Source organism: Lactobacillus sp. UMNPBX1, assembly GCF_002554085.1.
Classification (GTDB): Bacteria; Bacillota; Bacilli; order Lactobacillales; family Lactobacillaceae; genus Lactobacillus; species Lactobacillus crispatus.
On the sequence record NZ_PCZI01000009.1, the window covers coordinates 1 to 57,671 of the forward strand.

The 57,671-nt window shown below is 36.6% G+C and carries 52 protein-coding genes, 3 pseudogenes and 3 other annotated features (1 of these 58 running past the window's edge); of the genes and pseudogenes, 40 read left to right on the plus strand and 15 right to left on the minus strand.

Going from position 1 to position 57,671, the window contains the following annotated elements:
* Positions 1–90: 90 nt before the first annotated feature.
* From CP352_RS06040 to CP352_RS06065, 6 genes and pseudogenes are all read left to right on the plus strand, one after another.
* A pseudogene (locus tag CP352_RS06040) lies at positions 91–456 on the plus strand (ATP-binding cassette domain-containing protein); the annotation flags it as partial.
* 6 nt (positions 457–462) lie between these two features.
* Positions 463–1,332, plus strand: a complete 870-nt coding sequence (locus CP352_RS06045) for a transporter substrate-binding domain-containing protein (protein ID WP_180706832.1) — start codon at positions 463–465, stop codon at positions 1,330–1,332.
* Positions 1,333–1,371: 39 nt separating this feature from the next.
* Positions 1,372–1,579, plus strand: a binding site (T-box leader).
* 40 nt (positions 1,580–1,619) lie between these two features.
* On the plus strand, positions 1,620–2,669 hold the full coding sequence (gene pheS / locus CP352_RS06050) for a phenylalanine--tRNA ligase subunit alpha (protein ID WP_023488239.1): 1,050 nt from the start codon (positions 1,620–1,622) through the stop codon (positions 2,667–2,669).
* Positions 2,670–2,672: 3 nt separating this feature from the next.
* Positions 2,673–5,093 (plus strand): phenylalanine--tRNA ligase subunit beta, encoded by a 2,421-nt coding sequence (gene pheT, locus CP352_RS06055; RefSeq protein WP_089143604.1) that lies wholly within the window; start codon positions 2,673–2,675, stop codon positions 5,091–5,093.
* Positions 5,094–5,171: 78 nt separating this feature from the next.
* Complete coding sequence (greA, locus tag CP352_RS06060) at positions 5,172–5,648, plus strand: transcription elongation factor GreA (RefSeq protein ID WP_005719856.1); 477 nt, start codon at positions 5,172–5,174, stop codon at positions 5,646–5,648.
* A gap of 61 nt (positions 5,649–5,709) precedes the next feature.
* Complete coding sequence (locus tag CP352_RS06065; protein ID WP_005727148.1) at positions 5,710–6,621, plus strand: L-lactate dehydrogenase; 912 nt, start codon at positions 5,710–5,712, stop codon at positions 6,619–6,621.
* A 66-nt stretch (positions 6,622–6,687) separates the two neighbouring features.
* Here the strand turns inward: CP352_RS06065 and CP352_RS06070 are convergent, their stop codons facing one another.
* The 3 genes from CP352_RS06070 to CP352_RS06075 form a co-directional block, all read right to left on the minus strand.
* Positions 6,688–7,539: a lipoprotein gene (locus CP352_RS06070; RefSeq protein WP_089143603.1), complete on the minus strand. Its 852-nt coding sequence runs from the start codon at positions 7,537–7,539 to the stop codon at positions 6,688–6,690.
* A gap of 36 nt (positions 7,540–7,575) precedes the next feature.
* Positions 7,576–7,813: a binding site (T-box leader), on the minus strand.
* Positions 7,814–7,910: 97 nt separating this feature from the next.
* Positions 7,911–8,075, minus strand: coding sequence for a hypothetical protein (locus CP352_RS11150; protein ID WP_005719854.1), 165 nt, complete (start codon positions 8,073–8,075; stop codon positions 7,911–7,913).
* 24 nt (positions 8,076–8,099) lie between these two features.
* Positions 8,100–9,653 (minus strand): multicopper oxidase family protein, encoded by a 1,554-nt coding sequence (locus tag CP352_RS06075; protein ID WP_005723395.1) that lies wholly within the window; start codon positions 9,651–9,653, stop codon positions 8,100–8,102.
* A 228-nt stretch (positions 9,654–9,881) separates the two neighbouring features.
* Between CP352_RS06075 and CP352_RS06080 the strand changes: the two genes are divergently transcribed.
* The 6 genes from CP352_RS06080 to CP352_RS06105 all read left to right on the plus strand — a co-directional run bounded on the left by CP352_RS06080 (position 9,882) and on the right by CP352_RS06105 (position 16,707).
* Positions 9,882–10,697, plus strand: coding sequence for a Cof-type HAD-IIB family hydrolase (locus CP352_RS06080; RefSeq protein ID WP_089143602.1), 816 nt, complete (start codon positions 9,882–9,884; stop codon positions 10,695–10,697).
* Positions 10,698–10,759: 62 nt separating this feature from the next.
* Positions 10,760–11,015 (plus strand) — a binding site (T-box leader).
* A 78-nt stretch (positions 11,016–11,093) separates the two neighbouring features.
* Complete coding sequence (locus tag CP352_RS06085; RefSeq protein ID WP_005729018.1) at positions 11,094–12,725, plus strand: peptide ABC transporter substrate-binding protein; 1,632 nt, start codon at positions 11,094–11,096, stop codon at positions 12,723–12,725.
* A 10-nt stretch (positions 12,726–12,735) separates the two neighbouring features.
* Entirely contained in the window at positions 12,736–13,941 is a 1,206-nt protein-coding gene (locus tag CP352_RS06090; RefSeq protein ID WP_061204901.1) for an amidohydrolase family protein, read from the plus strand.
* 195 nt (positions 13,942–14,136) lie between these two features.
* Positions 14,137–15,408, plus strand: coding sequence for a M20/M25/M40 family metallo-hydrolase (locus tag CP352_RS06095; protein WP_089151181.1), 1,272 nt, complete (start codon positions 14,137–14,139; stop codon positions 15,406–15,408).
* Positions 15,405–16,223 (plus strand): DUF3100 domain-containing protein, encoded by an 819-nt coding sequence (locus CP352_RS06100; RefSeq protein ID WP_013086646.1) that lies wholly within the window; start codon positions 15,405–15,407, stop codon positions 16,221–16,223. Before CP352_RS06095 ends, CP352_RS06100 begins: the two co-directional genes overlap by 4 nt.
* Complete coding sequence (locus tag CP352_RS06105; RefSeq protein WP_013086645.1) at positions 16,216–16,707, plus strand: hypothetical protein; 492 nt, start codon at positions 16,216–16,218, stop codon at positions 16,705–16,707. Before CP352_RS06100 ends, CP352_RS06105 begins: the two co-directional genes overlap by 8 nt.
* 45 nt (positions 16,708–16,752) lie before the next feature.
* Here the strand turns inward: CP352_RS06105 and CP352_RS11320 are convergent.
* Positions 16,753–16,839: pseudogene (locus tag CP352_RS11320) on the minus strand (integrase); the annotation flags it as partial.
* On the opposite strand from CP352_RS11320, the gene CP352_RS06110 reads away from it, so the two are divergent.
* Positions 16,826–17,302 (plus strand): TIGR02452 family protein, encoded by a 477-nt coding sequence (locus tag CP352_RS06110; protein ID WP_089143605.1) that lies wholly within the window; start codon positions 16,826–16,828, stop codon positions 17,300–17,302. The pseudogene CP352_RS11320 and the gene CP352_RS06110 overlap by 14 nt on opposite strands.
* 84 nt (positions 17,303–17,386) lie before the next feature.
* On the opposite strand, the gene CP352_RS06115 is transcribed toward CP352_RS06110, so the two are convergent.
* Positions 17,387–18,166 carry an SLAP domain-containing protein gene (locus CP352_RS06115; RefSeq protein ID WP_089143600.1) on the minus strand — a complete coding sequence of 260 codons (780 nt, stop codon included), beginning with the start codon at positions 18,164–18,166 and terminating at the stop codon, positions 17,387–17,389.
* 204 nt (positions 18,167–18,370) lie between these two features.
* Here CP352_RS06115 and CP352_RS06120 point away from each other — a divergent pair, with 204 nt between their 5' ends.
* The 6 genes from CP352_RS06120 to CP352_RS06145 all read left to right on the plus strand — a co-directional run bounded on the left by CP352_RS06120 (position 18,371) and on the right by CP352_RS06145 (position 22,974).
* Positions 18,371–18,964 carry a hypothetical protein gene (locus tag CP352_RS06120; protein ID WP_023488229.1) on the plus strand — a complete coding sequence of 198 codons (594 nt, stop codon included), beginning with the start codon at positions 18,371–18,373 and terminating at the stop codon, positions 18,962–18,964.
* A 115-nt stretch (positions 18,965–19,079) separates the two neighbouring features.
* Positions 19,080–19,679 carry a hypothetical protein gene (locus CP352_RS06125; protein WP_089143599.1) on the plus strand — a complete coding sequence of 200 codons (600 nt, stop codon included), beginning with the start codon at positions 19,080–19,082 and terminating at the stop codon, positions 19,677–19,679.
* On the plus strand, positions 19,679–20,398 hold the full coding sequence (locus tag CP352_RS06130) for an NEAT domain-containing protein (RefSeq protein WP_013086642.1): 720 nt from the start codon (positions 19,679–19,681) through the stop codon (positions 20,396–20,398). The genes CP352_RS06125 and CP352_RS06130 overlap by 1 nt, the downstream gene beginning before the upstream one ends.
* Positions 20,395–21,276, plus strand: a complete 882-nt coding sequence (gene isdE, locus CP352_RS06135; RefSeq protein WP_057726865.1) for a heme ABC transporter substrate-binding protein IsdE — start codon at positions 20,395–20,397, stop codon at positions 21,274–21,276. Before CP352_RS06130 ends, isdE begins: the two co-directional genes overlap by 4 nt.
* 5 nt (positions 21,277–21,281) lie before the next feature.
* Positions 21,282–22,208 carry an iron ABC transporter permease gene (locus tag CP352_RS06140; RefSeq protein ID WP_013086640.1) on the plus strand — a complete coding sequence of 309 codons (927 nt, stop codon included), beginning with the start codon at positions 21,282–21,284 and terminating at the stop codon, positions 22,206–22,208.
* Complete coding sequence (locus tag CP352_RS06145; protein ID WP_089143597.1) at positions 22,201–22,974, plus strand: ABC transporter ATP-binding protein; 774 nt, start codon at positions 22,201–22,203, stop codon at positions 22,972–22,974. Before CP352_RS06140 ends, CP352_RS06145 begins: the two co-directional genes overlap by 8 nt.
* A 45-nt stretch (positions 22,975–23,019) precedes the next feature.
* Here the strand turns inward: CP352_RS06145 and CP352_RS06150 are convergent, their stop codons facing one another.
* On the minus strand, positions 23,020–23,304 hold the full coding sequence (locus tag CP352_RS06150) for an HU family DNA-binding protein (protein WP_005719832.1): 285 nt from the start codon (positions 23,302–23,304) through the stop codon (positions 23,020–23,022).
* 523 nt (positions 23,305–23,827) lie between these two features.
* Between CP352_RS06150 and CP352_RS11470 the strand changes: the two genes are divergently transcribed.
* Positions 23,828–23,962: a hypothetical protein gene (locus tag CP352_RS11470; protein WP_005719831.1), complete on the plus strand. Its 135-nt coding sequence runs from the start codon at positions 23,828–23,830 to the stop codon at positions 23,960–23,962.
* A gap of 89 nt (positions 23,963–24,051) precedes the next feature.
* Here the strand turns inward: CP352_RS11470 and CP352_RS06155 are convergent, their stop codons facing one another.
* From CP352_RS06155 to CP352_RS06170, 4 genes are all read right to left on the minus strand, one after another.
* Positions 24,052–24,345 carry a type II toxin-antitoxin system YafQ family toxin gene (locus tag CP352_RS06155; RefSeq protein ID WP_089143596.1) on the minus strand — a complete coding sequence of 98 codons (294 nt, stop codon included), beginning with the start codon at positions 24,343–24,345 and terminating at the stop codon, positions 24,052–24,054.
* A 2-nt stretch (positions 24,346–24,347) separates the two neighbouring features.
* The gene (locus CP352_RS06160) at positions 24,348–24,596 is read right to left on the minus strand and encodes a type II toxin-antitoxin system RelB/DinJ family antitoxin (protein ID WP_005719828.1); all 249 of its coding nucleotides are present in this window, start codon (positions 24,594–24,596) and stop codon (positions 24,348–24,350) included.
* 267 nt (positions 24,597–24,863) lie between these two features.
* A complete protein-coding gene (locus CP352_RS06165; RefSeq protein ID WP_005719826.1) occupies positions 24,864–25,787 on the minus strand; it encodes an N-acetylglucosamine kinase in 924 nt (307 codons plus the stop codon).
* 62 nt (positions 25,788–25,849) lie between these two features.
* Positions 25,850–28,486 carry a YfhO family protein gene (locus CP352_RS06170; protein WP_198995329.1) on the minus strand — a complete coding sequence of 879 codons (2,637 nt, stop codon included), beginning with the start codon at positions 28,484–28,486 and terminating at the stop codon, positions 25,850–25,852.
* A gap of 90 nt (positions 28,487–28,576) precedes the next feature.
* Here CP352_RS06170 and CP352_RS06175 point away from each other — a divergent pair, with 90 nt between their 5' ends.
* The 13 genes and pseudogenes from CP352_RS06175 (at position 28,577) to CP352_RS06235 (ending at position 41,069) form a co-directional block, all read left to right on the plus strand.
* Positions 28,577–30,685, plus strand: coding sequence for a penicillin-binding protein 2 (locus CP352_RS06175; RefSeq protein WP_089145493.1), 2,109 nt, complete (start codon positions 28,577–28,579; stop codon positions 30,683–30,685).
* Positions 30,686–30,760: 75 nt separating this feature from the next.
* Positions 30,761–30,910 carry a 50S ribosomal protein L33 gene (gene rpmG / locus CP352_RS06180; RefSeq protein ID WP_003548272.1) on the plus strand — a complete coding sequence of 50 codons (150 nt, stop codon included), beginning with the start codon at positions 30,761–30,763 and terminating at the stop codon, positions 30,908–30,910.
* Between the two features lie 54 nt (positions 30,911–30,964).
* Positions 30,965–31,528: a 5-formyltetrahydrofolate cyclo-ligase gene (locus tag CP352_RS06185; RefSeq protein ID WP_089147092.1), complete on the plus strand. Its 564-nt coding sequence runs from the start codon at positions 30,965–30,967 to the stop codon at positions 31,526–31,528.
* A gap of 33 nt (positions 31,529–31,561) precedes the next feature.
* Positions 31,562–32,248, plus strand: coding sequence for a rhomboid family intramembrane serine protease (locus tag CP352_RS06190; RefSeq protein ID WP_098034889.1), 687 nt, complete (start codon positions 31,562–31,564; stop codon positions 32,246–32,248).
* On the plus strand, positions 32,248–32,487 hold the full coding sequence (locus CP352_RS06195; protein ID WP_005719816.1) for a YqgQ family protein: 240 nt from the start codon (positions 32,248–32,250) through the stop codon (positions 32,485–32,487). The genes CP352_RS06190 and CP352_RS06195 overlap by 1 nt, the downstream gene beginning before the upstream one ends.
* Before the next feature lie 58 nt (positions 32,488–32,545).
* On the plus strand, positions 32,546–32,947 hold the full coding sequence (locus CP352_RS06200) for a rhodanese-like domain-containing protein (protein ID WP_005719815.1): 402 nt from the start codon (positions 32,546–32,548) through the stop codon (positions 32,945–32,947).
* A 77-nt stretch (positions 32,948–33,024) separates the two neighbouring features.
* On the plus strand, positions 33,025–33,945 hold the full coding sequence (gene miaA, locus CP352_RS06205; protein WP_013086631.1) for a tRNA (adenosine(37)-N6)-dimethylallyltransferase MiaA: 921 nt from the start codon (positions 33,025–33,027) through the stop codon (positions 33,943–33,945).
* The gene (locus tag CP352_RS06210) at positions 33,938–35,188 is read left to right on the plus strand and encodes an aminotransferase class V-fold PLP-dependent enzyme (RefSeq protein ID WP_089150959.1); all 1,251 of its coding nucleotides are present in this window, start codon (positions 33,938–33,940) and stop codon (positions 35,186–35,188) included. The genes miaA and CP352_RS06210 overlap by 8 nt, the downstream gene beginning before the upstream one ends.
* 134 nt (positions 35,189–35,322) lie before the next feature.
* Positions 35,323–36,660: a type I glutamate--ammonia ligase gene (gene glnA, locus CP352_RS06215; RefSeq protein ID WP_005719812.1), complete on the plus strand. Its 1,338-nt coding sequence runs from the start codon at positions 35,323–35,325 to the stop codon at positions 36,658–36,660.
* Between the two features lie 289 nt (positions 36,661–36,949).
* Positions 36,950–37,864: an ABC transporter gene (locus CP352_RS06220; RefSeq protein WP_089150958.1), complete on the plus strand. Its 915-nt coding sequence runs from the start codon at positions 36,950–36,952 to the stop codon at positions 37,862–37,864.
* A 144-nt stretch (positions 37,865–38,008) separates the two neighbouring features.
* On the plus strand, positions 38,009–38,998 hold the full coding sequence (locus CP352_RS06225) for a hypothetical protein (protein ID WP_089147083.1): 990 nt from the start codon (positions 38,009–38,011) through the stop codon (positions 38,996–38,998).
* Positions 38,999–39,213: 215 nt separating this feature from the next.
* Positions 39,214–40,544 (plus strand): annotated as a pseudogene (locus CP352_RS06230) (DHA2 family efflux MFS transporter permease subunit).
* Positions 40,545–40,733: 189 nt separating this feature from the next.
* Positions 40,734–41,069: a type II toxin-antitoxin system HicB family antitoxin gene (locus CP352_RS06235; protein WP_089150957.1), complete on the plus strand. Its 336-nt coding sequence runs from the start codon at positions 40,734–40,736 to the stop codon at positions 41,067–41,069.
* Positions 41,070–41,465: 396 nt separating this feature from the next.
* Here the strand turns inward: CP352_RS06235 and CP352_RS06245 are convergent, their stop codons facing one another.
* Positions 41,466–42,788 carry a PTS sugar transporter subunit IIC gene (locus CP352_RS06245; protein WP_089150956.1) on the minus strand — a complete coding sequence of 441 codons (1,323 nt, stop codon included), beginning with the start codon at positions 42,786–42,788 and terminating at the stop codon, positions 41,466–41,468.
* A gap of 19 nt (positions 42,789–42,807) precedes the next feature.
* Positions 42,808–44,166 (minus strand): glycoside hydrolase family 1 protein, encoded by a 1,359-nt coding sequence (locus CP352_RS06250; RefSeq protein WP_089150955.1) that lies wholly within the window; start codon positions 44,164–44,166, stop codon positions 42,808–42,810.
* Between the two features lie 146 nt (positions 44,167–44,312).
* Between CP352_RS06250 and CP352_RS06255 the strand changes: the two genes are divergently transcribed.
* Both CP352_RS06255 and CP352_RS06260 read left to right on the plus strand, forming a co-directional pair.
* Positions 44,313–45,029 (plus strand): GntR family transcriptional regulator, encoded by a 717-nt coding sequence (locus CP352_RS06255; RefSeq protein WP_089150954.1) that lies wholly within the window; start codon positions 44,313–44,315, stop codon positions 45,027–45,029.
* Between the two features lie 57 nt (positions 45,030–45,086).
* The gene (locus CP352_RS06260) at positions 45,087–45,488 is read left to right on the plus strand and encodes a Panacea domain-containing protein (RefSeq protein WP_089150953.1); all 402 of its coding nucleotides are present in this window, start codon (positions 45,087–45,089) and stop codon (positions 45,486–45,488) included.
* A gap of 129 nt (positions 45,489–45,617) precedes the next feature.
* Here the strand turns inward: CP352_RS06260 and CP352_RS06265 are convergent, their stop codons facing one another.
* Both CP352_RS06265 and CP352_RS06270 read right to left on the minus strand, forming a co-directional pair.
* Positions 45,618–47,678: a GH92 family glycosyl hydrolase gene (locus tag CP352_RS06265; protein WP_089150952.1), complete on the minus strand. Its 2,061-nt coding sequence runs from the start codon at positions 47,676–47,678 to the stop codon at positions 45,618–45,620.
* Between the two features lie 2 nt (positions 47,679–47,680).
* Positions 47,681–48,727, minus strand: a complete 1,047-nt coding sequence (locus CP352_RS06270) for a substrate-binding domain-containing protein (RefSeq protein ID WP_089150951.1) — start codon at positions 48,725–48,727, stop codon at positions 47,681–47,683.
* A 128-nt stretch (positions 48,728–48,855) separates the two neighbouring features.
* Between CP352_RS06270 and CP352_RS06275 the strand changes: the two genes are divergently transcribed.
* From CP352_RS06275 to CP352_RS06290, 4 genes are read left to right on the plus strand one after another with little or no spacing between them, the layout of a single operon-like run.
* Entirely contained in the window at positions 48,856–50,136 is a 1,281-nt protein-coding gene (locus tag CP352_RS06275) for a glycoside hydrolase family 125 protein (RefSeq protein ID WP_061204883.1), read from the plus strand.
* A gap of 11 nt (positions 50,137–50,147) precedes the next feature.
* Complete coding sequence (locus CP352_RS06280; protein WP_089150950.1) at positions 50,148–52,823, plus strand: alpha-mannosidase; 2,676 nt, start codon at positions 50,148–50,150, stop codon at positions 52,821–52,823.
* A 37-nt stretch (positions 52,824–52,860) separates the two neighbouring features.
* Positions 52,861–54,615 carry an ABC transporter ATP-binding protein gene (locus CP352_RS06285; protein ID WP_061204881.1) on the plus strand — a complete coding sequence of 585 codons (1,755 nt, stop codon included), beginning with the start codon at positions 52,861–52,863 and terminating at the stop codon, positions 54,613–54,615.
* Between the two features lie 2 nt (positions 54,616–54,617).
* Entirely contained in the window at positions 54,618–56,411 is a 1,794-nt protein-coding gene (locus CP352_RS06290; protein WP_061204880.1) for an ABC transporter ATP-binding protein, read from the plus strand.
* A gap of 16 nt (positions 56,412–56,427) precedes the next feature.
* On the opposite strand, the gene CP352_RS06295 is transcribed toward CP352_RS06290, so the two are convergent.
* Positions 56,428–57,405: a S41 family peptidase gene (locus CP352_RS06295; protein WP_061204879.1), complete on the minus strand. Its 978-nt coding sequence runs from the start codon at positions 57,403–57,405 to the stop codon at positions 56,428–56,430.
* Between the two features lie 91 nt (positions 57,406–57,496).
* Here CP352_RS06295 and CP352_RS06300 point away from each other — a divergent pair, with 91 nt between their 5' ends.
* On the plus strand, positions 57,497–57,671 hold the start of the coding sequence (locus CP352_RS06300) for a benzene 1,2-dioxygenase (protein WP_061204878.1). The gene runs 1,601 nt beyond the window's last position; only the first 175 of its 1,776 coding nucleotides appear in the window; its start codon is at positions 57,497–57,499; its stop codon lies off the right edge, out of view.

The following is a 57,671-nucleotide window of genomic DNA, read 5'->3' on the forward strand; positions in this document are numbered from 1 at the left end:
GTAGACGTTGGTAAGAGAAATGGAAAGCACGAATAGTCCAAAATGTATGAAAATAGAACATAGTCATACATTTGCTTACATTTTTCATAGCAGCAAGTCGGTTTAGCTAATTATGCAAAGGCATATCCGCGTGAATTATCAGGTGGACAAAAGCAAAGAATTGCGATTGTGCGTGCTTTGATTATGCATCCCGAAGTAATGCTCTTTGATTAGATTACTGCTTCGCTTGACCCTGAAATGGTTCGCGGCGTGCTAGATATCATGCAAAGATTATCTGATAACGAACATATGACGATGATCATTGTTACGCATGAGATGAACTTCGCTGCGAGAATTGCCGATAAGGTGCTATTTTTAGAAGACGGAAAAATTTTGGAAGAGACACCAGGCAAAGAATTCTTTACTAAACCTCAGACTAAGCGGGCACAAGAATTTTTAGAGAGTATGGATTTTTAGGTGTGAATGATGGCAAAAAAGATTTTTAATTGGATCATGGCTGTCCTCTTGGCGGTAGTTGTGGTAATTGCTGGTTATTTTGGAATTACGCGACCAGGAATTAACGGCACTGCTTCAGGCGACAGATGGAATAATGAAAATAATGTATCTTCAATTAAACGTCGTGGCTATTTAAGAGTGGCTGTCTTTGGCGATCTACCGCCTTATGGCTGGGTTAATTCACAAGGTAAGCGTGTTGGCTATGACGTGCGCCTAGCTCGCAGAGTGGCGAAAGATTTGGGCGTAAAACCTAAGTTTATTCAAGTTAATGCCAATAATCGAATTGATACCTTGAATTCTAATAAGGCTGATATTGTTTTGGCTAACTTCACTTTGACACCAGAGCGTAAAAGCGTGGCTAGTTGGACCAAACCATACATGAAGGTATCAGTCGGGGTAATTTCACCAAAGTCAGCTCCTGTAACTAATGCTAAGCAGCTAAAGGGCAAGAGTGTAATTGTGACTAAAGGTACGACAGCGGAAAATTACTTTACTAAGCAAAAAGGCGTTAACTTGCTGAAGTTTGATTCCAAGACCCAGCAGTTTAACGCAATTAAAAACGGCCGTGGCGCAGCTTTAGCCGATGATAATTCTTATTTGTATGCTTGGGTTAAGCGTAATCCTAAGTTTACTGTTGGAATTAAAACTATTGGCCCTAACCAATACATCTCTGGTGCGGTGAAGAAGGGCAATAAGTCCTTACAAAAATGGATGGATCGTGAGATTACCAAATTGAATCGCGAAAGCTTCTTTACTTACGATTATAATAAAGAATTGAAGCCATACTTTGGTAAGGAAATTAGACCAAGTGACATTGTTTTGCCACAAGGTAAATAAAAAGCTTGCAAGAAACAGGTAAAAGAAATATCATATTAATTAATTACTGAGATCAAGACTAGTAGCAGATATTTTTTCTGAACAGAGAGTCTTCTTTCAAAAGCTGCAAGAGAAGATAGAAAGAACGCTGTGAATTTCATCTTGGGAGTAGGATCTAATCAATTCCGGTATTTCACCGTTAACGAAAACTTAAGTGTGGGCGTATTGCGTCCAAACTAGGGTGGTACCGCGACGCTTCGTCCCTATTGAGGGGGCGGAGCTTTTTTTGTTTTGAAAGGAAAGATTTAATGGACTTATTTGATAAGTTAAAAGAGCTCCACGAAGAAGGGCTTAACCAAATCAACAAGGCTAAAGATGAAAAGACTTTAAACGATGTTAGAGTTGAACTTGTTGGTCGTAAAGGTGAATTAACTAAGATTTTGCACTCAATGCGCGAAGTTGCACCAGAAAACAGACGTGAAGTTGGACAAAAGGTTAACGAATTACGTGACCTGTTCAATGCTCAATTAGACGAAGCTAAGGAAAAGATTGTCAAGGCTGTTTTAGCTAAGAAGCTTGAAGATGAAAAAATTGATGTTACTTTGCCAGGACGTGAAGCACACCTTGGTTCTAAGCACCCAATCAACATCATCTTGGATGACCTTGAAAGCTACTTCATCGGCATGGGATACCGGGTAGTGCAAGGCCCAGAAATTGAAACCGATCACTACTGTTTTGAAATGATGAACATTCCTAAAGATCACCCAGCTCGTGACATGCAAGCTACTTTCTATATTGATAGTGAAGACTTGCTTAGAACCCAAACTTCAGGTGACCAAGCTAGAGTTTTAGAAAAGCATGACTTCTCAAAGGGTCCACTTAAGATGGTTGGTCCAGGTAAGGTATACCGCCGTGATGATGATGATGCTACTCACTCACACCAATTCATGCAAATGGAAGGTTTAGTAGTAGATAAGAACATCACGATGAGTGACTTAAAGGGTACCTTAGAAATGATTTCTAAGCATGTCTTTGGTCAAGATCGTGAAACTCGTTTGCGTCCAAGCTACTTTCCATTTACTGAGCCATCAGTTGAAATGGACGTTTCATGCTTTAACTGTGATGGTAAGGGCTGCCCAATTTGTAAGTACACTGGCTGGATCGAAGTTTTAGGTGCCGGAATGGTTCACCCTAATGTTTTGGAAAATGCTGGCATTGATTCAACTGTTTATGGTGGTTTTGCCTTCGGTGTTGGTCTTGATCGTTTCGCTATTTTGAAATACGGTATCGATGATATTCGTGACTTCTACACCAATGACGTACGTTTCTTAGAACAATTCCGTAAGGAGGAAAGATAATAGATGTTAGTTTCATATAACTGGTTAAAAGATTTTCTTGATTTAGATGGTCAAGATCCATACGAATTAGCAGAAGAAATTACTCGTAGCGGGGTTGAAATTCCTGACCGTATTCACCCAATGGATGGCTTAAAGAAATTAGTTGTCGGTCATGTCCTTGATTGTGAAGGCGTTGAAGGCACTCACTTACATTTAACTCACGTTGATGTCGGCGAAGATGAACCTTTACAAATTGTTTGTGGTGCACCTAATGTTGCTGCAGGCGAAGATGTGATTGTTGCTCTTCATGGTGCCCGCATTGCTGGCAATGAAAAGATCAAGAAGGGTAAGATCCGCGGCATGGAAAGCTACGGCATGATCTGTGGCTTGCAAGAAATTGGTTTCAGCGACAGCGTTGTGCCACAAGAATTTGTCGATGGTATTTACGTATTCCCAGCAGATGCCGAAGTTAAACCTGGTCAAGATGTATATGAAGCACTTGGCATGGATGATTACATTTTGAACTTCGACATTACTCCTAACCGTGCTGATACTTTAGGCATGGAAGGTGCAGCTTATGAAGTCGGTGCTATTATCGACCAAAAGCCAAAGGTTGAAGAAAAGGTTGTCTTAAAAGAAGATGGTCCAGCCTGGACAGATTCACTCGATGTTAAAGTTGATGAAAAGCTTGCACCTAAGTTTTACTTACGTAAGCTCGAGAATGTTAAGATTCAAGACTCACCACTTTGGTTGCAACGTCGTCTTTGGAATGCAGGCATTCGTCCAATTAACAATGTAGTTGACGTTACTAACTATATCATGCTGTTAACTGGTCAACCAATGCATGCTTATGACGCTAAGACTTTTGCTAACGGAAAGTTTGAAGTAAGACTTGCTAATAAGGGTGAGAAGCTTACTTTGCTTAATGAAAAAGAAGCCGAGCTTGATCCAAATGACATCATCATTACTGATGGTGAAAAGCCAGTGATGATGGCTGGTGTAATGGGTGGTCTTAACTCAGAAATTACTTCAGAAACTACTGATGTCATTCTTGAATCTGCCATTTTTGATCCAGCACTTGTAAGAAAAGCAGCTCTTCGTCACGCTAACCGTACTGAAGCATCCAGCCGCTACGAAAAGGGTGTTAACTGGGATGCGACTGAAAAGGCAATCAATATGGCTGCCCTTCTGCTTAGAAATGATGCTAACGCTACGGTTGATGAAGGCATTCTCAAGGCAACTGATCAAAAACGTGAACCAGTTGTGGTTAAGACTACTGCTTCATATATTGATAAAGTTTTAGGTACAAAATTATCAGTTGATGAAATTGTGAAGATCTTTGATCGTCTCTGCTTCAAGGTCGATGTAGATGGTGACAACTTAGCTGTTCATGTACCAAATAGAAGATGGGATATTTCAATTCCAGCTGACTTGGTTGAAGAAGTTGGTCGTTTGTACGGCTATGACAATCTTGAATCTACTCAACCTGTTTTGCCAGAAACTCACGGTGGCTACTCAGAAAAAGAAGAAATGATGCGCCGGATGAAGGCAATCGTTGAAGGACAAGGCTTGATGGAAGCTATTTCTTACTCATTGACTTCACCTGAAAAGGCAACTCGTTACACTAAGGATCCAAAAGAATTAGTTGAAGTTAAATCACCACTTAACTCAAGCCGTTCTGCAATGCGTGAGAATTTGATGACTGGATTGGTAGATGCTGCTAGTTACAACTTTGCTAGAAAGCAAACACAATTAGCTTTATTTGAACAAGGCAGAACTTATGACCATGATGGTGGTAAATTCAACGAGCATGAACATTTAGCAGCTATTTACTCTGGCAATACTTTTGCGGAAAATTGGCAACATTTAACCCAAAAGGTAGACTTCTACTTTGTTAAGGGTCAATTAACTAACTTGTTTGCTGCAGTTGGCATTGATCTTGATAAGGTAGTCTACAAGGCTGAAGGTATTCAAGGGATGCACCCAACTAGAACTGCCGGTATTTATATTGATAAGCAATATGTTGGGATGATCGGAATGGTTGCTCATGCAGTAACTCTTTCTGATAAGGCACTTCGCGGCAGTGAACTTTACGGTTACGAAATTGATTTGGATACCATTATTCCAATGTTGACTAAGGGTGTAACTGCCGTTCCAGCACCTAAGTTCCCAGCAATTCAACGTGACTTGTCACTTTTAGTTGATAAGCCAGTTACTAACCAAGAAATTGAGAATGTCATTGAATCTAATGCTGGTAAATACTTAGTTGATCTTAAAGTAATTGATGTTTACGAAGGCAGTCACATTGCAGCTGGCAAGAAGAGTATTTCTTACAACTTGACCTTCTTGAATAGAGAAGATACTTTGACTGATGATGTTGTTAATAACGCCATGGACAAGGTTGTTGCTGCTCTTGAAAATGATCTTGCGATTAAAGTTCGTTAAAGGTTGACATTATTGACGTAAATTAATATTATTGATCAGTGCAAGATAAAGAAAATTAATTTCTGAGGAGTTAAAAATATGCCTGAAAAATCTTATCCAATGACTGCTGAAGGTAAAGAAAAACTTCAAGCAGAATTAAAGAACTTAAAATTAGTTAAGCGTCCAGAAGTTATTGAACGTATTAAGGTTGCGCGTTCATTCGGTGACTTGTCAGAAAACTCCGAATATGACGCAGCTAAGGACGAACAGAGTCACTTGGAAGACAGAATTGCGCAAGTTGAAGAAATGCTTAAGTATGCGCAAGTTGTTGATGCAGAAAGCGTTGATCCTAACGAAGTTTCAGTTGGTAAAACAATTACCTATACTGAAGTTGGTACTGATGATCCAGAAACTTACACTATTGTAGGTAGTGATGAATCAGATCCATTGAATGGCAAGATTTCTAACGATTCACCAATTGCTCAAGCTTTATTGGGCAAAAAGAAGGGTGAAACCGTATCAATTACCACTCCTGGTGGCAAGTTTGACGTTGTAATTAACGAAGTTAAAGCCTAATAATAAAAAGGGAGGGTAGCTATGACTATCTTCCTTTTTGTTTTTTTGAAAGGATTTTAAAATGAGAACAGTTGGTATTATTGGCATGGGCCATGTTGGTGCAACCGTTGCCTATACTTTATTTACGCACAGTATGGTTGACGAACTGATTTTAATTGATAAAAATGAAGCTAAAGTAAATGCTGAATACAATGACTTGCATGATACTTTGGCTAGAAATGATAGCTATGTTAATGTGCGAAAGCAAGATTGGGACGGCTTAGAAGATGCTGACATTATTATTACCGCTTTTGGTGATATTGCGGCTTCAGTTAAGACAGGCGACCGCTTTGGTGAGTTTGAATTAAATGCAAGAAATGCCAAAGAAGTTGGTGCAGATATTAAAGAATCAGGCTTTCACGGCGTTTTGATCAATATTTCTAATCCATGTGATGCAATTACTCAAATTTTGCAAGAAACTTCTGGTTTAAAGAAGAATCGCGTCTTTGGTACTGGTACTTTCCTTGATACTGCAAGAGTTCAAAGAATAATTGGTGAAAAACTTGGTCAAGATCCACGTAACGTAGAAGGTTTCGTTTTAGGTGAACATGGTTCTTCACAATTTACAGCCTGGTCAACGGTAAGAGTTAACAACAAGATTGCTTTCCAATTGTTTGGTGATGAAGAACAAGAAAAGATTAGTGAACAATCAAATAAGAATTCCTTTATTGTGGCTAAGGGAAAGGGCTATACTAGCTATGCTATTGCCACTTGTGCTACTCGTTTAGTTCAAGCAGTCTTTAGCGATGCTCATCTATATTGTCCTGTTTCAGTTTATAATCCTGAATACAAGACTTATATTGGTTATCCAGCTATTATTGGTCGCGACGGCATTGAGGAAGAAATTGAATTAAAGCTTACTTCTGAAGAAAAAGAAAAGTTGCAAGCTGCTGCAGATAAGATCAAAGAACACTTGAAGCAATTGAAGAAATAAAAAATAGTCATTATAAAAAAATAAGGCGAGAATTACAGTCATTGTAGTTCTCGTCTTATTTATTGCTTATTTTAGTTTTACATCCCAAGCGGCAATTTGCTTGTTGCCGTAGTATTTCTTGTAAATTTGCTTGGTCTTTTTGGTCTGGTATGCTTTAACAATTTCTTGATAAATCTTTTTATTTTTATCCTTGGTGCGGGCGCAAATAATATTGATCCATTGCTCAGAGTCTTTATTCAATGGTTCGACAAAGATAGTTTGCTTGTCACCTAGATGTGCAGGGCCAGCAAAGTCATTGTTGACGACAGCGGCATCAACATCATCGATCACGCGGCTAGTTTGTTCAGATGCAACTTCTTTAATTTTGAAGTGGTTAGGATTGGCAGTAATATCTGCAACAGAGACCAATACTTTGCCCTTCTTCAATTTGATCAACCCGGCATTTTTCAAAACAAAAAGTGCTCTCGATTCATTGGTGGGATTGCTGGGGACCACAATTGTTGCTCCTTCAGGTAGTGCATTTAGGCTATGATATTTTTTGGAATATAAGCGAATAGGTGAGATATAGGTTTTACCGATTGCAGTAATTCCGCCATGGTTGGCTTTGTTCCAGGCGTTGAGGAAAGCATAGTGCTGGAAGGCATTCAGATCAACGTCACCGGATTTAAGTGCCTTGTCAGGTTGGTCATAACCATCAAAACTTTTAGTGGTTAAAATAATTCCATATTTCTGTTTGACGGTTTGAGCAACGCTTTTCCAGATTGCAATGTCACCTTTGCTGGCACCAACGATTCCTACGCTAACTTTGGTTTGACCGTTGCTTTTTGGCGTCCAAAAGAAGCTGAAGTAACCAGCTACGATAATCAATAAGCTAACAATGGTGCCAATAATAATATTCCGCTGTCTTCTTTTTCTCATTTTTCTTTCTCTCATATGCAAAAAAAGCACCCATCCTCAAAGGACGAGTGCTTCGTGTTACCACCTTTATTTGCCAGCTATTTACATAACTGACCTCAATAGCTATCTAACAATAGCTTGCATTGTTAACGAGAGCAACCCCAATACTAGCTAAATATCACTAGTATAATCATTCTGAATCCATTTTCATTAAGCAGTTTCTTTTACTTCTCACCAACCAGTAATTCTCTGTAAGAAAGCTAGCTATAATTACTCTATTCATCAAGATTTTTTAATTATTGCTATTAATTTATCATCTCGTTTTAATTTTGTCAAATAAATTTTTTTACTTAGTTAAAAAGTTAGTAACGGAAGAAATAGTGAGAAAAAGTTTATTTTTGTCGATTAACAAAGTAGTAAATGAGTGAGACAACCGATTCAGCCAACATCCCACCGGCCATCCAGTACATTGCCATCATCATTTTGCCGGTAAAAGTAAAGTAGGCAGTAATGGCGTAAACAATTACCCAAATAATTTTCCAAAATAAGTTATTCATTCCTGAGCACATTTTGAAGCTCCTTTATTTTTGACTAGCACCAGAACTGCTGTCAACTTCCATGCCGCAACCTTCGGTATCCATTCCTGGCATCCACACATCTTCAGGTTTAATGCCTCTTTCTTTAGCAAAGGCGTCGGTTAATGTCTTCATATCCATTAACTTGTATGTCTTTGGGTGTTTAGGGTCGAATACTTCGATTTGAGCCATCATTCCGGCATCTTCGTGTTCAATAATGTGGCAGTGGTACATGAAGACTCCAGTTTGTGGGAATTCTACACGCAAGCGGACGGTTTCACCTGGTCTGACAGGAATGGTGTCTTTGTAACCATATTCATTTGGAAATGGCTTTTCGCCATCACGTGAAACGACTGTAAAGTGTGTGCCGTGAATATGGAATGGGTGCAACATACCGTGTTCCTTAGAGTTGGTATTAGTTACGTCCCAGTATTCAGCATGACTAACTTGTTGCTTCATATCGATCCGCTGCATTGCGAATTGCTTGCCGTTTATCTTGTTGTGATCATCCATAGTTACTTTACGAACTGGCAAATCTTCAGCGATTTCAGGAATTTCTGGTTTGAATAATGTATCAGGAATAACACTGTTGTCAGGTGCAAACTTGTGAATTCTAAATTCAATTAGTTTGAAATCATCAGTATAAAGGTTAACGACATCGCCATCATGGTAATCCTTGAAGTCAACTACAACTTGAAGCCGTTCACCAGGTGTTACCAAGATCTTAGTCATTTTGATTGGATGAGGCAAAAATGAATCGTCACCTGCAATTTGAGTCATAACTAGGTCATCATCAAAGTGCAAGCGCCATTCACGACGGTTAGACCCACCTAAGAATAGTAAACGAATCTTTTGTGTTGTTACATCAACATAAGGGCGAACCGTGCCGTTGATTAATGGTGTTTCACCGAAGACGCCCATTGCATCATAATCAGCGCGATAGTCAAGTTGATTATCTTTGTGGAAAGTACGGTCTTGCAAAATAACTGGAAACTCGTCAACGCCATAGTTTTTAGGAATTGGGAGTTTAGCTTCGTTTTCATCTGTTACTACTACGCCCATAGCTAATCCCATCCAAACTTGGGCAGCGGTGGATGGACATGGGTGAGCATGAAGCCATGTTAAGGCAGCTGGTTGATTAACAGTGAATTCGATTTGCTTTTCTTCACCTGGATAAACAGGGGCATGACAGCCACCATCAGTAATAGGACCAGGAACTTCCATGCCATGCCAGTGATAAGTTGTTAGTTCTGGTAAACTATTTTTTAAGGTAACGTGAACTCGCTGGCCACGTTTTAAGACCATGGTTTTACCTAACAAAGGAGCGTTATAACCCCAAGTCTTGGTCTTAGCTCCAGGCAATATTTGGCTTTCGCTTTCAATTGATTCAAGAGTGAACCAGACATCAGTATCAGTTTCCTTATCCGGTGCAAGAACTGGAGGGACAGCTAATGGCTGAGCTTCTACACCTTGAGGGATGCTTAATTTCTTGTAGTGGAAGTGGTTTTTGTCAAAATCTTCATCTTCGATAAAGTAATTAGTGTATATCTTATCTGTCATCTTATTAACGCCATCCTTTTGACACCAACTTAGCATGATTTTTTACCGTCTTCAAGGCGCAAGAACGCTGTTATTTAAAGGCTTGCATGTCTATTATAACTATGTAATGAAAAATATTTTTACTATTTTGTAATCGCTTACACTTAGACGAATTATGTTATTTTACAAGATTTGTTGCCTTGCTAGGCTTGCGTGTCTCCGGTAAACTAAGCATGAAGAGGTGACTAGATGTATAAAATTATTGCGTGTGACTTAGATGAAACGTTGTTGAGCGCAGATACGCATGTCTCAGTAGAAAATAGAGAAGCGATTCAAAAAGCAGTTGCTCACGGTGTAAAATTTGTTCCTGCAACTGGACGAGGCTACGTTTCTGTCCAAAATACTTTAAAGGAAATAGGATTAGAGCAGGTAGCTAATGAATATGTGATTTCATTCAATGGTGCCAGCATTACAGAAAATAAGAATAATCGCGTGCTGTATTTTGACGGCTTGCCTAATGAAATTGCGGATCGGTTATATCGGCATGGGGTTGAACTAGATATTGCCATGCATGTTTACACTCAAGATATGGTATATACGTATCATATCGATGATGATGAACGTGCCTATATGACGGGACGACACCAGTTTAAAGAGATTGAAGATAAAGACTTGTCATTTTTGGAGGGGCAGAAAATTGCCAAGGTGCTCTATGAGAGTCTTGATAATAATTATTTGCACCGGATCGCCGCTGAATTAGGACCAATTACGCAAGAATTGGATATTTCATATTCATCTAATCGTTATTTAGAATTTAACCGTAAAGGTGTCAATAAAGGCGCGGGACTGATGAAGCTGGCTGAGCAGCTTAGGGTGCCGATTGAAGAAACAATTGCCATTGGTGATAATTTTAATGACTTGTCAATGATTCAGGCTGCTGGTGTGGGTGTTGGTGTGGCTAATGTCAATCCTGCTATGAAAGAGCAATGCGATTACATTACTCAGGCTGATAATAATCATGGTGCAGTTGCCGAGGCAATTGATCATTTTATTTTTAACAATTGAAAAAAATAAAAAAATAATTGACAGATTAAAAATACATGATATTATTGTTTACAACAAATAAAAAAAGAGCTTTGATAAGGAAAGTAACTTAATAAATGATTTGCAGAGAGTCTTCGGTTGGTGGAAGAAGATAATGATGAATTAAGTGAAAATCACCTTTGAGCTGAAAGTGCGATATTAGCATTTTCAGGGTCCGCCCTCTATAGCGGCGACGTATCGCTGATTTTGATAGAATCAGCCGCACGTGCATGAGGTAGAATTTTTGTGAGTATTATTCTACGAATAAATAGGTGGTACCGCGTTGAAGACGCCCTATTAGATCAATTGATCTAGTAGGGCGTTTTTTAATTATCATAAGCTTGTTGTTAATTTTTTTGACTTATGGGAGAGATAAAAATGAGAAAAACATTGAAGCACTTATTTGGCACGACTGTAGTAGCACTTTTAGGCGTAAGTACTTTATCTGCATGTTCATCAAGCAAATCTGGTGCTAAAGCACCTAAACAAGAATTGACCTGGATGACTACCTCAGAAATCCAAACTATGGATCCTTCAAAGATGGTAGATACAACTGGTAGTGAACAGGCATCTAATGTTTTTGAAGGGCTCAATAGACTGAATAAAGCGGGTAAAGTTGTATCTGGTGTGGCTACTAAAACTAATCAGAGTAAAGATGGTTTGACCTGGACTTTTACTTTAAGAAAGAATGCTAAGTGGTCTAATGGTGATCCAGTGACCGCTGAAGATTTTGTTTATTCTTTAAGACGGACACTTGATCCTAAGACACAATCACAACAGCAAAATGAGTGGTCAAATGTAGTTAATGCAGATGATGTTTTAGCTGGGAAAAAAGCTCCGTCGACTTTAGGTGTTGAAGCTAAGGGTAAATATGAATTGGTAGTTCACTTGAAACATCCCGTACCGTATTTTAAAGCCTTGTCAGTTGGTTGGAATCCGCAAAATAAACACGTAGTCGAAAAGTTTGGCAAAAAATATGGGACTGCATCTAAGTATATGGTTTACAATGGTCCGTTTGTTCAAAAAGGCTGGACTGGTTCAAGTCTTAACTGGAAGTTAGAAAAGAATGATCAATATTGGGACAAAGATAAAGTTAAATTGCAGACGGTTAATTATAGTGTACAAAAGACGCCTTCAACTGATTACAATCTGTATCAGGCTAACAAATTAGATGGTGCCTATCTTGATGTTCAGGCTTCAAAGAGACTGAAGGGTCAATCTGGTTATACAGTCTATAAACTAGATAGAACTGAATACTTGACTTTCAATGTATCCAAGCATCCAGAACTAGCTAATGTCGATTTTAGAAGAGCAGTTTCAATGGCACTTAACCGAGCTCAATTGGCTAAAACAGTTGGTGGTGCTAATACCGTAGCTCGAACTTTTGCTGGACCAAATGAATATGTTGATGGTAAGAATTTTGACCAGTATGTTGAAAGCAAAAATCCAGCTAATAAATATATGAATTATAACCCTGCAGGCGCTAAGAAACTTTATGATAGAGCATTAAAAGAATTGGGTAAGAATAAGTTGGCCTTTACCTTAATGGGTGACGATGATGACGTTTCTAAAAAGGTTTTAGAGTTTGTGCAAAGCCAGTTAGAAGATACCTTTGGCAAAAAAGTTGATGTAACTGTTAGAAGCATGCCGAAGACTACTAGAGTTAAGAAAATGCTCAATGGTGATTTCGAGGCAGTCTTTACTGGATTGACTTCGGGCTATTTAGATCCTAATTCACAATTGCACACAATGATGACAGGACAAAGTTATAACTTCGGTAAATGGTCTAACAAAGATTTTGACAAGTATATGAATAATTCAGATAAGGAATTAAATCCTACTAAGCGATTAGAAGATTTGTATAATGCAGAACGTGTTTTAACTGATCAACAAGGATTGACGCCATTATTCCATGATGGTCAAGCTTGGATGGTTCGACCAAGTGTTAAAAATGTAGAATTCTTGGGTGGTAATTTCAGCTTTAAAGATGCATCTGTAAGTAATAATTAGGAGAAAAATAATGACTAAAACAGCTTTTGTAAATTGTAATTTATTCGTTGGTAATGAAGATAATCTAGTAGATAATGCTTGGTTTGTCGTTGATGATGAAACAGGTAAATTGACCGATCAAGGTAAGGGAAAATGCACAGCAGATTTTGACAAACAAGTTGACCTTAAAGGGAAATATGTGATGAGCGGTTTGCTTAATTCACATACTCACATGGGGCTTGATTCTGACTTGAAGAAAAAATTTCCGACTACTGAAGCTTCGACTACTTATGCAGCACTGCGGGATCTGCGTGAAGCTTTACAAACTGGTGTGACTTATGTTCGTAGTTGTGGCACATCCTTTGATGTTGACTGTAAATTAGTGCAGATGCGCAAGCAGTATCCTTTTGAAGGTCCTCAAGTGATGCCAACTGGAATGACAATGTCAATTGTCGGCGGACATGGTGATTTCAAGGTGGGGTTAAATGGAGAGCAAAATGCTAGTCATTTGGTTAACGGTCCAGAGGACATGCGTAGAGCAGTCCGAGAACAATTTACCAAAGGTGCAAAAAATGTCAAGTTGATGGCTACCGGTGGAATTATGTCACTTGGGGATGAAGTAGATGATACTGAGCTTTCGCTTGAAGAAATGAAGATGGCAGTAGAAGAGGCTCATTCCAAGCATATGACAGTTTGTGCTCACGCCGAGGGACGACTTGGTATTCATTATGCAGTTGTTGCAGGAGTTGATTCTGTAGAACATGGTTTTTATTTAGATGATAATGACTTGGCTTTGATGAAAAAACAAGGTACATTTTTGTCACCAACATTGACTGCAGGTCGGACAATCGTCGTTCATGGAAAAGATGTTGTACCTGAGTTCTCATACCGCAAGATGTGTGCAGTAGTTGATGACTTTTATAATCATGTCGGCCATGCGATCAAGGAGGGGGTGAGACTGGCAATGGGGACAGACGCAGGAACATATTTCAATCGCTTCTCTGATACACCTAATGAATTAGTGGAATTGGTTAGAGCAGGAGCCACAAATTATCAAGCTTTAAGAGCAGGCGGCTTGGGTAGTGCTGAATTGCTTAAGGTTGATCAAGAATATGGTTCGCTTGAAGTTGGCAAATATGCGGATTTCCTAGTTTTGCGGGATAATCCATTAGAAAATGTTGCTGCAGTCGGCCAAAAAGACAAGCAAGTTTACCAACATGGTTTACGTAAATTCTAAATATTTTTTACTACAAATAAAGCATCACTTGTGAGATTTTTCTTGTAAGTGATGCTTTATTTATGCTTATCGTTATTTAAAATACGAACCATTTATTTATTATAATTAAAAATTGTTCTTGCTTCAGATTGAATATCGCTGTACTATTTAAACCATCAAATGTAATATTGATGATTTGAAAAAGTGGGGAATTGAATGTCGAGTTTTCAAGAATACTATCCAAGAATGCGGGAATTAGCAGATTATCTACTAAATAATCCGGAGTTGGGATATAAGGAGTATAAAACTTCTGAGGCGATAGAAGAAGCTATTCATGAAATCACTCCTATGGTAAAAGTCGAACATTTCTGCAATACAGGGATAAAAGTGGTGTTTAATAATCACCAAACTAAGACTATTGGAATTATTGCAGAACTAGATTCACTATACCAGCCGGGGCATAGAAATGCTGATAGTGAAACAGGAGCAGCTCAAGCTTGTGGCCATTATACTCAGGTGACAATAGCTTTAGCGATTATGAATGAACTAGTGAAAAATAAACGAATTGGTGATTTTGGCGCTAACTTAGCATTTATTTTTACACCGGCTGAAGAATTTGTTGATTTGGAGTGGCGCAAAAAACAGAAAGCGGAAGGAAAAATCACTTATTTTGGTGGTAAACAAGAAGCAATTAAATTAAGTGTCTTTGATGATGTCGACTACTGTGTCTCAGTTCATGCTATAGGTGAAAATTTTGATCAAAGAACAATCGAGATTAATTGTGATCTAGCAGGTTTTAATTTTCAATATTTCGATTTTTTAGGTAAAGCTAGTCATGCTGCATTTGCTCCTGAAGCAGGAATTAATGCTCAAAGTATCGCAACTTTGTTTACCACAGCTCTAGCCTTTAAGCGTCAACAACTGAAGGAATCTAATCAAATTAGATTTAATCCGGTGAGGATAGGTGAAAATACTGAATCAATTAATGTAATTCCAGATCATATTCGAATGGGGACTGACTTACGATATTTTGATGCTGAGTACGCTCATCAGTTGATGCAACAATTTACTACAGCAGCAGCTGGTTGCTCATCTGCCTTAGGTGGAAATTATCAATCGGAAATTCAAGTTGGCTACTTGCCATTAAAGTCTAATAGAGATATGAATGCATTAGTTAAAAATACATTTTTGGATAGTGATGAAATTCCAGGTTTAATTGAAAATCGTGGTTATACGATGGCGGCTGGAGACATTGGAGATGTAAGTTATCTAATGCCAACTATTCAAATTGGATATGGTGGTTGGAATGGGACAATCCATGGTGTTGATTTTGAGTTAGTTGATCCAATATTTGTGTTGGATCTTTTTCCAAAATTCGTTTTTAACTGTATTCTAAAAATTTCAAATAATTTAGATAAAATCGAAGCTTATCGTAGAACAAAACAGGAATATCTTGAGCAATTAAACAAAATGGGAGCAGAAAAATGAAATCTTTAAAAAATTATGGTCCATTAATTATTTTAGTTTTATTGATTGACACCATTGCCGAACTTATTGGGATGCAGGTTTTCAAAATTGGTAAGATTGAAGTTTCAATTCTGCCATTAGTATTTGCAGTTATTTTAGCAATTATTGTTTATTTGCTCCCCTTAAAGCCAATCAAGCGGCTTTACAATGATAAAAGAGTAAAGTTTGCTGGAAAATATATGATTTTAATAATGTTGCCACTAATGGCACGTTATGGAGCAAATGTTGCACCTAAGATTAATGAAATTTTATCAGTAGGTTGGGTATTTCTCATTCATGAGTTAGGTAATTTAGGCACAATTTTATTTGGACTACCAGTAGCTTTATTACTAGGATTAAGACAAGAGGCCATTGGCTCAACATTGGGATTAGGCAGAGAAGGAGAACTAGCCTATATTAGTGAAAAATATACACTTGATTCACCGGAAGGTCGAGGAGTCCTAGGTATTTACTTAATTGGAACAATTTTTGGTTCGATTGTCTTCTCAATTTTAGCACCAGTTCTTTTGGGGATGGGCTTTAGTTATCAAGCTGTTGCGATGAGTTCTGGAGTAGGATCAAGTTCTATGATGACTGCAGCTTCTTCAGCTTTAGCAGCTCTGGTTCCTAAACATAGTGAGACGATTCTATCATTTGCGGCAGCAAGTCAGTTGTTAACTAGTTTTATTGGAACTTATATTATGTATTTCCTCGCAGTTCCTTTGCAAAGATTCATGTATGTTCACTTGACTAGTTTGCTTGATAAAAAGAAAGAAGTATACCCAGAACATGATTAGAGAAAATAATTTTTATAAATTAGGTAGAGATGCATTAATTTTATTGCTTAGTGTTAGTTTAGTTTTATTTGTTCAGTGGATTAAGTTAGTAAAAAATCCTAAGAGCACCCCAATTACACCTGATACTTTTGCCGGCCTAGGTCTATTATGGCTGTTTTCTCTGATTGGCATTATTATCAGTATGTTAATGAAACGAGTTCCGTGGAAGATTGTTAGAGGATTTCCCATTCTAGGCTGGGTGTCTATCGTTTCATTAGTTTTCTGTTTGCTTAGTCCATATTGTGTTCGTGTAATTAATGCAGTAGATTTTTTATCATTAACTACATCGGTATTAGCCTTTGCCGGAATTTCAGTAACTCATAGATTGAAGGATTTATCAAAGATTTCATGGAAGATCTTAATTGTGGCATTATTTGTCTTTTTCGGTATGTATTTCATGGATACTTTGATTTCTCAAATAGCTCTTAATTTGAGTGGAAGATAAAAATCCTTTTATTCCTGAATTGTCAAATTAAGTGCAACAGTTAGGTTATGAAGAGATATATTGCTTGAAGAGTTCTTCTGCTGTCTGATACTGGAGGATTCGGCGATGTTTGTGGTTAATGGCATTGGAAGAGGCACTTTGCGGCGTATCTGATCTTTATCCAATAATTACCAGTTTTACAGATTATTATGCTTGGAATAAGCAACACCTCAATGACAATCTTTATACTGATCGAGCAATTTACACGCCTGATGTGCTTTGGGATACGAGTACTAGACCTAGCGCAAAAACAGATGTCATTACTTGCGCTGCTCCAAATAAATCTGCTGCCCGAGGCAAAGCAAAAGGAATGGCAAATGATGCAATGATTGAGCGAATGAAATTCGTTAAGAAAATTGCTGAAGATCAACAAGTGGATGTGCTTATTCTGGGCGACTGGGGTGCAGACGTTTTTGGCTTTAACGCAAAAGAAGTCGCAAAAATGTGGCAGGAGGCCTTTGATACTCCGACAAGCATCTCCACTGTGATTTACGCTGTTATTCCTGGCAGAAAGAATAAAGACGTGGTAGCTGATTTTAAGGATATTTTTGTTTAAATAGAAATTTTCTCTCAAATAACAATCCAAACAAAAAAGACGAGCCAACGCCCGTCTTTTTATTTTCTTGAAATAAATTTTTAGTTAAAAGTTAGCTTTTTTAACGTAAGTGTTCTTAGAAATACGATAGAAAGTCTTACCGTGTAATTTAATTGCGCGACCATAAGTGTTAACGCGGTGACCTTTCTTCAAAACTTTCTTATTAGCACGCTTGCCGTTCTTCTTGTAGACATAAGCATTGTGCTTCAGAGTCCGCTTAACGGCCTTAGCTTTCTTGGCAGCTGTCTTTTTAGCAGCAGCGGCATCAGTTTGAGTCTTGTCAGATGTAGTATTGGCATCTTTATTAGCAGTGTCTTCAGCGACCTTACCTAAAGTAATATCAGCCTTTTCGTTCATGGTCTTGCCCATAACGTTAAGACCGAATTCTAAGCTGCCAGCGCCTTCTTTATAAGCATCTGCTGAGAAAACATAGTCAAGGGATGAGCCGTCTTTAGCAACATTTTCTTGCTTGCCGGCTACACCATTCAATGCTAGGCTAGCAACCATCTTAGACATGTCTTGACCTTTGGTCATTGGTGCTTTAGAGCCATCAACGTGAATAATTACTTCGGTAACTTTACCGTCCTTAACATTAACTTGAGCAGAGTTGCCCAAGAACATAGCAGCTTCTGATGGGGTAGTGCTGCCAGTTTTGGTAATAGTCATAGTGATAGTTTGCAAGTCGCTGTTTTGACTAGTAGCAGTAGTTGCAGCAACATTAGTAGCAGGTTGATCAGCTGCAGACACTACAGCTGATGGTGCCAAAACACTAGCGCTTGCGAGTAAAGCAAGTGATGTTAAAATGATTTTAGTATTTTTTCTCATAAAAGTTTCCTCCCACGAATTTTAGATATCGCTTACATTATGATCAAATAAATGTTATAAATCAATATATTTTTTGTTATTTTATTTTTTTATGAGCATAATAAGCTGAATAAAATATCATCTTGAAACCGATTGCATAGTTATTTTAAGAACTTTATAATAGAAAAGACTAATAGTATTAATAGTAAAAAGAAGGATATTAGAATGAATAAAAAGTTACTTAAGTTAATCGCAAGTAGTTCGGTCGCAATGACTTTAATGGCACCTGGAGTGGCATTTATGCAAACTAATCCGGTTGTAATGGCCGCTGAACAAAGTCAAAAGACAGTGGGAATGACGGTTTACAAATACAGTAAAAATCACCGCAACCATGCTAAGTCAATGGCTCAAGGTTTTGTGGGAGATAAGGTGCAATTAACAGTTAGTCAAAAGCATGTGACTAAAATGATAATCCATGTCGATGGTAAAAATAGTCCAATGGGCAAGGGGCAAAACGTAAATAAGATTGTAAAATCCCTCAAGATTAATGGCGTTAGCGGTAAAAAGGAAAATGTTTCCGCCGACAAATCTAGTTTTGACTTTGTTTTTGCAGGCAAAGCTTTCAAAAATAATGGTTGGGTCAAGATGCAAGTCACTATTGACTTTGGTGGTAAGATGACCGAACAAGCTTGGGTGAAGTATGACAAGGTTAGCGGTTTAACTACTAGCAAGAAAAAGACCGACAAGAAGCAAAAGAAGGCTAGTAAAAAGAGCGTCAAAAAAGTTAGTAAGAAAAGTACACACGGTCAGCGCAGATAAAAAGGTTCAAAATATCAATTATGCGGTCTATAAGGCGGATCGCAGTGGCGTTTCTGCAGCAAATAATTTTTACACGCATCATGCCAGGATTGAAAAAGTAAAGCAGGGCTATGTTATGACCTTAAAAGTTGAGGTAAAGCATGGGATGGTGACCAAATTTCAGCCGGTTTCACTGGGAATTGGTTCAATTTCAAACCTGCGTTTTACCAAACAAGCTGGCAAGGATATCTGGACTTATCAGGTCCACTTCAAGTCGCTAAATCAGTTGAAGAAGCAGGCTCAGGGGAGTCTGCGCTTGAGCGTACCAATTGCCAATATTCATGATCGTTTGTTTAAGGTCTGGTTTGCTTTTGGTGTAAAAAATGTGGCGCACAGTTCGACTGTAAGCAAGGCATTAACCGAAGCAAATAGTAGCACTGATTCAAGTAGTACTAGTGATGCTATTCCTGCAGCTAATGACGACAGTAGTAAAGATGCAGAAAATGCTACAAGTAGCGCTCAACCGCAGTCAAAGCCAGTTAAAAAGCAGCAGTCTTCTTCAAACTCTAGTGTAAAACCTGGGGCAAAGTTGACACCCAAGAAGAAAAAGATGGCGACGATTGCAGCGGTGGAATATCCATTTTTGCCTGTGATCGCAGGCTTTTTAGCATTTGATGCTGCAATTATTGGTTTGGCCTTTTACTTAAGAAATAAAATTTTGAAGAGAAAGAAATAATGAAAAATATAGCTAAAATTATCTCTTTTCCTTTCTTGTTGCTAACTTGTTTGTTTATTTTTGGTGTGACTGTTAGTGCACAAAGCGTGAGTTATCGTACTTACAAGTATGGCACGCATCAGACCTCGATGGCTGATGGCTACTATGCGCGTCCTGCTCAGGTTGTGGTAGACGACAATCAGTACCTGGTAACGATGACAATTCGCACTAAGAAAGATCTAAGTCCCTATCCGGTTCGGGTGTTAACGATTAATGGACAAGCACCGCTAAACGTAGTAAAAACGCGGCATGGCAGTGACTATGATTATCGCTATAGTTTTCGCACTAATAATTTAAAACGTGATATTTCTAGTCAAATTAAAATAGATGTGCCACATGTTTACCAAGCAACACACAATATTACATTTGCTTTTGACACTACGCAATTGCCTAAGTTAACAAATAAAAAAGAGCGAGCAAGTCATGCAGAAAGTGCGATAAAACGTAGCGCGCCACAGGTGAAAAACAAGAGTGTTAAGCCTAAGGAGCAATTGGCACAAAAGAAGCAAGCGGCAATAGCTAACAGGCAAATAGCGCAGAATGCACGCAATCAACGTGCTAATCAACAAAGGCAGCGAAATTTTTATTATGTTATTTTGGCTGGAGTGCTTAGTTCGTTAATTTTAATTGGCGTTGCTGTTTTGATTGTCGTAAATGCCAAGGAAAGAAAAAGTAAATGAAAAAACGTAAAGGATTAATTATTGGTTTAATTATATTTTTAGTAGCAATCATCGGAGTGGCAATTGGTGCTAAACGATTGATTGATCAAAAAGTTGCCAATAATGAAAAGATTGTTGCCACAAGTGCAGCGATTACTGAAATTTTTGATAAATTGAACGTTAATTTAGCAGGGGTTCCAAAGACGCAGGCTAAGTTACCAGCACGCTATCAAAAGGTGCCCAAGATTGGGGGTCCAATGAAGCCAAGTGTTGAAAAGATTGCTTCTTTGAATCCCACTCGTGTCTATGCAGTCTCAACTTTAAAAGATCAGTATGATCAATCATTTAAAGAACAAGGCGTTAAAGTTACATATCTGAAGCTGGATTCAGTAGCTGACCTTGAAGCTACACTGAGTTCATTAGGCAAGCAGTATTACCGGCAGAGACAGGCTGATTATCAGATTGGCTTAATCAAAAAAGCCGTTAAAAAGGCTAAAGCACGTGTTCACGGTCGTAAGCCTAGAGTATTGATCTTGATGGGCTTGCCTGGCGCTAATTACATGATTCTAACTAATCGATCATATTTAGGTGATTTGGTCAGAATAGCTGGTGGGGAAAATATCTATCACTCTGATAGTCAGATCTATTTGTCACCAAGTAATGACTCGCTAGCTACTAAAAATCCAGATGTCATTTTGCGATTAGAACATGCTTTACCAAATGTAACTTTGCCACAATTTAAGCAAGAGTTTAAGAAAAATTCTGTTTGGAAGACGATGAAAGCCGTAAAGACAGGCAGAGTTTATGACCTACAGCAACCAGACTTTAATGCTTCAGCTAACATGAATGTTTCTCAAGCATTGAATAAATTAAGCAACTGGTTGTACCCTGGAAAGTGATCAAAATGAAGAAAAAGGTAATTTGGATAAACTTGATTTTAGCAGTTTTGTTAATCAGTACGATTTTCTTTGCATTAACTCACGGAGCAAGCAATTTTTCAATGCAAAAGATGACTAACAGCCAATTGAATATTTTGTTTAATATCCGTGTCCCGCGGATTATTTCGGCACTAGTAGCAGGAGCTAGCCTCTCTGTTAGTGGTGCCTTTTTTCAGGCAACTTTGCGCAATCCGATTGCAGAACCTGGAATTATGGGGATCTCTAGTGCAGCCAGTTTATGTCAATTGCTAGCGGTTATTATTTTGCCAGAAATTTTCTTTGGTAAAATTATTTTCGCGATTATTGGCGGACTGCTAGCGTTTGGGCTTCTTTTATTATTCCAAAAAAAGATGACGCCTTATCAGTTAATTATCATCGGAGTGGCATTGAATGCGGTGTTCACGGGGATGCAGGAAGTTTTCACTAATAATCAAAATAGTGGCAGCAGCCTGGCCACAAGTAGTTGGGGATCAACAATGTATTTATTGGTTATTGGCATAATAGGGCTGATTTGCGCGATTTGTTTTATGAATTGGGCTAATTACTTAAAGATCAATGATGAAGAGCTGACGTCTTTAGGTGTTTCTGCTAAAACCCTGCGTTTAGTCTTGATGCTAATTGCAGTGGTTTTGGCCGCAACAACAACGGCTTGCATTGGTGTTTTAGCCTTTATCGGAATTATTGTGCCACAGGTTGCTCGTTTGCTTTTGGGATATGATTATCAAAAAATCATTCCATTTTCGATTTTTGCTGGAGCTTGGTTTTTATTGTTCGTTGACACCATCGGCCGGGTAATTACAGCGCCAAACGAGATTGCGGCTAATATTATTTTGGCTATTGTTGGTGGTCCAGTAATGATTTTAATTTTATGGAAGAGGCAGAAAAATGCTTAAAGCGTCGCAGATTGATTTTTCATATGGGTCAAAACAATTATTTAATCAATTCTCTCTGAGCCTGCAGGAGAACCAGATTACGACTTTAATTGGTCCTAATGGATCTGGCAAGTCAACCTTGTTTCGCTTGCTTACACGGGCAATAAGGCCGTCTGCGGGGACAATTACGCTAGATGGGCAAGATATCTGGCAGCTAGCTGCGAAGGATTTTGCCAAAAAGGTAGCAATTGTCCACCAGCAGAATCAATTGTATGATCAGATAACTGTCAAGGAACTGGTTAAAATGGGGCGTCTGCCGTATCATTCCTTGATGGGGGATGAAGAAAATGGATCTGCTCGCCTTCAACAGATTATGCAGGAGCTAGAGATTGCTGATTTGGCAGATAAGTTTATAGCGCAATTATCTGGCGGTCAGCAGCAGCGTGTGTGGCTTGCTACAGCACTGGCGCAAGAGCCGGAATATCTTTTTCTAGATGAACCAACAACATACTTGGATTTGTATTTTCAGTATCGCTTTTTGGATTTAGTGAAAAAATTGAATCGAAAGCAGAATTTGACGATTTGCATGATTTTGCACGATTTGAATCAGGCTTTGCAATATAGTAATCAGGTAATTTTGCTCAACCAAGGCAGGATTCAAAAGCAGGGCAGGCCAGAAGAGGTAATTACGGCGCAGGCGATTAGGCAAAACTTTGGCATAGATTGCGAGATGATCGAAACTGAGCAGGGAAAAGTCTTGTTAATGGCAGGTTCTGAGGCAAAATAAAAGACCACGAGAAAACTCGCGGTCTTTTTTTGTAATAATAAATTATTACTTGTTAACTTCATCCTTGAAGCTCTTACCTGGCTTGAATGCTGGAACGTTTGATGCAGCAATTTCAATTTCCTTACCAGTTTGTGGGTTACGACCCTTACGAGCAGCACGGTGACGAAGTTCGAAGGCACCGAAGCCAACCAATTGAACCTTGTTACCTTCAGCAACATTGCTCTTAACGACGTCGATGTAAGCGTCCAAAATAGTGTTAATGTCTGTCTTAGTAGCATCAGTCTTTGCAGCGATTTGATCTACTAATTGTTTCTTAGAAATAGTTTCCATGAAAAATACCTCTTTTAATATAAACTACGATTACTTATTTTAACAGTAATCCGCGTATTTACAAGGGGAAACAGCCTCTTTAAAGAATTTTTTTAAAAAGGAAAGAAATTCTATGTATTTGAAGCGAAAAATATTGTATTCGCTATCAAAAATGTAGTTCATGTAATGATTCTTTTGTTTTGATTTGAAAAATTAACTTTTTTCAAAAAATTTAGACATTTTTTGCGTAATAAATGATGGGAGACAAGCCTAAATTTTGAATTCCAAATTTTGTACAGTGATGGAATATATAAGAGAGGTGAATAATCTTTAATTACACAAATCACATCCTCGAAATATGCTTAAACAATATCAATTAAGAACGTTGAAGAATGGATTAAGAATGGCAGGTATAAGACTATGAGCCTACTAACTTATAAAGGTTACCAAGGTACTTATCGAAGTTGAAAATGATACTTTATTTGGCGAAGTCTTAGGTCTAGAAAATACTTTTATTTCTTATGAAGGAAATTCTCTGGCAGAGTTGAAGAAAGATTTCAAAGCGGGTATTGATGATTATCTTGAGAATTGTCAATTGAATCATGAGCAACCAGAACAGGCTAACCAAGATGCAGCTAAGTTACAGTTGCAAAAATTATTATTAACATCATTAGCGTGATTGGAACAAAATAAAGCTCGAAACTTCTACAAATTGTAGTAACTTCGAGCTCTGCATTAATCTGTTTTTATTCAATACAACGCATGCTATTACATATTGGCAAATCGATCTAGTTCATCATGTGTTCCTAATGCAACCAAAACTAGGATTAGTTCATGTGTTTCTTTATCAGTCCGGTAGTACAATAGCCAATCGTCATTATATTGACGATTAACGTGCATTTCGCGATTTTTTCCTACAGGGTGATCTTTATGTTTGGCTAGAAATTCTTTGTCATTGGTTAATATTGCTTCAACACAATCATCAACATAATCCATTGGATAATGTTTTCTTTCATATCTCTTGTAAGCGCGGTAGTAGCGCTTGGTAGGATTAACTTGCATGATTATTTCCGCATGGCCTTTTTGTATTCTTCAAAAGAGCTATAACTTCCATGATAAATGTGATTATCAGCTTCATAGTTCGCTTCATCTAGTTCTGTCATGGGTCTTAGTTCTAAAGGAATGCCATTACTTCTAACAATAGCTTTGAAATACATTCTAATTCCTGTTGATATATCAACCCCATATGAAGCAAGAATATCTTGAGCTTCTTTTTTTAATTTATCATCGATTTTTACACTAATTTGAGCCATAGTACAACCTCTATTCACAAAATGTATTACTTTATCTATATAGTACTATATACTATAAATACAAAATATCAATTTTTAGCGTTTGCTTTTAAAAGAATTTTAAAAGATTATAGGTAGTCTTATTATGAATACTAGGGGAAAAAGCTAAAAGTGACATTTATATCTTTAATCGTAATACACCAGCAGAAATTTAAACATAAACAAAGCTCGAAGCTTCTACAAATTGTAGTAACTTCGAGCTTTTTGTAACTATTCAGAAAAGATAATTTAGCGGTCTTCGTGGTTAGTGAAGTAACGGTAGTCCTTACTCTTGTCGAACAATACGGCACGAGCGTTTTCACCGTTGGAGATTGAGAAGATAGCGTCAGGGTACTTGTTCTTAACTTCATCTTCTACCAATCCTCTAAGCATTTCGTTGTTAGCTAAAACTGAACCGGTTAAAGCAATCTTCATTGGCTTAGGATCTTCGTAACGGTCAAGACCGATGATGATGTCACGGGCTAACAGATGAGCTTGTTTCTTAATAACTTTGATTGCATCATCGCTGCCTTCATCAGCAAGTTGTGCAACGTGAACAGCCATTCCTGCAACTTCTGGGTTAGACATCTTGTAGAATTTAGCGTTACATTCATCCATGTGTTCAACGCCAAATAATTTAGTAAACATTTGAATCAAAGCGTTGTCTTCACGCTTGTCCCAGCTAAGAAGAGCAGATTGCATTGCTGAACGAGCAATTGCGTAACCTGAGCCTTCATCACCTAAGATGTTGCCGTAGCCACCAACTGCGATTAAGTGGCCGTTTTGTAAACCGTTGTAAACTGAGCCAGTACCGGCAATTACTAAGGCACCGTCATCACCTTCAAGACCAGCGTAAAGTGCTAAAAGTGAATCAGTAATAGCACGAGTAGGTAAGTTGTTAATTCTTGATGAAATAGTTGCGGCAACTTCTGGAGCATTACCGACAACTGAAAGACCGGCAATACCAACAAGAACGCGCATGCAGTCACCATCAACCTTGTCGATCAATTCGTTGATAGTGTCAGAGATATTCTTAATTCCGCCTTCGTAGTCAGCGTTAATTTGGCCTGGGCCGCCTTCTGCACGACCGATTTCCTTGCCAGTTTCGTCATATGCGATTGCAGTTGAGTGGGTACCACCTGCATCAACACCAATTTGGTATTTAAGAGCCATGTTGTAAATCTTCTTTCTATATTAATTTATCCGAATGATAACGTATACATTGTATTATATTTTTATACAGTAGGTCTAGTAAAAGTTTTGCTGTTAGCGCTAACAGCGGCTTTTTTCTTGCAAATTAATAAAATTGTTAAACTAATTAAGCTAACCAACATCCCCAGTAGAAGAACCCATGGTACATAAATTAATGTAATTTGATGTTTTCCTGGACTCAACTTGAAGTTTAAAAAAGCATTCATGAACAAGGTTTTATTCTTGTTAATTATTTTGCCATTATCTAAAACTGACCAGTTAATGTTATTAGGAATAGTTGACGCCAATGTCATCATCTTCTTCGTTGTGAAATGATTAGATTTGATGATCAAAGCAGATGTTTGTTTAAAGTTTGGTTGTTTTTGCTTAAAACGATGTATAATCTGCTCGAGCTTTTGTGTGTTTAAGCGCCAGAAGTGAATGCCACTAAAGTCGAGTTTATCTTTTTTTAGTTCAAAAGTAACTTGCAACCGTTGACCACGCTGGTGGCTACCTAGATTAATGAGACGGGCATTTTGATCACGTACTGCCAGATTAATATTAGCACCATTAACTGTCATTGAAATGGCATTATCATCGATCTCACCGGGCATTTCAATGTAGTAAGAATCATCAGTCTGTGGTTTGAAATTGAAAATGATGCGTGCGATTTGCTTATTGTTTTTACGATTATATTGTAGTTGATCGTTTTTCATACTAGTTACATTAATTAATTTTGCTTTAGGCCAATTGATCTGCTTAAACAGCTGCACTTTTGCCCCTGTAACTGCTTGAAAGAATTTGGTTTGATTACTAGTAATATCTAGAGAGTTAAAATTGATTTTTTGCGTTTTTTGTGATGTTAAAAAGAGTAGGGGCAAAGCGGCATTATTTTTCACTAGATATAGTTGGGCAAAGCGTTTTTGCAAATGATAATCGCTGGCATCAACGCGGTGGTTGGAATTGTCATACTTCATTTGCTTACCAGACTTGATCGTTGTGATTTCATCATTGGGCAAAAGATAATATTTGATTCCAAGTAAATCATCTGTCAAAGTAGTTCCGCCAAAATTAGTGTAGGAATTACTATTGTTTAGAAATCCAAGATTGTTGATCAGGTTGAGTACTTTTTGATCAGAAATCGAATTAAAATTACTTAAACCGTAATAACCAGCGCTAAAAGGATCATCATCAGAACGATAGAAAGTCTTTTCAGTTCGGTAAAATCCAGAATCATGTTGATTTGCGTATTGTACTGCTTGGCTGACATTAGTGGTAAAGTTCTGATAATCGCTATTTTTTTGATAAGCTAAATTGCCTAGACATAGTACTAGGTTGACGATTAACTCAAGCTCGATAACTAAATAGAAAAATGGCGCGGCAAAACTGTGTTGATGATAAATAAAGCCAATAAACAAGATTCCGAGGGCTAGAAAAGCTCCCGTGGCAATCTGCGCATCTTCAGTTAGAAAGTCAAAATGTGAGGCATTAAATACTATATAAATAATTAAACCTAAAGAAAATAGAGTCAGAAGTCCGGTCTGCCAATAAGCTATACGTTCTTTTTGTTCTAATGCAATAACGCCTAGATTTAGCGCAAAAAAGATCAACACAAAGCTGAAACGACCAGGATACCAGACAGGGAATTGGCCTAAATGCCAGAGTAAAACCAGTGGTGTCCAAAAAAGAGAAGCAATTAAGAAAATGAGTAAAATTCCGTTTGCTAATTTACGCTGCCAGTTAATCTTTTTACTTAAAAAATATAAAATTGTCAGCAACAAGAAAGGCATTGTCAGATAAATGTTGGGCATCCCTTCCTGCATTTCATGAAAGTTATAGGCCCCTTCGGCTAACTTAGTCAGCTGTTCAACTGGAGAAAACTGCCAGCCCAAATTCCAGGAGGCAGTAGAACTAGCCTTGCCTTGCAACATTTCAACCAGAACGGGGAAGAGCATAAAGGCATTTAAAAATGAACCAGCGATACTTTTTCTTAAATAAATCCAGTTAAGGCGTAGGCGCTCCTGCTTATTAATGAAGAAAATTTTGCTTAACAGATAAAGCAAACCAAAGGCTAATGCCATAAATCCGGTATAAAAATTAGTGAACCAAAGCAAAAAGGTAATTAAAATTAACTTATTTTTTCGTTGGGCCAGCAAGCGGTCGATGGCATTAATCAATAAAGGAAGCAAAATCACAGAATCAAGCCACATCAGATTATAGTGATTGCCAATAACGTAGCCTGAAAGGGCATAAGCCGAACTAGCCGCTAAAGCGTAAAAGTGATTAGTGATTTTTTGCTGCCAATAGTAGTAGGAAGATAGTCCCGCCGCTCCAATTTTTAATGCGATAATAATTAAAATTGCTTGTGGCAAAAAATGTTGCGGAAATAAAAATAAGAGTAGATTGAAAGGACTGCAGAGATAATAGGCATCAGTTGCTAGCATTGAACCGCCTAAACCATTAGAAAAGGAATAGATTAAGCGCAAGGGATGGGAGAACAAATTTCGCCTGAAGAAGGCAAGAAAATCAACATATTGTTGACCTAAGTCGACAGTGAGCACTCCATTTTTGCTGTAGAAAAAGTAACTCAAGAAAATCAAAGCCGGTAGCAAAAAACTAAGCCAGAAAAAAATATTTTTACGATTAATTGCAATGTGTCGTGAGTTAAGAAATTTAAGCATCATTAAAAATTATATAAGCTCCCTTATGAATTGTAGAATTGATGTTTACTTTTTGTTAAAATACATCTAGTTTTAATAAAGGTGATTTACGTGAATTATTTTAGAAAAAATAGTGGGACTGGCTCAAACAAGCATTCCTCAACTCCAATTAGAATGCGAATCATTCTAGGGGTAATTTTAGTCCTCTTTGCCATGTTAATTGGGCAATTGGCTTATTTGCAACTAGTTTATGGTTCACGTTTCAAGGCAGAAGTGCAAAAAACTGATTCAACTGTTGTTTTGCATCAAGTGCCACGTGGTGTCATGTATGACTCCAAAGGCCGCGTTTTAGTAGGTAATAAAGCAACCAATGCTATTACTTATACTAAGAGTGCCTCGACTACAACAGCAGATATTTACAAGATATCTAATGCCTTGAGTAATTATATCAAGATTAGCGATGAAAAGCCGACAAAGCAAATGGCAGCAGATTATTATTTAGCTAATGAAGATAATAATACTAAGATATCTAATGCTTTGCCGAAGTCAGCCAAGATTGATGCTGATGGCAATAAGAAGACTTCAGCTGAAATCTATCAAGCGGAATTGGCTTATGTTGAAAAAATGAATCCTCAACTAACCACTCGGCAAAAAACAGCGGCTTTAATCTTTAATAAGATTTCAGGGGCTTATACTTTATCCACGATTTATATCAAGAATAAAGGCTTAACCGATCGTGAAATTGCCCAAGTAGGTGAGCACTTATCAGAGCTTCCTGGTGTGGGTATCGGAACTGACTGGCAAAGATCTTATCCAAATGGTTCATCTATTCAAAGTATCATTGGTTCGGTTTCAACTGAAAAATCTGGTTTACCAAGTGATAGCTTGCAGTACTACTTAAGAAATGGTTACTCACGTAACGACCGAGTAGGTACTTCCTATCTTGAAAAAGAATATGAGCCACTTTTGAAGGGAACTAAGTCGACTAACCAGGTTATTACTAAATCGAATGGTAATATCCAGCAGACTAAGACTGTTTATAATGGTCAAGCCGGTGCCAGCTTAATGTTAACGATTGACGCTAAGTATCAAAAGCAAGTACAGGCTACTTTGAAACGGGTTTACAGTACAGCTGTTGGTAACGGTGCAGCAAGATACTCTAATGGTGCCTATGCCGTGGCGATGAATCCTCAGACTGGTGCTTTGCTAGCTGTAGCCGGGATTAATCGAAACACGAACACTGGTAAAACGACTGATAATGCTTTAGGTGTAATTAACCAATCCTTTGTTATGGGATCAGTTGTTAAGGGGGCTACTGTTGGTGGTGGATTAATTAATAAGGTTATTACTCCCGAAAACAATACTTTGCCTGATACGGCAATTTATTTGCCAGGTTCACCAGTTAAAAAGTCAGTTTATCCAGTTGGTACTTTCAGTTCATTGGATGCTGAAACAGCGTTGGAAGTCTCCAGTAATATTTACATGATGCACTTAGCAATGAAATGGGTTAAGGCTAGTTATGTACCGAAGAGCTACATTCATATGCCAAACGATGCCTTTGACATTTTACGGCGTAATTTTGCTATGTTTGGCCTAGGTCAAAAGACAGGCGTTGACCTACCTGGTGAAGTGTCAGGAATTGAAGGTAAGTCATTTAATGACAAGGGTAATATTCTTTCCGGTTCTGTACTTGATCTAGCTTATGGTAACTATGATGCTTATACACCAATTCAACTAGCCCAATATGTGTCAACTATTGCTAATGGTGGTAAGAGATTGCAACCTTATATTGTGCAATCAGTTGGTAAAACTAGCAAAAATGGCAAGAAGATTTACATTAGCTACAATAAGAAGCCAAATGTCCAACAAGTAATTCCTTGGACGCTTGCGGAACTTAATGTGGTTCAAACAGGGTTCTATCGTGTTGTTCACGGTACGAATGGTTGGGGAACTGCTCACCCATTGAAGAATGTTAAGCCATCAATTTCTGGTAAGACTGGTACTGCACAAACTTTCTACTATGATGCTGAACACCCTAATAGAAAGCACAATATCGAATTGATTAACGCAACCTTTATTGGCTATGCTCCATCGAAAAATCCAAAATTAGCAGTGGCGGTTGTTTTCCCAGGATTAGACCCTGATGGTGAAGGAACATACACATTGCAAGTTGCCAAAGCAATGGTACAAGATTATTTCAAACTTCATTCAACAAAATAAAGAATAATACTGGTCAAACAGCTTGAAAAATGCTATTCTAGTACAGTCAGAATAAAAGTGTAGGTGGTGAAAAAAATGGCAGATAACATCATTTTAGAATGCACCGAATGTGGCGATAGAAGTTACTTATCTAAGAAGAACAAGCGTAAGCATCCGGAACGTTTATCCTTAAAGAAGTATTGCCCAGTTGAAAGACGCGCAACACTTCACCGTGAAACTAAGTAATAAACCAAGATAGCAGGCTACGTGCCTGCTATTTTTTGTTTTTTGGACAAAAAGATGGAAAAATCAGAATTAAGAAAAGAACAAATCAGTAAATTAAAAGAATTTGCCAATACTAAAGAAAAAAGAGCAGAAGATGCGATTTTATTAGAGAAATTAATGTCGACAGATCTAATTAGAAGAAGTCAGACGATTGGGGTAACTGCTTCTTTACCACTAGAAGTAGATACTTCTGAATTAATTGCTTGTTTGTGGGATAAAGGAAAAGAAGTTTATCTGGCAAAGGCACGAGGCGATCAAAATCATACTTTAGACTTTTTACGCTATACGTATATGAGCAAATTGGTAAAATCTAAATTCGGTGTGGAAGAAGTCGCCGATGAAGATGCGAAAATCAATAATGATTTGGATTTAGTCATTGTGCCAGGTTTAGCCTTTGCCTTAGATTCGCATGTTCGACTTGGCTTTGGTGGAGGTTATTATGATCGCTTTTTGGCTAAGCATGATCCTAAAACTGTTGCTTTAGCCAATAGCAAGATGACGTTCGATACTAGCATTTGGCCTATCGAAAAAACCGATATTCCGGTTCAAACAATTGTTACTCCTGATAAAATTTATTAAAATAGTCACAATGACGAAGATAAGGGGGATTAAATGAATACTCAACGAAAAATTAACCTCTCACAATCATTTGTGACTTTAGGAATTTTAGTAGTTTTATTAATAATCTTTTTAGTTGAAGTGTTTTTAGGTGGCTCAGAGAATACCGATGTCTTGATGAAAATGGGAGCCATGAATAATTTTGCCGTGGTGGCTGGACACCAATGGTGGCGCCTATTTACGGCCCAGTTTTTGCATATTGGCATCATGCATTTGGTTTCTAATGCCATTATTATTTACTACATGGGGCAGTATATAGAGCCATTAATGGGACATGTGCGCTTTTTAGTAACTTATCTTTTAGCTGGGGTCGGCGGCAATCTAATGAGCTTGGCTTTCAGTGCTGATCGCGGCTTAAGTGCTGGTGCCTCAACAGCCTTATTTGGTTTGTTTGGAGCCATGACTGCCATTGGCTTGCGCAATTTGCATAATCCAATGATTGCTTTTTTAGGTCGACAAGCCTTTGTCTTAGCATTGATTAACTTAGCGCTTGATATTTTTGTGCCTGGAATTGATATCTGGGGTCATATTGGTGGCTTAATTGCCGGCTTCTTATTAGCGATTATCTTGGGCGATCGTGTAATGAAGACCTACAATCCTAAGTGGCGCGTATTGGCTGCTGCAGTGTTAGTCGTATATGTTGTTTGGACGGTTAGAACAGGAATGATAATTAATTTCTAATGAAAACTCTCTACGATGTACAACAATTATTAGAAAAATACGGAATTTTGGTTCATGTTGGCAAAAGAATTTGGGATATTGAATTAATGGCTTTAGAGCTCGACAATATCAATCGTGCAGGTCTGATTGACCAACATGATTATTTGATTGCCAAGATGATTTTGAGTCGAGAACATCGAATTGAAGTCAAAAATGAACAAAAAAAGGCGCTCAAAGATCCGAAAAATGATAGCCAGTAAATTAGTTTAGCGGTATCATAATAGATGTAAGTTTTTTATGAAAGGGCAGATTTAGTTTATGTCGAGTTTTTTAATTGTCTTAGATTTAGTTTTATTAGTCATTATTTTAGTCATGGTTGGTATCTGGGCTTGGAATAAAATTCAAGCTAAATCAATCGGTGGCGAATTGACTAATGAAGAATTTAAAGAAGGCATGCGTAAGGCACAAATTATTGATCTGCGTGAAAAAGAACCGTTTAAACGCAAGCATATTGATGGCGCTCGCAACTTGCCATATACCATGCTTAAGTATCAATATACTGAGCTTAGAAGCGACTTGCCAGTTTATCTTTACTCAGATTCAAAGACCATTACTTTGAGAGCTGCCCGTTTTTTAAAGAAAAAGGGTTTTGTTTCTATCCATTGGCTTAAAGATGGCTTTGAAGCTTGGGATGGTCGAACTAAGAAGTCAAAATATTAAATGAAAAGAAGACGCATTTGGAGGGGGTAACTCTAATGCGCTCTTTTTTTGTATCAAAATTAAGAAAGGTGATGGGGATGAAAAAGGTACTAGCGATTGTAGGACCAACAGCTATCGGTAAGACAAACTTGGCAATTGATTTAGCTAAAAGGTTGAACGGCGAGATTATTTCTGGCGATTCCATGCAAGTTTACCAAGAAGTGGCAGTGGGAACTGCAAAGGCAACTGCAGAAGAACAAGCGCAAGTGAAACACTACTTAGTTGATACGCAATCCGTTTTTGACGAGTATTCAGTTAAAGATTTTGTGGATCAAGCAACAAAAGCGATTGAAGAGATTAGCCAAAAAGGTAAGTTACCAATTATTGCAGGCGGGACAGGTTTTTATGTTAATGCTTTATTGAATAAGATGCAGCTAGGCGAGAAAACTCCAGAAGAGCGTAGCGTTTCGCAAAAGTGGGAAAACTACCTCAAGGAAAAAGGCGCAGAAAAATTGTGGCAGGTCTTGAATGAGCAAGATCCTAAGGCGGCAGAAAAAATACCAGTAGCCAATAGTCGCAGAACTATGCGAGCATTGACTGTGATTGAGCGTACAGGCAAAAAGTTTTCAGAGCAACAAAAGCAGATCGAGCCGCGTTATGATTACTTGATTATTGGCTTGAATTCTGACCGTCAAGAGATATATCGCAGGATTAATTTGCGTGTTGATAAGATGATGGAGCAAGGGATGCTCGATGAAGCAAAATTTATTTATCAAAATCGAGCACGAGAGTATCAGGTCTTGCAAGCAATTGCGTATAAGGAATTTTTCCCTTATTTTGAAGGGCAAGAGACGCTAGAGCATTGCATTGAAGATTTAAAGACAGCTTCGCGCCGCTATGCTAAACGTCAATTGACTTATTTTAGAAATAAATTACCAGTAGTTTGGTTTGATCCGTTAGATGATCCGGGTTGCGAACAAAAGATATTGAAGAAAGTCAAGGAATGGAAAAATGAATAATTTGCCAGAAAAATTACAAAAAATTGTTAAAGAAGTTGATCAACAGATCGCACCTAAACTGGCTGAGATTGAAGATCAAATTGTTTATAATACGGCTAAAGTTTTGGCGGCTTACCAAGCTAATGATGTCGCTGAAGCTGACTTGAATGGGGCTAATGGCTATGGCGACGATGATATGGGAAGAGATAAGCTAGATAAGATCTATGCTCAAGTTTTTCAAACTGAAGATGCGGTAGTTCGGCCTCAATTTGTTTCAGGCACGCACACTTTGTTCGTAGCTCTAGCAGGTAACTTGAAGTACGGCGATACGCTAACTTATTTAACTGGACAGCCTTACGATACTTTGCAAAAAGTGATTGGCTTGACTGATGATAAGCGTGGTACTTTAGTCGAGCGCGGCGTGCATTTTTCATATGTGCCGTTAACCGATGATGGGTTAGTTGATTATGACGAGGCTGAAAAGGTTCTTAAACGTGATCAACCTAAGATCGTTGCCATTCAACGTTCACGTGGCTACTCCACCAGAAAGACCTTTACAGTTGATCAGATTAAGGACATGATTTCCTTTGTTAAACGGGTCAGCCCTAAGAGTATTGTCTTTATTGACAATTGTTATGGCGAATTTTCGGAAAAACATGAGCCAACTGAGTATGGTGCTGACTTGATGGCAGGTTCGCTGATTAAGAATGCCGGCGGTGGTCTAGCTAAGACCGGTGGTTATATTGTTGGTAAAAAAGACCTGGTTGAAAATGCAAAACTTGCATTGACTGCTCCAGGCTGCACCGATGAGGGCGCCACTATTGGCAATTTGCATGACTTTTATGAAGGCTTTTTCTTGGCTCCTAATGTTACCGGTATGGCTGAAAAGGGGATGATTTTTGCGGCTGCTTTGTTTGCCAAAATGGGCTTGAATGTTACCCCAGCTTGGGATGAGAAGCGAAGCGATATTATTGAGACAATTATTTTTGGTGATCCTGATAAGATGGTTAAATTTGTGCAAGAAGTACAGAAAAACTCACCGATTGATTCCTTTGTAACGCCTGAAGCTGTGCATATGGAGGGCTACGAAGATAAGATTATTATGGCTGCTGGTAATTTTGTTTCGGGTTCAACTATTGAATTTTCAGCGGATGGTCCAATTAGACCACCTTATGCGGTTTATATGCAGGGTGGCTTGACTTATGCGCATGACAAAGTAGCTATTATTAACGCGGTTCGTGATACATTTTTTAACAAAAAATAAAATTTAAAAATAATCACTAGACCAATTTGACTTTTTAAAATTGGTCTGCTATTGTATTAAACAGTTCTAGGAGATAAGAATAAATCATAGGACCATACCAATTTAATATTTTTTGTTTTATAGGTGAATTAACTATGAGTAAACAATATACTGCAGAAGAAATTAAGCAAGAAGTTGAAGACAAGGACGTTAGATTTTTACGCTTGGCCTTCACTGATATTAACGGTACTGAAAAGGCCGTTGAAGTACCTAAGAGTCAATTAGATAAAGTTTTGACTAATGACATTCGCTTTGATGGTTCTTCAATTGATGGCTTTGTTCGTCTTGAAGAAAGTGACATGGTTTTATATCCAGACTTCTCAACTTGGACAGTATTGCCATGGGGTGACGAACACGGTGGTAAGATTGGTCGTTTGATTTGTTCAGTTCACACCACTGATGGCAAGCCATTTGCTGGTGATCCAAGAAATAACTTGAAGCGTGTTCTTGGTGAAATGAATGAAGCTGGATTCGACACTTTTGATATTGGTTTTGAAATGGAATTCCATCTTTTCAAGTTAGACGAAGATGGCAATTGGACTACTGAAGTTCCAGATCATGCTTCATACTTTGACATGACTTCAGACGATGAAGGTGCAAGATGCCGTCGTGAAATCGTTGAAACTCTTGAGGGCATGGGCTTTGAAGTTGAAGCAGCTCACCACGAAGTAGGTGATGGTCAACAAGAAATCGACTTTAGATTCGATGATGCTTTGACTACTGCTGACAGATGCCAAACCTTTAAGATGGTAACGCGTGCAATTGCTAGAAAGCACGGTTTGTTTGCAAGCTTTATGGCTAAGCCTGTTCAAGGTCAAGCTGGTAACGGGATGCACAACAACATGTCATTATTTAAGAATGGCAAGAACGTCTTTTATGACAAGGATGGCGAATTCCACCTTTCAAATACTGCTCTTTACTTCTTGAATGGTATTTTGGAACATGCTCGTGCTATTACTGCAATTGGTAACCCAACCGTTAACTCATACAAGCGTTTAATTCCAGGTTTTGAAGCTCCAGTTTACATTGCTTGGGCTGCTAAGAACCGTTCACCACTTGTACGTATTCCAAGTGCTGGTGAAATCAATACTCGTTTGGAAATGCGTTCAGCTGATCCAACTGCTAACCCATACTTGTTACTTGCTGCATGTTTAACTGCTGGTTTGAATGGTATTAAAGAACAAAAGATGCCAATGAAGCCAGTTGAAGAAAACATCTTTGAAATGACTGAAGAAGAAAGAGCAGAACATGGTATTAAGCCATTACCAACTACTCTTCACAACGCAATTAAGGCCTTCAAGAAAGATGATTTAATTAAGAGCTCATTAGGTGATCACTTAATGCACAGCTTCATTGAATCAAAGGAATTAGAATGGTCTAAGTACTCACAATCAGTTTCAGATTGGGAACGTCAACGTTACATGAACTGGTAAAAATAAATAAGTAATTGGAAAATCTCGTGGTGATTGAGGCCACGAGATTTTTTTGTAAAATATAGATTTTTCAAAAGCATATCTAATCGTAATTAGTCTAATTACGATTAGATAAGTGAACTTATGGATAAGTTTTTAAATCTAGTAGGATAAACTTTTACCAAAAATCAAAAAATATTCTCTTCAAAGAAGAGCAAACTGCTATATAATTGTAATAATGACTGGACTGGTATCCCTAATTAGTTTAGGGATACTTTTGTGTTAATGAGAATGTATTGGAGTCGATGGAATGAGAAATAAGACATTAGTAGCATTTTGTTTGATAGCTGCAATGATCAATTTAACTGCTTGCCAATCGCAAAAGCAGACTAATAATCGCCAAACTATTGAAAAATCTGGTGTGACTCAGAAACAGACTCCCAAAAGATTAATTGTTAAGAGTATGTCAGATACTGAAAAATCTAGTGCAATCTCAATTTATGGATCGATGAAATATGGGGATGCATGGAAGACTGCATATAGTGATGCCAAGAAAAATCATTTGAGCATTAGTGTAAAAAATCGAACTGGTTTTAATTGGATAAAAAAAGGTAGAGGTTACATTTATGAAGTAACTGGCAATGGTCAAGAAAATAATGCTTTTTATACAATGAAAAGTGAAACCGTATATTTTTATAATCAGAAGAAAAATTTAGGTGTAGCAAGTTTATCTGAAATAGCTTCATATTTAAATGAACATAATCAAGTAAAAGCTGTAGAAAAATTAGCAACTAAGACTACTTTGGCTGCTGAAGTTACATCTGACAAATATGGGGTTAAGGGTGACGATGGCCTAGCATTAGTTCCAACGAGACTTTGGGGTACTTGGTACAACTATAAAGGAAAGAAGTTAGTAATTACTGATCATACTGTTAATGGTGAAGAAATTCATCATATTTCTAATTCTGGTGTAGCAGCAGAATCCTTAGATCAAACGGAAAAGTGGGCTAGAGCTCGGATCGAAAATATTAATGGATTAAATTGCTATCATGTTCAAACATTGAATGCTCAAGATTTTGGCTTACTTTATTCTGTCCAAAAAGATAATGGCAATACGGCAGTAGTAACTTATAGCGTTGATACAGGTCATTATACGGCTACTTATTGGAAGAGCACCAAGATAGCCAAGGAACACCGAAATGCAGAATTTAAGACTTTAAATTAATATTTGTAAAGAAGTATTAAAATAATTGCAATGAACAAGAAGTATAATTTTTGTAAAATAATCGTGTAAGAAGTTGGCGGATCGTATTTTTTATAATACTATTAAGCAAAGAGATAGAATTATTGAAAGAAAAGGGGATTCCTTTTGAAAAGTAAATTAACTGTTTTGGTTGCAATTTCAGCTGCTTTAACTTTAGCAGGATGTAGCCAAAGTACACAAGGTAATAGTAATTCACAATCACAGTCAGAAAAATCAAGTCAAGTTTCTAAGAGTAACTCAGAAAAAACTGGCACCTCAGAATCAAGTAACAGTCAAAACTCAGCAAAATTATCTGCTGAGAATATGGACTATAAGACGCAGGTTAGTGCAATCTCTGTCTATGCTGCACAAAAGTATGGCGACACTTGGGAAATTGCAGTTAATGCTGCCAAAAATGGTAATTTAGGTGTTGCGTTCAGAACCAAAGCCGCAACAGGTATTACTTCTGATAACTCAGGATATGTTTATGAGGTCTCCGGTACCGGTAAAAGCAGTAATGCTCGTTACATGCTAAACGGAGATGGAGCACAAAAGAAAATTACTATTTTTGTTAAGCAAAGAAACCTTGGTACTGTAACTTTACAAGATGTAGTTGATTACATTAATAAAAATAATGATGTTGATCTAGTTCAAAGCTTGGCTAAAAATGCCAAACTAAATGTTAAACTTGAAGGCGATAATGACAATGCAGCTGGTGCTAAGGAATCTGCTAGTGCCGTAATTCCATCAAGCTTGCAAGGTACTTGGTACACTGCAGATACTGGCAATGGCAATATCGATACTTTGACTGTAACTGCTAATAAGATCAATGATGAAGCTGGTTTTAGCATGGATGTAAAGGCTAAAAATTCAGGTTCTTCAACTAGTTCAGGCTATATGAAACAAGCTACTATTAATGGAATTAATTTCTATAGTTTCACTAATATGGGTCAGGAGCCAGGTCAAGGTAGTACATACTTAGCACCGCATACTGAAAATGGTCAAAGCGTAATTGTTTCAGCTAACTCTAAGGGAACAACTAATGCTGTCTACTGGAAGAGCGAAGCCTTGGCTAAGCAAAACTCCAACAAGCAATTTAGCGATCTACAGTATTAAAAGTGAATAAAATATAGAATTAGGCGATATCTTTGTGATATCGCCTTTTTTGCTGTGAAGACGTTTTTATAAAACTTTTACTTACGAAGAAAAAATTTTTCTGGTAAAGTAATCAACGTTGCAGAAAAAAGGAGGAAAAATTTAATGGATAATACTCAAAGTGGGATGAAAGCTCGCATCATGTTCAACGGCCTTGGCGTGCTATTCTTCCATTAATGTTTGGAGCATTTTGGGGATGTTCAGTGAAACTTCATTGAACATTGCCCTACCACAATTGATGAAGGCTCTTCAAGTTGGTCAGTCTTCAATTCAATGGCTGGTTACTGGCTATATGTTGGTAATCGGGATTGTCCTTCCACTCTCAAGTCTTTTGACTAAGTGGTTTACGACCAAAAAGCTAGTTTTATTCGGAATCGGAGCCTTTATCATTGGCTCACTTATTTCCGGTTTTGGTAATAATTTTTCTATCGTTTTAGTTGGTAGAATGATTCAAGGGATTGGTACTGGGATCATTTTGACATTGATGTTTACGATTGCGATGTTAATTTTTCCACCAAACAAGTTAGGGACGGTTAACGGTGTCTTGGCTTTAGTAATTATGTTTGCACCTGCAATTGGGCCAACTTTGACCGGTTTAATTTTGGCAGCAGGTTCATGGCGTGATATCTTCTTTACTTTTGCTTTGATCCTAGTTATCGCTTTTGTCATTGGTTTGTTTACTTTAACAAATGTTAGTCAAATTACTAAGCCAAAGGTTGATTGGCTTTCAATCGTTTTGTCAATTATTGCTTTCTCAGGTTTGATTGCTGGTGCTAGCTTTGCTAGTGAAATGGGCTGGTTGTCAGTGCCAGTTTTGGCTAGCTTAATCGTTGGGATTAGCGCCTTAGTCTTTTATGTCAGAAGACAACTTAAACTTAACGTACCAGTTTTGAATATGCGGGTCTTTAGGCATCGCAACTTCACCTTGGGTGCGATCTTAGTGATGATCGATTTTGGCATCATCTTGTAAGCGATGTATCTTTTGCCACAATATTTACAAAATAGGTTGTTGGTAGCTGTTGCCCTGACGGGGATTATCATGCTTCCTGGTGGAGTGATCAACGCTGCTACTAGTGCCTTGGCTGGTAGAATGTACGATAGCTTTGGTGCTAAGTGGCCAGCAAGAATCGGCTTTGCCGTTGCCTTTGTCGGGGCCGTAATGTTGGCTTTAGTAACTACGCACAGCGCTATTTGGTACGTAATCTTGGCTCACATTATCTTGATGATTGGTGCTCCGCTTGCGATGTCGCCATCACAAACTTCAGCTTTGAACTCACTTAAGGGCCTGGAATCAGCCGATGGGTCAGCTATTTTGAACACGATGCAACAAATTGTTGGTGCTTTGGCAACGAGTTTCTTGACTGTAGGGAGAAATGCAGTAACCGGTTCTGCAGCCTTCAAGTTTACCAACGGTGTGCACTACGGGATGTACTTTACCATTGCTTTAACAGTAATCGGCTTCATCGTTGCCTTGTTCGTTAAGGATGATGGTAAGTATACTGATTAGAATTGTAGATTGAATGGAAGTCGTTAATCGCTCCTGTTTGGAGTGGTTGATGCCTTTTTTGACAATTTAAGATAATTGTTCACTAGATAGAAAAAGGAAAATGGTTAGGTTATACTAAACAAAGGTAAAACGAGTGATTTACGTACTAAATTCATTAAAGGAATAAACCAATTTACGAGGTGAAATCTAATGAAAAAAGAATTATCATGCAAAGGCTACTATGGTTCAGTAGAATATTCATTAGAAGACAATGTTCTCTATGGTAAAGTTATTGGTATTAAAGGTCTTTTGTCTTACGAAGGACAAACATTAGATGAATTGAAAAAAGATTTCCAGGGTGTTGTAGACGAATACTTGGCAGATTGTGAGGCTCAAGGAATCAAACCTCAAAAATCATATAAAGGTTCTTTCAATGTTAGAATTACACCTGAATTGCATATGAAAGCAGCTGCTTATGCAGCTAGCCAAGCTGAATCACTCAATAGTTTAGTAGAAAAAGCTATTAAAAAATATGTAAATGCATAATATAAACTGTCATGTTATATCCATATGTAGAATTTTCAAACGAGTTAATAGTAACTTATTCCCAAATAATGAAAGATAAAACAGTTGTAGGCGGTAAAAATTTTAGTTTATTTTGAACAGACAACTGATTATGGCTTTAAAGAAGCAAGATATGAATTGCCAAGTTATCGAAAAATCTATAATTATGATTTTACTGCTACAGAAACGGCGGAAAATTTGGATTTTTTGAAAAGAAATGAGCCTATAATTTGGAAATGTGCTGAGGAAGATGGTAGGGAAAAGGTATAAGAGAAAATATTTTAATTCTGAATATGAGTTTGTCATGCATATGGAATATGAGCTTCCTTGTACATAAAAATATCCGTTGGTGTATTTAATTACACAACGGATATTTTTTTAGTTATTAATTGAGACAGATTTTTGAGCTACTTTTTCAGCGATTTTGATAAATGGTATATAGAATAAAGTAGTAATTACAATAATTATGATTTGAATTAAAATTACTTTCCAATCACCACCACTTGCCAAAAATCCTGAAATAAATGGTGGAGTAGTCCATGGAAGGTAAACACTCAATGGCTTTACGAAGCCGATTGCAGTAGCATAATAACCAATAATACCACCAATGACTGGACTTAATACAAACGGAATCATCATAGGAATATTAAATACAATAGGAAAACCGAAGATAATAGGTTCATTAATCTCAAACACACCAGGTACTAATGCTAAATTTACTACTTTTCTAAATGGTGAATAATGGGAAACAAGTAATACAGCTATGATTAATGAAATCGTTAATCCAGTACCGCCCATTTGAGTATAAACAGTAACAAAGTCAGAGTTGATAATATGAGTTGGAACTTGTCCATGAGCAACAGCAGCCATATTTTCGTTCATGTTAATCAAATTAACAGGATCAAGTAAAGTGCCATTGATAACAGTTTGGTGAATACCTAAAGTAAATAAGAAGTTACCGGTTGAATAAATAAGTAGGAAACCTGGAAGTGATGTATTAAGTTTACGTAGAGGTTCTTGGATAATGGTAGAAATTAATGTAATTAAGTCAGTATTCATTGCTGACAGAATAGCAGCGACGATACCAAAGACAGTAACAATAATCAGACTGGGAATTAAAACGGTGAAACTCTGTCCGACTGCTGGTGGAACCATCGGCCCTAAGTTAATTTTAAATGCTTTTACTTTGGAAAATCTGATAAAAAGTTCTGTTGCTAGCAATCCGACGATAATGCCACCGAACATGCTCTTAGTGCCAATACTATCGTATAAAACTGCGTTAGTAATAGTTACAGCTACTTTGGAGCCTACAGGTACTGTTTTAAAATTAATAGCAAGTAAAGCAAATAAGGAAGCTAAGGATACAGGGATACAACCAATAGGATTCTCATATCCCTTGTTTTTAGCTAAGAAGTAAGTGATCATAGCACAAATTAAAATACTTGAAATATTTAGAGTTCCGTTAGTAACGGCAGTACCAAATACTTGCCATTTAGCTAAAGTAGCCCCTTTAAATAAGTAAGGTAAGATCAAACTATTAATTAAAGTGGCAAAACCAGCCAAGATATACATTGGCATAATAGTGGCGAATGCATCCCGCAATGAGCGTAAATGAACTTCGTTACCAATTTTTACTGATACTTCTGTAAATTTATCAGTAAATTTTCTGAAATTAGATTTTTCTTGAGTTGAAGCAGGCATTTTGTATTCCTTCTTTCTATTACAACTCCTTACCGTTAGAATGAATTACTCGTTTAAGCCAGTAATAGCTCTTCTTAGGTACACGCTTCATGTCTTTAAGATCATGGTTAGTGCGATTTACATAAACAACACCGTACCGTTTTTCCATATCACCCGATGAACTTAAGATATCGATTAGTCCCCAACCTAAATAGCCTAGAACTTCTACGCCATCTTCATTGATAGCTTCTTGAGTAGCGAGAATGTGAGCTCGCATGTATTTAATTCGTTCATCGTCTTGGATTTCATTTTTTCCGTCCCAGTGTTCTCGAAGACCGATTCCATTTTCAATAGGGAAGACTGGAATGTGATAGCGTAAATAGATTTCATTGAGGACATCTCTTAATCCTTGTGGATCAATAGACCAGTGCCATTCACTTTCACGTAAATATGGGTTAGGCTTATCACCGTAAGCGAGATAATAATTAGGGACAGCGCCAACTGGAATCTTAGTTGAGTCTAAAGTCCTTGATTGGTAATAGGAAAATGCTAAGAAATCGCTACGGCATTTTCTTAATTGATCTAGTTCGACATTAGTCATGTTGACATTGATGTGATGAGATTTTATATAATGTATTACCTCAGTTGAGTATTGACCATATGAAAAGACATCTAATAAATTATTATTAATGAATTCTTCGTAGCGATGAGTTAAAAGAATATCATCTGGGTTAGGGGATGCAGGATAAACTTCTGAATAGGCTAACATTCCTCCAATTTTACAATTTGTATTTTCATGAATATAGTTTGCGATAGATGCATGACAATACATTACATTGTGGGCAATTTGATAGAGATCGTCGATTGAATCGTCTTCCTTCATGACACCAGCTATCTTAAAGGCACCGGGTTGGGAGTAAAGATTTTGCTCGTTAAAAGTAATCCAATACTTAACTCGGTCAGAAAAATGATCAACTAATACTTTTCCATATCTGATGAAGGCCTCACAAGTTTCTTTACTTAAAAAGCCGTCATACTTTTCTGCAAGGTGAAGTGGCATATCAAAATGGTACAAGCAAATCATTGGTTCAATTCCACGTTTAAGACAGCCATCAATTAGGCGATCATAAAACTTAAGTCCAGCTTCGTTAATGTCACCATCACCATTTTTTATTACTCGTGACCATGAAACTGAAAAGCGATACATATTCATACCTAAATCTTGCATTAGATCAAGATCCTCATCAAAGTTGTGGTAATTATCATTGGCAAAATGCCAATCACTAACTTTTTCGGTAGCAGGCCGAATATCATAAACGGATTTACTTTTACCATCTTCATTCCATCCGCCTTCTGTTTGCATGCTAGAAACTGAGTTACCCCAGAAAAATTTATTCATTATAATATCTCCCCTCTAGTTGGATAAACTTTCTTTTATGTCTTAGTTCACTATTAGTTATAAATGTAATCGTTTTCTAAGTAAATGGGAGTTATTATATAGGTAAAGATAAAGCTTTACCTATTTTTAGAGAGAAGAGTATAAAGATGACAAAGTATGTTGAAATTGCTAATGATATTGAACGTAAAATTTTAAGTAAAAAGTATGTGCAAAAATTACCTAATGAAAAATTTTTAGCTCAAAGTTATAACACGAGCAGAGTAGTAATTTCACGTGCTTTAAAGGTTCTAGTGGCTAAAGATATTTTAAGAGTAATTCAAGGGAGTGGAATTTATATTAAAAAGAAGAATTCTCAATTTCCCGAAATGATAGAAACTTCAGCCGCAGAACATGATGGTTTTTATTTTTCGATGAGAGGAAAGGGCAAGATCACTAGTCATATAATTTCTTTTGATATTAGAAAACCTGATAGTGACGAAAAGGAAAAATTGAAGTTAAATCCTAATGATGATGTCTATGATATTATTCGTCAACGTTTGATTAATGGAAAACCAGGAAAATTAGAATATACTGTTATGCCCGTTAAGGTTATTCCAGGAATTACAATCGATGTAATGCATAAGTCTATTTATGATTACATTAGAAATGAACTTCATCTGGAAATAGGAAAGGCCAATCGAATTATTGTGGCCGATAAAGTTGATGCGTATGATCAGGATTATTTGGATTGCCAGCCAGATGATGCTGTATTAGCAGTACATCAATTAGCTTATTTAAAAGATGGAAGACCCTTTGAAATATCAGAAACTCGTGATCGCTATGATCGTGCAGGCTATATTTTATTTGAAGTAAATAACATATAAAATTTGTTGTTTTTAGAACAAGGTAAGTCACATAGAGAACTAACTCAACTTAGAACCATGAAATTGCTATATTATATGCAAGCGGCTAGTTTAGTAGTGAGACAAGAGCCTTTGTTTAATGATCCCATTAAGGCCTGGAAATATGGACCAGTTGTAGCAACGGTTCATGGAAGATACAATGGGCGTAGAGAGATTGTGGGAACCATTAGTCAAAAAGATCGTAATGATTTTGCTAAAATTCAAAATATACCTTCCATAGTAGCATTATTGAATAAAATTTGTGTAACTTATCATAATGCAAATGATTCAGAATTAGTTAGTCAAACTCACAATGAAATGCCTTGGCAAACTACCGATCAAAGTACAGATGCCAAAGAAAAACTTGAAGAGAGAGGATTGTTGCCATCTTCTATTTATGATGTAGAGGATGAGGATGCATTCTGGGATCAATTTTTGTGATGAAAAGAAGAGAGTTGCGTCATTCAAGATTATTTCATGATCGATATAGTTCAAAATAAATATTAAAATACCATTTTAGCAACAATGTAAGTTGTTAAAATGGTATTTTTCTTTTTCTCTTCTAAAAAATTATTGAGGCAACAATGATAATTTCACTCTAAGGTTACCACCTTTTAATAATGCTTGATGTGAGATAGTTTGATTACAATTTTGACCATTAAAACTTCTACCAGAAACAAATAAGTTGGTATCTTGATTATTTTCAGTTGATAAGTTTAATTGTTTTCCATTTTCTAATTTGATAGTAACTAAATCAAACAATGGAATACCAAAAACATAGCTGCCTTTACCGGTAGCTTCAGGATAGAAGCCTAGTGCTGACCATAGATACCAAGAACTCATAGACCCGTTATCTTCATCACCGGGATAACCTTCAGTTGACGAATCGAAAGCTGATAGCATTTGTTTAATTATTAATTCAGTATAGTGGGGCTTACCAGCTAAAGCAAACAGGTAAGGGATATGAAAGCTAGGTTGATTTGAAATAGCTAATTGACCAAAAGGCTGTGCAGCCATTTCGCGCATTTCGTGAATAACTTGACCATAACTTCCAGTATTGTATAAAGGAGATTGATTCACAAGATCAACAAGTTTAGCTAAGAATTTTTGCTTTGAGCCATATAATTTAATTAAACCTGGCACATCTTGAAAGACATTAAAACTGTTTTGCCAAGAAGAACCTTCAGTAAAGCCATTTCCCCAATCATGATCGTTAAAATTGTTTATAAAATCACCTTGTTTATTCTTGGGCACCATTAAACCAATTTTTTTATTAAATAGATTTTGATAATTTAAACTACGCTTGGCATAGTAGGTTGCATATTGTGTTTTGTGTAATGTTTTTGCTACAACACTGATTGCCCAATCTGAGTAGGCGTAGTCTAAAGTTTTATTAACACTTTCAGGATAATTATCTGAAACATAGCCTAAAGTTTTATATTCTTCTAGTCCTTCACGTCCATATTTCGAATCCTTACTAGAAGTTTCTGCGCTTTTAATCATAGCTTCAAAATATTGCGGCAATTTGTCTTTAATGATTCCTTTAGTAGCTGCATCTGCAACAATAACGTCGAGCATTGTACCTGGCATCATTCCTCGTTCGTCAGGTGATAACCAACGTGGAAGATAACCAGTTTCTTGATAACTATTGAAAAATCCTTCTAAAAATTCCGCATATTTTTTTGGACAAAGTAACGAATAGAGTGGGAAGTTAGTACGATAAACATCCCAGAAGCCAACATTAGTAAACATTTTACCTGGAAGAGTCTTCTTTTGAACCGTGCTGTAGTGAATTGGCTGGCTTTCAGGAGATAGTTCATAGAATTGCATCGGATATAGAAAAGTACGGTAAAGATTTTCGTAAAAAGTTAGGATCTGTTCTTTTTTGTGATCTTGAATATCAATTAAATTAAAAATCTTATTCCAGGAATTAATAGAATCTTGGTGAATTTGAGCAAAAGAATGTAAATTAGACAAATTATATGCAGCCTGGTCTGCACTAATAAAGCTGGTTGCAAAAAGTAATTCATCATCGTCTGCAATGCTAAAAATAAAATCAGTATCTTTTTTGTGATCGATTTTCTTTTCAAATTTGAGGTTACTTGCTTTAATTGCGAGCCACATCGTAAAATTAGGATCTTCGCAAGCAGAAAAGTTTTGTAATTTTAAGATATAAATTGAGTCTGAAAATGTAGCTTTGGCTAGTTTCTCTCCTGATAAAACAAGGGATGCAGGTTGATTAGAATAATTGATAAATTTTAAGGCGCCACCAAATTTATTACTAGTAGCCATGATCCGGACTTGTTGGGAAATATTTTCAATGGCTAAATAGTCTGGTCTAAAAATAGAGTGATCGCGATTATAATCATCAAGGTCATCAAAATTTGGACGAGTTTTTATTTTGAATAAAAAATGTTGAAAATCACCAATCCAAGGGCTGGGTTGATGAGTTAGTCGGATACCTGCAAAAGTATATTCATCGGGATTGAACCACCAACTATTGTCTTGATTAGTTTGGACGCTGAGATAATTCATTGCAAATGGTGTACCTGTTAAAGGCAGTGTATTACCGTGTGAGAAATGATAATTGCTTTTACTACCGATTCGAGTGTCAATTTGTGTAATATCCATAATTAATTTTCTCCTTTAGTTGAAGCACGAGTTATTAACTTAACCGGGACGATGATTTGTTTATTAAATTCTAATTTTGGATCATTAATTTGCCTTAGTAAGAGATTGATTGCGCTTGCTCCTAATTGATTGAAGTCTTGTCCAATACTGCTAAGTTTGGGATTGGTTAAGTTGGTAATGGGCAAATTATCAAAACCAATTATTGCTAGGTTCTGTGGTACATTAATATTATTTTTCTGAAAGAGATCTAATAACTTAAAAGCTAAAATATCGTTTTCTGCAATAATAGCATCAATCTTTTGCTTTTTAAGATAATCAGATAATTTATCGAGACTTAATTGGCGTAACGTTTCAGTTAACTCTAATGGGTTAAATCCTGTAATATTGCTTTTTCTAAGTGCTTTAACATATCCTAAAAATCTTTCTGCTACAGAACCACTGAGGTCATTGGTAAAGTTAGTATTACTATAAAAAGCTATTTTTTGATATTTTTGGTTAATTAAATGCTGGCATGCTAGATAGCCACCTCCAATATTGTCACTAATCGCACTAGGGATAATTGCGCCTGGAATAGTTTGGTCAAGTAGAACAAGAGGAAAGTCATGCAAGTAAATGTTTAGTAATAGAGGCAGTTCTTTGGCTAAATTTTGGGGGTAATAAATAATACCTGCATAATTTTCTTTTAGTTGATTTAAAGATAAGTCAAAAAATTCTTTATTGGTAATTGAGAGTAACTTCCAGGTTGTATCATTGAGTACGCTTTGGATACCTGAAACGTAGTTACCTAAATCAGAATTTCCAGAAAAGGGAAGTACTAATAAAATTTGGTGGGATTTTAATGTCCCATGTTCCTTGACGAAGCTACCTTTTCCTTGAATACGATAAATTAAGCCGTCTGCATTTAAAGCATTTAAAGCGTGTTTAGCTGTAATACGACTTACGTGATATTTAATTGTTAGTGCTTTTTCACTAGGGACTAATGCGTTAGGAGCAATTTCTCGTCGGAGAATTGCTCTTTTTAAATCATTATAAATTTCAATATATTTCATTGAGTCATCTCACTTGGTATATCTACAAATACCGACTTTTCGGTATTGTTTCCGCTTTCAGTGACAATTTAAGCAGAATAAATGATATATTTCAAGTAGTAAAAGATACCAAGAAAGAGTGGAAGAAAATGAAGACAATTCCAAAGGGCATTAATGAATTAACTGATCAGGTTAAAAACTTATGTAATGGTAAACATGAAAAATGGGGTAAAGTTTTTGAATTAACTTTTTCCGACACAGTGAAGAATGCACTAGTTGAAGATGAACATGGAATTTTTGTATTAACAGGAGATATTCCTGCAATGTGGCAGAGAGATTCAACTGCACAAGTAAGACCATATTTGATTGCGGCAAAGAATGATTCTGAAACTGCAAATTTATTAAAGAAGGTTTTACAGCGTCAATTTTTTAATATGAGTCTTGATCCGTATGCCAATGCTTTTAATCAAACCGCAAATAATAAAGGCCACCAAGATGATCAAACTAAGATGGGACCATGGATTTGGGAAAGAAAGTATGAAATTGATTCGCTGTGTTATCCTATCAACTTAGCTTATCTTTATTGGAAAAATACTGATGATACTTCTATTTTTGATAATGAATTTATTGCAGCAACACATAAAGCGGTAAATACGTTGAAAGTTGAACAAAAGCATGTAGATTCGCCATATACATTTGAACGCTTTATTGATCGACCAGAGGATACATTAATTAATCATGGTCGTGGTGGTGATGTTGGTTACACAGGAATGACATGGTGCGGTTTTCGGCCAAGTGATGATGCGTGTGTTTATAATTACTCAATTCCGGAGAACATGTTTGCCCATGGTGTGTTATTGCAATTAGCTATAATTTACCGAGAAGTACTTCATGATTCAGATTTTGCAGCCAAGTGCGGTGCATTAGCAGATGAAATCTGGGAAGGAATTCAAAAATATGGTGTGATGAAAGACCAATCTGGTAATAAGATATTCGCTTTTGAAGTTGATGGTCTAGGTCACAAATTATTTATGGACGATGCCAATGTTCCTGATTTAATTAGCTTACCTTATTTAGGCTTAATCGCGGCAAATGATTCTTTATATCAAAATACGCGCAACGCTGCATTAAGTAAGCAAAATAAATATTATTATGAAGGAAAATATGCTAAAGGAATAGGTTCACCACATACGCCAGTAGGATATATTTGGCCAATTGCTTTAGCAATTGAAGGGTTAACTAATTCAGATAAAAAATATAAAGAACAAATTTTGAATACATTAGTTGCCACTACAGGTAATACAAACATGATGCATGAAGGATTTGATCCTAATGATCCAACTAAGTTTACTAGACCGTGGTTTTCATGGGCTAATATGATGTTTTGTGAATTAGTCTTAGATTACTTTGATTTAAGAATTGAAAATTAGAGGTTAGAATTATGACAAAGAAAAAAGTATTTATTATTTCACACAGCCATTGGGACAGAGAATGGTATATGAGCTTTGAAGAACATCATATGCGTCTGATTAATTTGATGGATGATTTATTATATTTGTTCAAACATGATCCAGATTACGATAGTTTTCATCTTGATGGACAAGATGTTATCATTGATGATTATTTGTCAGTACGCCCTGAAAAACGTGACGAAGTAATGAAGTATATTAAAGAAGGAAAATTAAGAGTTGGTCCTTTTTATATTTTGCAAGATGATTTTTTGATTAGTCCTGAATCTAATGTGAGAAATATGCTTATTGGACGAAAAAAGGCTTTACGTTATGGACATGATCGAGTGCCTGTAGGCTATTTCCCTGATACCTTCGGTAATATGGGGCAAGCTCCACAAATTATGAAGTTATCTGGCTTTGATACTGTTGCTTTTGGTCGGGGAGTGATGCCAACAGGATTTAATAATCAGGTTGGCCAAGGCGATTTTGATTCAACTTATTCTGAGATGTGGTGGCAATCTCCTGATAAAGATAAGGTGCTAGCGATTTTGTTTGCTAATTGGTATTCAAATGGTAATGAAATTCCTGTTGATCGGGATGAAGCTAAAAAATATTGGACACAAAAGTTAGCAGAAGCTGAAAAGTTTGCTTCAACACCAGATCTTTTATTTATGAATGGTGTAGATCATCAACCACCGCAGATGGACGTAACTAAGGCAATTAAGGTTGCTAATGAACTTTTCCCTGATTATGAGTTTATTCATTCCAATTTTGAGGATTATATCAAGCAGCTAAAGAAAGATTTGCCTAAAGACTTATCAACGGTAAAAGGAGAATTGACGTCACAAGACACAGATGGTTGGTATACCTTAGCCAATACTGCTTCTAGTCGTATTTATCTGAAACAAACTAATACTAAGATGGAACGATTATTAGAAAATAAGGTTGAGCCCATCTTTTTATTAAATAAGAAAATCTCTGCTTCCGATCAAGATAAACTTGAATACGCTTGGGAAGAATTATTGAGAAACAATCCACATGATTCTATTACTGGTTGCAGTGTTGATAGCGTCCACCGAGGAATGATGAATCGTTTTGCTAAGGTAGGACAAGTAGGTAAGTCATTATGTGAATCAGCTCTAAATGACTTTACTCAAAAAATTAATACTACTTCTTTACCTAAAGATGGTTATCCGTTTGTAGTAATGAATCCTTCTGGAATTAAAAGAACTGAAGAAAAGACAGTTACCTTGGAAGTACATCGTTGTTTGTTTGCAGGGACTACTCCACAAAAAGCATATCAAGAATGTGCAGAATATCTGCAGAAGCATCAAAATTATGGTGTTTACGATGGACAGAAGCGACCATTGCCATATCGCGTTGAAAAGAAATATGTTCAATTTGGTTATGATTTACCAGAAAGAGCATTTAGAGTACCATACATGGCAGCTTATGTCCAAATTACGTTTACTTCTTCATTAGCACCTTTTTCATGGACAACATTTTATCTAGCTCATATTAAGGAAGATCAAGGTCAAAAATTAGGTACTACTCAAAATGAATATCAATTAAAGAATTCAAATATTGAAGTTGAAGTTACTAAAAACGGTCAATTAAGAATTTATGATCGCTTTGGTAAATTAGGTACTGTAATGAATTTAGTTGATACCGGGGATATTGGTAATGAATACATTTATCGTCAATCAGCAGATAATCAAGAAATAATTTTTGATAGTAAGATTCGTGATTTAGTTAAGACGGATTTAATTGATGGACAAAAACTAAGCTTCACTCAAACTATGATGCTACCAGTTTCTGCTGATGAAAAATTAAAGCAAGAAGAAGAGCAGGTTATTGATATTACTCATCGTACAGCTAAGCGTTCCAACGTATTACATGAATTTAAGTTAAGAGTTGAACTGATATTAATGGACCAATGGCATCATGTAGAGATCAAGATTGCTGGTAATAATGAAATTAAAGACCATCGTTTGCAAGCTGTTTTCGATACGGGGATGCAAGTAGCAACGAATGATAGTGATTCGATTTTTGAAGTTGTAACAAGAAATAATAAAGTAAGTAAAAACTGGAAGAACCCAGAAAATCCGCAACATGAGCAAGCCTTTGTTTCACTGCACGATGCAGAGCGAGGAATTGTTGTTGGAAATTATGGACTAAATGAATATGAAACTAATTCAGATGGTTCTAAATTAGCGATTACGCTTTTGCGTTGTGTTGGAGAATTAGGCGACTGGGGGTATTTTCCAACTAAGGATTCACAGTGTCAAGGTAAGTTTCATGCTAAATTGTCTGTTCAGTTAACTGATGGTTCTGAGAAAGAACAAGTAGCAGCATACCAAATTGCTAAAGCAAATCAGATTGAATTAGTTGCCAGTCAACTTGGACACCATACTGGTGAATATAAGATTGATGAGCAATTCTTATCTATTAATAATCCTGCTTTTCAAGTTACTGCTACTTACGTAACACCTGAAGGAAAAATGTTAGTACGTGGATATAATTTGACTAACAAGATTCAGCCCCTTAAAGTAAAACTATTTGGTAAAGAGGCTACAACAATTGTGAACTTGTTAGGTGAAGGAATGATAGAAAAGGTTACTTCTGATCTTCAACCAGCTGAAATTAGAACCTATGAATTTGATTAAAACATAAAGAGGATACTCTTATCTTTGAGGTAGAACTATGGATATCTTCAAGAAATTAGATTGGTTCTTCAAAAGAGAGAAAAAAAGATATGCTATTGGTATTACTCTGTTAGCAATGACATCATTAGCCAACCTGATTCCTCCCCGAGTGTTGGGTGTGATGGCTGATGAACTAGATAAAAATCATATTACTTGGAGTCAATACGGGTTATTAATCTTGGCAGTAATTGCCACAGCAATTGTGATTTATATTTTACGCTACTTTTGGCGAAAACAAATTTGGGGTGGTGCAGCCAAATTAGAAAGACAAATGCGTTCTAAACTTTATCATCATTTTATGATTATGGATCGAACATTTTACCAGCGCCATCGTACTGGTGACTTAATGGCACATGCGACTAATGATGTTTTGGCTATTCAAAATGTAGCAGGTGATGGCATTCTTACTTTGGTTGATGCATTAGTAATTGGGATTTCTACAATGATAGCAATGATTTGTTTTATTGATTTTCGCTTAACCATTGTGGCATTAATTCCATTTCCATTTCTAGCTTATGGTGCTAAAAGATTAGGTACGCGTTTGCATGATGCTTTTGATAGATCTCAAGCAGCCTTTTCTAAATTAAATAATAAAACGCAAGAGTCAGTTTCAGGTATTAAGGTTTTGAAAACCTTTGGTGAGGATGAAAATGACACTTCTTCTTTTGATCAGATGGTAGATAAAACCATTAAGATTAATAAAAGAGTTTTTGTGTGGAATTGTCTATTTGATCCGTTAGGTACCTTCATTGTAGGGACGACATATGCGATCACCATTATTTATGGTGGTCTGTTAGTCAAAAATAATACTTTATCGATCGGGCAATTGGTGTCATTCATAGCTTATATTGGCAATATGGTTTGGCCAATGTTTGCGATAGGTTATCTGTTTAATATTTTGGAAAGAGGGAGCGCGAGTTATGATCGAGTCCAAAAATTATTAGATGAAAAGCCTTTAATTACTGATGCACATGCAGATGAAAAATTAACTTCAAAAGATATTTACGGTGATTTGCAATATAACATAAAGAAATTTGCCTACCCTGATGAAAAAGAAATTCCTGTCTTGACTAATATTCAATTTACTTTAAAACCTGGTCAGACGTTAGGATTAGTTGGAAAGGTCGGCTCAGGCAAAACAACTATCATTCAACTGCTTTTAAGAGAATTTGATGATTATCAAGGGGAAATTTTATTAAATGGACATGATATTCGGACTATTCCATTAAATGTGTTGTTGCGTAATATAGCTTACGTTCCACAAAATAATTATTTGTTTTCAACCAGTATTCAGAAAAATATTGCTTTTTCTCAAGGAGATGCTGGAGAAAATCAGATTATTGAGGCGGCCAAAAAGAGTGATTTGCATAATGATATTCTTCAGATGCCTTTAGCTTATAACACATTAGTAGGTGAAAATGGGATTTCACTTTCTGGTGGGCAGCGTCAACGTATTTCAATAGCACGTGCTTTGCTTAAACATAGTCAAATTTTAATTATGGACGATGCCTTGTCAGCAGTGGATGCTAAAACTGAAACAACAATTTTAAGTTCTTTAAAACAAGAGAGGAGAAATAAAACAACTATTATCGCAGCTCACCGTTTGACTTCAGTCATGAACGCAGATCTTATTTTGGTTCTTAAAAATGGTCATATTATTGAACGAGGAACTCATCAACAGCTATTAAAGCAAGATGGCTGGTATGCAGAGATGTGGCGCCGACAAGAATTAGAAGATAAGGTGGGTGAGTAGTAATGGATGAAAAAAGTAATCAATCTATTTGGGCGAAAAATATCCCCATGAAAGAACAGTGGCAAATTATTAAGCGCTTGTTCAGTTTCTTCATGTATTATAAAGTTCAAATTATTGTAGCGATTATTGGTGCGTTCTTAGTAAGTGCAATTAATATGTTGTTGCCATATGGATTGCAGTACTTTTTAGATCATTTTTTGCTTAATCAAAGTGCAACTACTCAAATTATTTTATTTGCAGGATTGTTGTATGCTTTAGTGTCGATTATAAAAGCTATACTGCAATTTGTTTATGAATATTATTATGCTGTAGGAGCTGAGTATACCTTAGAGAAAGTAAGAAAAGTATTGTATCGGAAATTGCACAGGTTAGGGATGCGTTATTTTGATCAAACACCCGCTGGTTCAATTGTTTCAAGAGTAACAAATGATACGATGACTTTGAGTAGCTTTTTAACAGTAGTCAATAGCACTTTAATGGCGATTTTCTCGATTATAACGGCATTGATTGCAATGTTTATGACTAATAAAATAGCGGGATTATTAATGTTAGTTTTTCTGCCAATCATGTTATTAATCATGTATGTTTATTCTCTTCAAAGTTCTAAGCTATATCGTGATTTTCGTGAACGATTGAGTCGAATTAACACCAATTTAAATGAATCAATTGAAGGTGTTTCTGTAATTCAGCAATTTAAACAAGAAGAGAGGATGACTAATCTTTTTGAAGGTGAAAATGGTGGATTACAAAATGTTCGATTGAACATGATTCAGATGAATTCCTTATTATTGTCGCCACTTACTAGTTTACTGTATTCTTTAGCATTAGCAGTTTCATTAATGTATTTTGGTTTTCCTCTTCATGATGTTTTTGTCCCAGCTGGTGTTGTATATGCATTTTCTCAATATATTTCTCAGCTTTTTAATCCAATAGCTACGATGATGGATCAAATGACATTATTCCAAGATGGGATAGTAGCTGGTAAAAGAATATTTCGCATTTTGGATAATACTGAATATGAACCAAAGCAAAATGCAGTTCAAGGATTAAAAATTAAAGAAGGAAAAATTGAATTTAAACATGTTAATTTCTCATATGATGGAAAACATGAAATATTACATGATATTAGTTTTACAGTAAATCCAGGTGAAACCCTTGGTATAGTTGGCCATACAGGATCAGGTAAAAGTTCAATTATTAATGTTATGATGCGTTTTTATGAATTTTATCAAGGAAAAATATTAATCGATGGGGTTGATATTAGGAAATATCCTAAAGAAGAATTGCGTAAAAAATTAGGATTAGTTTTACAAGAGCCTTTTATGTTTTATGGTGATATAAGTTCTAACATTAGACTTTATAATCACAAAATTACTGATCAGCAAATAAAAACAGCAGCTAAGGAAGTACAAGCTGATCAATTTATTGAAAAAATGCCGGGTCAATATCATGCCAAAGTAATTGAAGGCGGTACTGAATTAAGCCAAGGTGAAAGACAATTGATCTCTTTTGCACGAACGTTGGTCACTGACCCTAAAATTTTAGTATTGGATGAAGCAACTGCTAATGTTGATACTGAAACAGAAACCTTGATCCAACAAGGATTAAAGAGGCTACGTAAAGGACGAACAACTTTAGCGATTGCGCACCGTTTATCAACGATAGCTGATGCTGATCAGATAATTGTGTTGGATAAAGGTAGGATTATTGAAAAAGGTACGCATGAGCAATTGCTCGCCCAAAAAGGTTATTACTATAATTTGTACACTTTGCAAAATGATGGTGGAGAGAGTTAGATTGATAGGTATTATACTAAATCATTTTTTTCAATTCTTTCACGAAGTCTTTATCTAGTGGTGTTTGCGATATTTTAGAACTGTTTATAGGGTTATTGATTGGACGATAGATAGTTTGAATATCTGGAGTAATGGGATCATTACAAAAAACTTTTCGTCCGTTTATTGAATGTGGGGCGACAATCTTAGAATTAGGAATTAATGCAATGTATTTTTTAGAAGGACCAAATTTGAACCCGGTTGTTCCCGTTGTACATCCAGCAGTAGGATAACCAATTGTTTTTACGTTGGGATTTCTAGTTAAAGCAATTATGGTGTATTCAGCTGCACTGGCAGTATTTTCATTAGTAATAACAAAAACTTTACGTTTAGTTAAATGATGTGAACTTAATGATGAAACAGTGCGATTATTTTGTTTAATTGTATTCGAATTCAGTGTAATATTAGTGACTTTGCCTGTCTTGGTGATTTCTGATAATACCTTACCGTTAGGAATAAAATTAGACAAGCCTGCAATCATAACTCTATAATCTCCACCTAGATTGTTTGAAAAGTTTAAGATAAGCGGTTGTTTTTGAGAAATCTGTTTTATTTTAGATTTAAGTACCGCAACATATTTATTTCGAGCGGTGGAATTTAAACTATAAAAACTAGGAATATTAATTATTTTGAGGTTATCTTGAGAAGTTAATTTGGGATAATGTATGTTTTCAAAGTCATTCATAGAATTAACAGCAGAAGCATGCTTATTACCAGTGTATAAGACTTGGTTTAATATTTTTAGGGAATGAATTTTCTTACCATAATTATATTTTTGAGTAATTTCTTTCCATTGCTCTGGATGATCAATAAAAGCTTGTTTATTCATTTCTTGAATAACAGGAGATGCGTCCCACTTGGTAGAGGTAGAAGGCGTAGTATTTTGACTGCATGCAGTAAGAGAAGAGAGGAGAATAATACTAATAGTTAAAAGAGCGTTACGAGTTAATTTCATGATAAAACACATCCTTTCTTAAACAAAAAGTTTAAATTAAGTTCTCATAGTTAATTATAAAAATTTTTAACATAAAAAGAAGGCAATAATTATGGATAAAAAATTTGCATTTGCTGAATTAGAAAAATATCGTAAGATTTCAACTCGAAATTATGAGTTTTCATTTACTAAAAAAAAATCAGGGTACTCAGTTAATAAACATGGAAAAGTGATTGAGATTGCTAGTGCAACTAAAAATGATTTGTTGCGTGCATATAATTATGCAT

Bases quoted from the DNA above. Each gene is read 5' to 3' on its own strand.
- CP352_RS06045 (WP_180706832.1), top strand. From the start codon at position 463: ATGATGGCAAAAAAGATTTTTAATTGGATCATGGCTGTCCTCTTGGCG.
- pheS (WP_023488239.1), top strand. From the start codon at position 1,620: ATGGACTTATTTGATAAGTTAAAAGAGCTCCACGAAGAAGGGCTTAAC.
- pheT (WP_089143604.1), top strand. From the start codon at position 2,673: ATGTTAGTTTCATATAACTGGTTAAAAGATTTTCTTGATTTAGATGGT.
- greA (WP_005719856.1), top strand. From the start codon at position 5,172: ATGCCTGAAAAATCTTATCCAATGACTGCTGAAGGTAAAGAAAAACTT.
- CP352_RS06065 (WP_005727148.1), top strand. From the start codon at position 5,710: ATGAGAACAGTTGGTATTATTGGCATGGGCCATGTTGGTGCAACCGTT.
- CP352_RS06070 (WP_089143603.1), bottom strand. From the start codon at position 7,539: ATGAGAAAAAGAAGACAGCGGAATATTATTATTGGCACCATTGTTAGC.
- CP352_RS11150 (WP_005719854.1), bottom strand. From the start codon at position 8,075: ATGAATAACTTATTTTGGAAAATTATTTGGGTAATTGTTTACGCCATT.
- CP352_RS06075 (WP_005723395.1), bottom strand. From the start codon at position 9,653: ATGACAGATAAGATATACACTAATTACTTTATCGAAGATGAAGATTTT.
- CP352_RS06080 (WP_089143602.1), top strand. From the start codon at position 9,882: ATGTATAAAATTATTGCGTGTGACTTAGATGAAACGTTGTTGAGCGCA.
- CP352_RS06085 (WP_005729018.1), top strand. From the start codon at position 11,094: ATGAGAAAAACATTGAAGCACTTATTTGGCACGACTGTAGTAGCACTT.
- CP352_RS06090 (WP_061204901.1), top strand. From the start codon at position 12,736: ATGACTAAAACAGCTTTTGTAAATTGTAATTTATTCGTTGGTAATGAA.
- CP352_RS06095 (WP_089151181.1), top strand. From the start codon at position 14,137: ATGTCGAGTTTTCAAGAATACTATCCAAGAATGCGGGAATTAGCAGAT.
- CP352_RS06100 (WP_013086646.1), top strand. From the start codon at position 15,405: ATGAAATCTTTAAAAAATTATGGTCCATTAATTATTTTAGTTTTATTG.
- CP352_RS06105 (WP_013086645.1), top strand. From the start codon at position 16,216: ATGATTAGAGAAAATAATTTTTATAAATTAGGTAGAGATGCATTAATT.
- CP352_RS06110 (WP_089143605.1), top strand. From the start codon at position 16,826: ATGGCATTGGAAGAGGCACTTTGCGGCGTATCTGATCTTTATCCAATA.
- CP352_RS06115 (WP_089143600.1), bottom strand. From the start codon at position 18,166: ATGAGAAAAAATACTAAAATCATTTTAACATCACTTGCTTTACTCGCA.
- CP352_RS06120 (WP_023488229.1), top strand. From the start codon at position 18,371: ATGAATAAAAAGTTACTTAAGTTAATCGCAAGTAGTTCGGTCGCAATG.
- CP352_RS06125 (WP_089143599.1), top strand. From the start codon at position 19,080: ATGACCTTAAAAGTTGAGGTAAAGCATGGGATGGTGACCAAATTTCAG.
- CP352_RS06130 (WP_013086642.1), top strand. From the start codon at position 19,679: ATGAAAAATATAGCTAAAATTATCTCTTTTCCTTTCTTGTTGCTAACT.
- isdE (WP_057726865.1), top strand. From the start codon at position 20,395: ATGAAAAAACGTAAAGGATTAATTATTGGTTTAATTATATTTTTAGTA.
- CP352_RS06140 (WP_013086640.1), top strand. From the start codon at position 21,282: ATGAAGAAAAAGGTAATTTGGATAAACTTGATTTTAGCAGTTTTGTTA.
- CP352_RS06145 (WP_089143597.1), top strand. From the start codon at position 22,201: ATGCTTAAAGCGTCGCAGATTGATTTTTCATATGGGTCAAAACAATTA.
- CP352_RS06150 (WP_005719832.1), bottom strand. From the start codon at position 23,304: ATGGAAACTATTTCTAAGAAACAATTAGTAGATCAAATCGCTGCAAAG.
- CP352_RS06155 (WP_089143596.1), bottom strand. From the start codon at position 24,345: ATGCAAGTTAATCCTACCAAGCGCTACTACCGCGCTTACAAGAGATAT.
- CP352_RS06160 (WP_005719828.1), bottom strand. From the start codon at position 24,596: ATGGCTCAAATTAGTGTAAAAATCGATGATAAATTAAAAAAAGAAGCT.
- CP352_RS06165 (WP_005719826.1), bottom strand. From the start codon at position 25,787: ATGGCTCTTAAATACCAAATTGGTGTTGATGCAGGTGGTACCCACTCA.
- CP352_RS06170 (WP_198995329.1), bottom strand. From the start codon at position 28,486: ATGCTTAAATTTCTTAACTCACGACACATTGCAATTAATCGTAAAAAT.
- rpmG (WP_003548272.1), top strand. From the start codon at position 30,761: ATGGCAGATAACATCATTTTAGAATGCACCGAATGTGGCGATAGAAGT.
- CP352_RS06185 (WP_089147092.1), top strand. From the start codon at position 30,965: ATGGAAAAATCAGAATTAAGAAAAGAACAAATCAGTAAATTAAAAGAA.
- CP352_RS06190 (WP_098034889.1), top strand. From the start codon at position 31,562: ATGAATACTCAACGAAAAATTAACCTCTCACAATCATTTGTGACTTTA.
- CP352_RS06195 (WP_005719816.1), top strand. From the start codon at position 32,248: ATGAAAACTCTCTACGATGTACAACAATTATTAGAAAAATACGGAATT.
- CP352_RS06200 (WP_005719815.1), top strand. From the start codon at position 32,546: ATGTCGAGTTTTTTAATTGTCTTAGATTTAGTTTTATTAGTCATTATT.
- miaA (WP_013086631.1), top strand. From the start codon at position 33,025: ATGAAAAAGGTACTAGCGATTGTAGGACCAACAGCTATCGGTAAGACA.
- CP352_RS06210 (WP_089150959.1), top strand. From the start codon at position 33,938: ATGAATAATTTGCCAGAAAAATTACAAAAAATTGTTAAAGAAGTTGAT.
- glnA (WP_005719812.1), top strand. From the start codon at position 35,323: ATGAGTAAACAATATACTGCAGAAGAAATTAAGCAAGAAGTTGAAGAC.
- CP352_RS06220 (WP_089150958.1), top strand. From the start codon at position 36,950: ATGAGAAATAAGACATTAGTAGCATTTTGTTTGATAGCTGCAATGATC.
- CP352_RS06235 (WP_089150957.1), top strand. From the start codon at position 40,734: ATGAAAAAAGAATTATCATGCAAAGGCTACTATGGTTCAGTAGAATAT.
- CP352_RS06245 (WP_089150956.1), bottom strand. From the start codon at position 42,788: ATGCCTGCTTCAACTCAAGAAAAATCTAATTTCAGAAAATTTACTGAT.
- CP352_RS06250 (WP_089150955.1), bottom strand. From the start codon at position 44,166: ATGAATAAATTTTTCTGGGGTAACTCAGTTTCTAGCATGCAAACAGAA.
- CP352_RS06255 (WP_089150954.1), top strand. From the start codon at position 44,313: ATGACAAAGTATGTTGAAATTGCTAATGATATTGAACGTAAAATTTTA.
- CP352_RS06260 (WP_089150953.1), top strand. From the start codon at position 45,087: ATGAAATTGCTATATTATATGCAAGCGGCTAGTTTAGTAGTGAGACAA.
- CP352_RS06265 (WP_089150952.1), bottom strand. From the start codon at position 47,678: ATGGATATTACACAAATTGACACTCGAATCGGTAGTAAAAGCAATTAT.
- CP352_RS06270 (WP_089150951.1), bottom strand. From the start codon at position 48,727: ATGAAATATATTGAAATTTATAATGATTTAAAAAGAGCAATTCTCCGA.
- CP352_RS06275 (WP_061204883.1), top strand. From the start codon at position 48,856: ATGAAGACAATTCCAAAGGGCATTAATGAATTAACTGATCAGGTTAAA.
- CP352_RS06280 (WP_089150950.1), top strand. From the start codon at position 50,148: ATGACAAAGAAAAAAGTATTTATTATTTCACACAGCCATTGGGACAGA.
- CP352_RS06285 (WP_061204881.1), top strand. From the start codon at position 52,861: ATGGATATCTTCAAGAAATTAGATTGGTTCTTCAAAAGAGAGAAAAAA.
- CP352_RS06290 (WP_061204880.1), top strand. From the start codon at position 54,618: ATGGATGAAAAAAGTAATCAATCTATTTGGGCGAAAAATATCCCCATG.
- CP352_RS06295 (WP_061204879.1), bottom strand. From the start codon at position 57,405: ATGAAATTAACTCGTAACGCTCTTTTAACTATTAGTATTATTCTCCTC.